Below are 55,293 nucleotides of genomic sequence, written 5' to 3' on the forward strand. Positions count from 1 at the left end.
TTCGTCTGGCCCCGCGACGTGACCGGCACGGTGAGCCTGAGCCGCACTCAGTTCGACGCCCTGGTGCTTGGCCTGCCCTGGCAGCACGTCGGCGAAGCCGGCGTCATCACGCTGCTGTAGCTCCGCGTCCATTGCGGCATCTGCCAATGGGCGGCGAGGCCCACGGCGGGCAGCATCACCACTCGTGATTGCCGACGACCTCGACACGCTCGATGTCCACCAACTGCGCGAAGCCCTGCGGGCTGCACGCGCAGAGGGTGCATTCAAGCAGGCCGTCATCCAGAAGCTCACGCACGAGAACGCACTCCTCAAGCGACTGAAGTTCGCTGCGCAGAGCGAGCGCTTCAACGCCGAGCAGAAGAGCCTGCTGGACGAGACGCTGGACAGCGACCTGGCGGCGGTTGCCGCCGAGATTGAGGCACTGCAGCCAAGCCGCGCCGCTGGTGAGCGGCAACAGCCTCGACGAGAGAAGCTGCCGGCGCACCTGCCGCGCCGCGATGTGCGCGATGAACCCGAGAGCACGACCTGCGGCTGCGGCCAGGCCATGCAGCGCATCGGCGAGGACGTCGCCGAGAAGCTGGACTACCAGCCGGGCGTCTTCACGGTGGAGCGTCACATCCGCGGCAAGTGGGTGTGCAAGTGCTGCGAGCGGATCGTGCAGGCGCCCGTCGCCCCGCACATCATCGACAAGGGCCTGCCAACGACTGGCCTGCTGGCCCAGGTGCTGGTCGCCAAGTATCTGGACCACCTGCCGCTCTACCGGCAGGAGGCCATCTTCGAGCGCGCCGGCCACGCCATCGCGCGCTCCACACTGGCCCAGTGGGTCGGCGAGTGCGGCGTGCAGCTGCAGCCGCTGGTGGACGCGCTGGCCGCAGAACTGCGGCGCCAGCCGGTGCTTCACGCCGACGAGACCCCCGTTGCCATGCTCAAGCCCGGCCAAGGCAAGACGCACCGCGCCTACCTGTGGAGCTACTGCAGCACGCAGTTCAGCCCGCTGCAGGCCGTCGTCTTCGACTTCGTTGACAGCCGCGGTGGCCAGCACGCTCGCGACTTCCTCAGACTCCCCGGGACGCCAAGCAAGCCAGCTTGGCAAGGCAAGCTCGTCTGCGACGACTTCGCCGGCTACAGGGCTTGCTTTGAGATGGGCGTGACGGAGGTCGGCTGCATGGCGCACGCGCGGCGCAAGTTCCACGAGCTCTGGGCCAACCACGGCAGCCAAGTAGGCGAGCAGGCGCTGAGTTTCTTCGGGAAGCTCTACGAGGTGGAGCGAGCAGCGGCCAACGCTGACAGCCAAGCCAGGCTTGAAGCCCGCCGAGCAGCACGGCCGCTGGCCGATGCACTGAACCAGTGGTTGCGGCAGCAGCGCCAGCGCGTGCCGGATGGCTCAACCACCGCCAGAGCCATCGACTACAGCCTCAAGCGGTGGGCGGCGCTGACCCGCTACCTCGACGACGGAGACCTTCCTGTCGACAACAACTGGGTCGAGAACCGCATCCGGCCCATCGCCCTGGGACGGCAGAACTGGCTGTTCGCCGGCAGCTTGCGCGCTGGCAAGCGGGCGGCAGCCGTGATGAGCCTCATACACTCCGCGAAGCTCAACGGGCTCGACCCCTACACCTACCTCCGTAGCGTGTTGGAGAGACTGCCGACGCAACGGGCTAGCCAAATCTTTGAGCTACTGCCGTTCCATCCCTAAGTTGTGGATGGAGCGCGGTGACGCCACGACCATAAACTGAAGCACGGGCGCGTCCACATGGACCGTCAGGGCAATGCTACGAAAAAGCTAAAACCTTGTCTCGACCAGTCCAAATACCGCCGCGAATTAGTTCCGACTATCGGGCCGCTTGGTTCAGCGTATTGGGTTACGTGGCTAGTGTCGTGCTGTGGTCTTTGGCGTACGGGGCACGCCTTGCACTTGTAGGAACCCTCCCCGCACAGGGTTTCCCATTCCTCACGTTTTTCCCGGCCGTCATGCTGGCCGCCTATTTTTTTGAGCTCGGCCCCGGACTGCTGTGCGCCGCTCTGAGCGTCGCCGGCGCGTACGCCTCCTTCATTCCCCACTCAGCGGACAGTTTTAGCGGGCTAGAGAAGGGCGACCTGATCGCGCTGGTCTTCTTCAGCTCGGTGTTGCTGGTGGACTGCGTCGTCCTGCATCTACTTCGCCGCTCCCGCAGCCTGGTCGCCGAGCGCGAACGAGACCTGCGGGAGCTGACCGCGAACTCGCCAGATGTACTCACCCGCTTTGACCGCGAATACCGGCACCTGTTCGTCAGCGGTGCCGTCGAGCGCTTGACGGGGAGGCCAACCTCCGACTTCATCGGAAAAACCAATCGCGAACTGGGCATGCCCCCGAAGCTTTGTGACGTATGGGAGGACGCACTGGCGTCTGCTTTCCGGGAAGGCCGCCAGGTATCCCTTCGCTTCGAATATGACGGCGCCGTCTTTGCCGCAACACTGGTCCCCGAGTTTGACCACGACCGGACGGGAGTCAGATCGGTGCTCGGCGTGACACGAGATATTTCCGAGATAGACCGGCACGAGCGCGCCCTGATGGCGCACGATGAGCTCAAGGATCAGATGCTCGCAACCGTCGCCCATGAGCTTCGCAATCCACTCACAACCCTTTCAACTGGCCTTTCATTGCTGGAGCGGTTACCCGACCCTCCTCAGGCTGTAGGCCGAACCATCGCCGCGATGCGGCGCCAGACCACCCAGATGTCGCGTTTGGTCGCGGACCTCATGGACCTCAACCGCATCCGCGCCAACGCCCTGGACTTGAACCGCACCGCTGTCGACTTGAAGGACATCTTGCAAGCCATGCAGGAAGCTTCGCTTGAACTTGCCCGGCGCAAATCAATCAACATTGAGCTGCGCCTCCTCGCGGACGATATGCCGTTGGAAGGCGACGCTGGACGCCTGATTCAGGTGTTCAGCAACGTCGTCACCAACGCCATCAAATTCAGCGAAGCTGGCTCAGAAGTCGTCGTCGAAGCCAAACGAGAGAACGGCGTATATGAAGTGTCAGTGACCGACCGAGGTGCTGGCATTGAGCCGGACATGTTAGAGGCGGTATTCGAGCCGTTTGTGCAAGCTCCAGCTGGCCGCAATCAGCAGTCAGGCTTGGGAATTGGATTGGCCCTTGTTAAACAGATTTTGAGACTGCACGATGGCGACGTCACGGTCGCCAGCCAGGGCCTCGGTAAAGGCTCAACGTTCATTGTCCGGCTGCCCGCGCCCGCCCAGTGCGCAACAAGCGAATAGAGTCACTTCACGAGCACCCCTGACGTGGATGTTGGGGTAGCAAGGTGACTTGGCCGGACGGGTACCACCGTTCGCCCCTGTTTTCCGGAAAGACGGCAGATGCTCTTGGTCCCGATCTTGAAGACTGAAGCGAGCAAAGCCACGTTGGTTCGACGATCGGCGCGCCCGACCAAAAACGCTGCAAAGCTCGCAGCCACGAAAGCTGCGTCACTCGCCGCACATCTGCGGCCGAAGTTTCAATGACCTCGCGCAGGCAGGTTCTCGATCATCACCTCGAAACGCCAGAGTGCACGTGTAGCCATCGACTAAGACTTCTGTTGGCCTGCCCCATGGCCCCATCCATGGCCCCAACTTCCGCTATAGGCTGGTTGCGGAAGCTCACCAGTGACCGTTTTGCGGCCCCGCGCTCAAGGGGTACGGCGCGACGCGACAATCAGCGCCAGGGAGCGAGAACAATGGCCGACGAATTCCGGCACCGTCATCACTACGTCCCGGTTTGGTACCAGCGAGGGTTCCTCGCCGAAGGGCAGACCGGGTTTCAGGTGCTGGATAAACGCCCGGACGTGTTTAAAGACAAGACGGGCAAGGTGCGTGGCCAGGGCCGGAGCATCTTGACCGATCGGAGCCCTGAGTCTTTTTTCTTCGAGAACGACCTCTACACAATCCGCTGGCTTGGCCGCGAGGACGATGTCATCGAGCGCATGCTGTTCGGTGCCATCGATGCCCACGGCGCCATCGCCACCCGGGCCTGGCTCGACGAGGACATGGACGTCATCCACCAGACGTATGGCCAGGTCTACGAGTTCATGGACGCGCTGCGCCTGCGGACTCCCCGAGGGCTTCGATATGTCCGGAAGCTGATGGAGTCCCGGGGGCTACGGCTGGAGAATCAAACCGATGTGATGGTGGCGATGCAGCGGCTGCGGCGCATGCACTGCCTCATGTGGATTCCAAGACCCCAACACTGGCTGGTACAGGTATGACGACTGCCTCCGTGGACGCAGCTTGACCGAGCAGCAGGTCCTTGCGGTCAACTACATCATGAAGACCAGGGCCGACCGCTACGTCGCGGGGAGGTCAAAGGAAGACCTTTTTCCAGAGCTACGCCTGAAGTCCAAGCGGTGGGATACCCTGGCCGCTGGACTGATGCCCCCGACCCGCATGCTGAAGCGCCAGAAAGGCTACCGCCTCAATTGCTCGGCGTCGTCCCTGAAAATACGGGCGGATTTGGCGCGGTTCTGCCTGCAGCGAAAGTTTTTGCACGTAACGAAATTGAGCCCCTTCAGGCACGCTTTACAGTATTAAATGATTGGCTGGAGATGGAATTGGTGCGTTTTGACAAATACGTAATTGAGCAGGTCGGGGGGATGGGGGTTGATTAGATCTAGGGGTAATCTGGTTACTTTCATCGATAGATTTTGCTTTTATTGTCATCCATTTTCGGATGGGACTCTGAACGACTGCTCTGAGGTGCCGTCGAGAATTTTTAATCACTTTTCCTCATTTTTTTCTTTAGCATCCTCGTGAACCTTGGTACCCGATTCCGTGTTTGGTCCGTGGTCATCTTTGTGGGCTGTAGTGCTCAGTCCCTGTTTTGATTGTTCATCATTATTAACTGTGGTGCTGGAAATCGTGACCACCTCGGAGCTTGAGTCGGAATCGTCTGTTGATGCGGGGGAATCCCAGTTTCCCGATATTTCGAAGGTTGTGAAGGTTATGCCCGGCTTTTTTCTTTCTATGTCTGTCGCCCATTTGTGTATTTCTTTTGGCATGGGGCCATACCACCATACCTTCACCCTGCCAGAGACTAGATAATCCTTCTCAACTTGTCCTCTAAGTTCGTTGAGTGTCTTTTTTTCGAATTCCTTGGAATGGCTTGCTGACGGTCTGAATTTTACTTCAATGAGCTTTTCCCCCGAACTTTCTAGCACGTATAGATTCTTCTTGGTTTTCTTTTCTGGCGTTTTGCTAATGATGTCCGCGCTTACGTATTGACGCTCGTCCCCACGAAAAGGCTTTTTGTCGCTTTGATTCTCTTCTCCGCCTAGATACTTGCCTTTTTCAAAGTAGCGTGCGGTAATAATCGCCTGGGCAAGGAAGCCCTTGAATTTCTGGAGGCCGTTCTCGACCGTTGGTATGTTGTCGTACGCGGTACTGAGTTTATTGTATAGATTCTGCAGACCCGCCACAATCCGATTCATTTGGTTGACGTAATCCTTTCTTTCCTGTGGGTCTTTGATGTACTCTTTGTCTGTGCTGTCTTGTGATCTTTCAATCTGGTCGCCAAAATCGGATCTTCGCTCGTCAAGGTAATGTGAAATATTGGAATAAGTTTGCTCAATTCCGTTTGATTCTATGTTGAACTCGCTCGGATTGATATTCTTCTCCTTGATTAGCTGAATCGGACTAGGTCCGTAGGCTTCAGGTGCACGGGTGGTCTTTGCCGGTACTCCAATTAGGTTCTGGATCGAAAGGCGCTGTGCGACGACTCTTGGAGAGCAATCAACACTTGCCTGTAAAACTGAGCGAGCCGTGCGGCGCTGCCCACCTCCAGACGCGCAGTCTGCATCTCGATTTCGCCTGAGGCTTTGGTTGGATATGGGACTGCTTTCGTTTTCACGCGTGCCTTCGTATTCCATTTCTCCACTCCACCTAGAAGAAAAATGTCGTTTAGCGTAAGTGGGAGGGGTCTCGTGGGTGATAGGTGGAATTCTGAAAGTCAGAGGTGGATAATTCCTATTTTTTATTGACTCTGTTCAATGAGTAGATCGTCCTGCAGTTTGGGAGGGGTAGGGTGAAGGCGCTTGCGCACAACGAGATTGGGCCACTGTATGCGCGGATCCGCATGCCGAATGGCTGGATGGGTACGAACTCGTCCGGTTTGTCCGCTAGTTGATTGAGCGGGCCGGAGAATGCAAGGAGTCGTGATACGCGATTTACGTGATCAGGAATGCCCGCGTAAAGATCTAGGTTGACGAACCAGACAGGAGGTGTCCTCAGCCTGTTGTGCAGAAAAAAGCCCGGCGCAAGGCCGGGCGAGTGGGGGGTATTGGCCTGCGCTTCGATTTCAGACGCGCATGTCGTTTAGATCGGTGGTGGCTTGGCTGAGTTGTTGATGCAGGGGGCGATGCAACTGCGCCAGCTGGTCGCTGCGCATGTGGGCTTCACTGATCTTGTCCAGCGGGTCGAACAGACCTTCGAGCCCCAGTTCGGCGGCATTGACAAGGCCGACCAGCTCGGAGAAGGGACGGATGCCCCCGGCAACGCTGCGGCTAGCCGTTGCGACTTGAGGCGCGCTCATTGTTCTGCTCCGTCGATCGGAGCTTCGAAGATCCAGCACCACACTGCGTTGCCCAGGATTGCGCTGTTGACGTTGCGCGTGTCCACGAACCTTGGCGACAAGCTTTGCCGCAATGCCTGCTTCAGCTCGGCTTGCGCCGGCGTCCGCAGCTTGTGCTCAGCCGCGGCCTGCGTGAACTGGCGCATGTTGACTGCGACCAGGCCGGGCGCCTGACGAGTGTGGTTCAGGCGAACCCCCTTCGCTTCGAGCGTCGCGTAGATCTGCCAGAACGAAGTTACCGCTGGCGAGACCCCAGGTAACTCGCAGCCGATGCTGCTGAGGGGCAAGGGAGCTTGGGCGTCCTGGCGGACGTAGGTTTCCTCGAGGATGAATGGCGCTGTGCGCGCCGAGGTGGCTGCCATGAAGGCGGGCCGATGCGACTGACCAGACCCGCTGGCGCGCGCTCGGGACCCCGCCCCGCCCGCGCGCTAAATGGGGCGCTTTCGACGGCAGTGCCGGATGGGCACCGCGCCCGGCACCGTGGGGCTTGGCGCGGTCCAGATGCCCGTCGTCGCGGCGACGGGTTCTGCCGAAGTTTTGCGGTCGCCGCTGGCCCGGGCTGTGGTCGACAGTGATCCCCGCGACGTCGTGGACCACGTGTCCCTCGGTGGCCTTCAGGGAAGCCGCTCGGGAACTCCCTAACCTTCCTAACCGCCCCTGAAAAAGCGAGGTAAGTCGTTGTCCTGTATGCGATTTTCTGATTAGGGTGTGGACCTAATCAGACCTAATCCCCAGCCTAATATTTCCGTAAGTGATTGATTTCAAAGAATAAATTTCCGAACGAAAGTTAAGGTCAAAATTCCTAATCTGATTAGGTTGAGGTTAGAAAAAGGTTAGGGTTGACGTGTGTTCCTAAGCTGTTGATTCAAATGGGAATTTCCGTGTGTCGCCAACTCTGGCTAGGAAGATTAGGGAGTTCCCGACACCGTTCCGATTTTGGAGAAGCAGCTTCCACGAGCCGCCGGCGGCCCCTACAGTCGTCTCATGGACACTGAGAATTTTTGGGCTGATGTCGAGGTCGATGAGACCGAGCGGGGGACCTTCGTCGCGGTCCTTGTGATGGGTTTCGGCGAGGACCCTGACCAGGTCACGCGTGTGCCACTCGCTGGCGAGCACGCGCTGCCGGAGCTGGCCACGAGCGCGGCGATCGACGCGATCGCGTCGATGGCTCTCGAGGGGGAAGCGGACGGCGCCGACGCAGTAGCGCCGTCGGCGGAGGCCTGACCGATGTGCAACCTGTACCGCATGTCGCCGAAGACCGACCTGGAGGTCTACATCCGCCGCCACCTCGCCAAGGTCTGGCTTCCTGACGACCTGGCGAAGCCCTTCGTCGGGCCGTTCGATCCGGGGCTTTTCCTTCGCGTCGACGTCGACGGCGAGCTCGTTGGCGAAGTGGGCCAGTGGGGCCTGATCCGACCAGGCGCGCCGGCGCGCAAGGACATGATCCAGCCGAAGACGATCGCGGGGAAGAAGCCGAGCGCGGCCAGGCCGAGGAGCACGAACAACGCGCGATCGGAGACCGTCGCGACGACCCCCACCTTCCGCGCGGCGTGGGCCGAAGGGCGCCGCTGCCTGATCCCCGCGAGCTGGTATCAGGAGCCGAACTGGGAGACAGGGCGCAACGTGTGGTGGCAGCTCAAGCGAGCTGACGGCCAGCCATGGATGCTGGCTGGCATTTGGAACCACTGGACCGACCCGGAAACCGGCGAGATCGTGCCGTCGTACACCATGCTGACCTGCAACTGCGACGGGCATCCGCTGCTTGGAAGGCTGCACAAGCCTGATCCGAAACTTCCCCCAGATCAGCAGGACAAGCGTGCTGTGGTCCACCTCGAGCCGGCAGCCTGGTCGATCTGGTTGAGCGGATCCGTCGACCAGGCGCGAGATCTGATCCACCCCGCGCCGGCCGAGTTCTTCGATCGGGCGGACGCGATCGCGACGGACGAGCTGCTCGTCGCGGCGAAGTAGATCTCGGCGCCGGCGTGCTCGAGGTCACGTCGCTGACCGACACCTCGAGGCGGTGACGGCCGCACTGTGCATCCGCTGGATATACTGTATGCATATACAGTGTTCACCATGTTGGTCCATGCTCTCCGTCTCCGATCGCGCGGCGTCAAGTTGACGCCGGCGGAGCTGCGCTCCCAGAGACCGCTGACAGGCAGGCTGAGCTTTAACCAGAGCGTTTATCGAGGCCGGGATGAACGTGGCCTGTGGGTGTGCACGTTGATGCCAGTATTGGGCGAATGTGGATGGTCCGTAGAACTGTTCGATGCCCGCATTCTGCGAATCGAGCCGCGCGGGATCTTGGTGGGTGGCGTCGAGGACACCTGGCTTCGGAAGAAGCGCACCAGCTTCACGCAGGTGCTTTGGGCTTGGCCGACGAGCGGTGAGGGCGTAAGGGTGCCTCCGCCCGGTGCAACCTTGGAATCAATGAAATTCGTCGACCAGCTCGCCGAACTGGTCTAGGCACGTGGCCGTGACAGCTCGGCCACCTTGCCCTGCGAGCAGAATGCGCCATCGAAGGAACGACGGTGTCCCCGTCAGAAGATGATGACGGCAACTGGTCCAAGTACGACGGGCGACAGCATGTCGCTGACTGAGTTCGCTGACGTCCTGTTGGGAGTGGTGGTCACTCTATATCGGCAACCTCGTGGAAAGCGGCCAAGCCAAGCTGGGACTGCCGTGCTACTCGATGAGGGAAGCGCAACATTTCTGGTGTCCGCAGCGCACGTCCTGAATGATCCATCAGGACTGTTCTTCTACGTCGAAACGAATCGGGTTCGGGCGATTACAGGCGACCGAATCAAGCGCCGAAACGATTCCGACGGTGCCCTTCACCGGGCCGATCTCGCGACAGTCATGCTGAAGGGATCTGCGCTCCCGCCATATCCCCAAGTGGGCAAGTTCTCTCTCCGGTCGAGCGTTGTAATGCCATTCGATGACGAACTGCTTCCAACCGACCACTTCATGATCACCGGTGTTCCCGCTTCGCGGTCTAGAGCCAATCCGCACAACATGAGTTTGCGCGTCAAGCCGTATGCGCCCATCGTCGCGGCGGCGGCTGGGCAGCATTACGGCTTGGTGGGCGTCACTCCGGACGAGCACTTAGTGTTGCATTTTGATCGGCATGGCCACGAAGACCAGTTCGGCAACCCAGTCGCCGGCATTTCAAGGAACAAGGAAACGCCGCGCGACTTCTACGTGGATGACGAGGTTTGGGCGGCGATGTACGCCGTCGCCGTACCGGAGTTGCAGGATGCGATGGACTCGCCTACCTGACAGGCCAGCGCCCCGGCGACGTGCTGCGCTTCACCGTCCACGACGTGACTTCCACGGAACTGCACGTCAAACAGGGCAAGACCGGGAAGGTGCTCCGCATCCGACTGGCGAGGGATGGCTCCAGAAACTACCTCGGCCAGGTCATCGACCGGATCCGCGCGCGCAAGGTGCGTGGCCTACACCTTCTGATGACCAACAACGGCTTGGCGCTGAACAAAGGAACGCTACGTAAGCGCTTCGTCGCCGCGCGCTTGGAAGCCGTCGCCGCCGCCATGGCCGCTGGCCGGGAGGGACTAGCCGCGCGAGTCCGGCAGTTCCAGTTCCGCGATACGCGGGCCAAGACGGCGAGCGAGCTTGAGCTGGACAAGGCCCGGAAGCTCTTGGGACACACCTCCGAGGAGATCACCGAAATCGTCTACCGGCGCGTCGGCGAACTGGTAGACCCTGCAGGCTGAAGATCGAAATGCGGAAATGACGGTGCGGAAACGACCGTCTTTCCGGACTTTTAGGCAATAAAAAGGCCAGCTCTTTGGCTGGCCTAGTGCGTTGTTTTAAAACGCTTTTCTTATTGGAGGAGAGGGGGGGATTCGAACCCCCGAGACGTTTCCGTCCGCCTGATTTCGAGTCAGGTACATTCAACCACTCTGCCACCTCTCCGGTATTCGGTGATCGCTGTGGTTGTTAGCGACTAAGCCTAAGAGTATAGCGAGGTTTTTGCGGCCTTGGCAAGAACTCCGAAGTGTTTGTGCGAAAGGCGCCGTTCAAGCCTTCAGCACGTCCTTGCCGCCCAGGTACGGACGCAGCGCTTCCGGCACGGTGATGCTGCCGTCGGCCTGCTGATAGTTCTCCAGCACTGCGACCAGCGTGCGCCCCACCGCCAGGCCCGACCCGTTGAGCGTGTGCACCAGCTCGTTCTTGCCTTGGGCGGTCTTGAAACGCGCCTGCATGCGGCGGGCCTGGAAGGCGCCCATGTTCGAGCAGGAGCTGATCTCGCGGTACGTGTTCTGCGCCGGCAGCCAGACCTCCAGGTCGTAGGTCTTCACCGATCCGAAGCCCATGTCGCCCGCGCACAGCAATACCGTGCGGTACGGCAGGCCGAGCTTCTGCAGCACGGCCTCGGCGTGGGCGGTCATCTCTTCGAGCGCGGCCATGCTGTGCTCGGGCTGCTCGATGCGGACCATCTCGACCTTGTCGAACTGGTGCTGGCGGATCATGCCGCGCGTGTCGCGACCGGCCGAACCGGCCTCCGAGCGGAAGCACGGGCTGTGCGCCGTCAGCTTGACCGGCAGTTCGTCGACCGTCAGCACGCTCTCGCGGACCGAGTTGGTCAGCGAGATCTCCGAGGTCGAGATCAGGTACTGCTCGTTCTGCTCGTCGTCGCCCCCGCGCAGGACCCAGAACATGTCTTCCTTGAACTTGGGCAACTGGCCAGTGCCCTCAAGGATCTCGCGGTTGACGATGTAGGGCGTGTAGCACTCGGTGTAGCCGTGCTCCAGCGTCTGCATGTCGAGCATGAACTGCGCGAGCGCGCGATGCAGGCGCGCGACCGGTCCCTTCAGGAAGGCGAAACGCGAGCCCGACAGCTTGGCGCCGAGCTCGAAGTCCAGGCCCAGCGGCGCGCCGAGGTCGACGTGGTCCTTGACCGCGAAGTCGAACTCGCGCGGCTGACCCCAGCGGCGCACCTCGACGTTGCCGGTCTCGTCCGCGCCGGCCGGCACGCTGGTGTCGGGCAGGTTGGGGACGCTCATCAGCATCGCGTTGAGTTCGACCTGGATCACGTCCAGCTTCTCGGCGCCGGCCTTCAGCTCGTCGGCGATGCCGGCGACTTCAGCCATCACGGCGCTGGCGTCTTCGCCCTTGCCCTTCAGCATGCCGACCTGCTTGGACAGCTGGTTGCGCTTGGCCTGCAGTTCCTCGGTGCGGATCTGCACCTGCTTGCGGTCGGTCTCCAGCGCCTTGAAGCGCTCGACGTCCAGGAAGGGTTGGGGGTTCTTGCGCTGTTGGAGGCGCTCGATGACGGCGTCCAGATCCTTGCGCAGCAGGGTGATGTCCAGCATGGTGTGTCTTTCGTGTTCTGCGCCGACGGCGGCCCTCGGAAGGGGGCGTCGGCGATGCATGGGGGAGTGTCGGTCAGCAGGAGCTCGACGAGGAGCTCATCCCGAACTGGGCGGCGCCCCTCCGAAGAGGGGGCGGCGCGACGATCAAGATCGGCCGGTCGTGACCTCGGCCATCGACTTGTCACCCAGCCCCATCGGCAGCGGGAAGCGCACGTGCTCCTCGACACCCGGCAGCGTGCGCACGGTCGTCGCGCCCAGCTCGCGCAGGCGCGAGATCACGGCCTGCACCAGCACGTCCGGTGCCGAAGCCCCCGCCGTGAGGCCCACCTTCGAGCGACCGTCCAGCCATTCGGCCTGCACGTCCTCGGCGGCATCGACCATGTAGGCCGGCGTGCCCAGGCGCTCGGCCAGCTCGCGCAGGCGGTTGCTGTTGGAGCTGGTCGGGCTGCCGACCACCACCACCACGTCCACCTGCGGCGCCATCACCTTCACCGCGTCCTGGCGGTTCTGCGTGGCGTAGCAGATGTCCTGCTTCTTCGGCTCGCGGACTTCGGGGAAATGCTGCTTCACGGCACGCAGGATCTCGGCCGCGTCGTCGACGCTCAGCGTGGTTTGCGTGACCACCGCCAGCCGGCTCGGATCCTTGACCCGCACGTGCGGCACGTCCGACACCTCTTCGACCAGGTAGATCCCGTCGCTGAGCTGCCCCATCGTGCCTTCGACCTCGGGGTGTCCCTTGTGGCCGATCATGATGAATTCGTAGCCTTCGCGGTGCAGCTTGGCCACCTCCACGTGGACCTTGGTCACCAGCGGGCAGGTCGCGTCGAAGATCTGGAAGCCGCGCGCCTGCGCTTCCTTGCGCACCGCCTGGCTGACGCCGTGGGCCGAGAACACCAGCGTGGCGCCCGCGGGCACCTCGGCGAGGTCCTCGATGAAGATCGCGCCCTTGGCCTTCAGGTCGTTGACGACGTAGGTGTTGTGCACGATCTCGTGCCGCACGTAGATCGGCGCGCCGAACTTCTTCAGCGCGCGTTCGACGATCTCGATCGCGCGGTCCACGCCGGCGCAGAAGCCGCGCGGCTCGGCCAGCACGATGTCCTTCATGTTCACGTCCATCGCCGTCATCACAGCACCCCGATCAGCTGCACCTCGAAGCTGACGGGCTGTCCCGCCAACGGGTGATTGAAGTCGAACAGCAACCAGTCCTCCCCCAGCTCGCGCACGACGCCGGCGTACTGCCCCTGGCCGTCCGGCGTCGGGAACTGCACGACGTCGCCGACGTGGTATTCCTCGTCCGGATCGCCCAACTGGCGCATCAGCGAGCGCTTCACGCGCTGCAGCAACTCGGGGTTGCGCTCGCCGAAGGCCTCGCCCGGCGCCAGTTCAACGCGGGTATGCGTGCCCTCGGCCAGGCCGACCAGGCGCGCCTCGATCGCGGGCGCCAGCTCGCCGGCGCCCAGCGTCAGCGTGGCCGGCAGCTTGTCGGCGAAGGTGTTGATCAGGTCCTGGCCGTCCGGCCCGCTCAGCCGGTAATGCAGGGTCAGGAAGGATCCTGGTTGAACGAGGGTCACTAGTCAGGGGGATTTTGGGAATCGAAGCGTGATTTTAGGCTGTAGCGCCACCTTCCCTCCTCCGAGTCCCGACATGACCGTTCTCCCTGACCCGAACGCCCCGCCCCGGCCGTCCGCTCCGTCGGTCATCGCCGAGCTGCCGCCCGAGGTCCGTCCGCGTGAGAAGCTGCTGGCTCGGGGCGCGTCCGCCCTCTCAGATGCGGAGTTGCTGGCGATCCTTCTGCGCACCGGACTTCCAGGGCGGCCGGTCCTGACCCTGTCGCGCGACGTGCTCGATAGCTGCGGCGGCTTTCGCGGCCTGCTGCGCGCACCGGCCTCCTCGCTCGCCGGGGCCAAAGGCCTGGGCCCCGCCAAGCGCTCGACGCTTCTGGCGATACTAGAGATCGCCCGGCGCGCCTTTCGCGAAGCGCTCGCCGACGGGCCGGTCTTCGAGTCCGCCGAAGCGGTGCGCGATTACCTCCGCCTGGAGTACGACGACAAGCGCGCCGAATGCTTCGCGGTGATGTTCCTGGACATCCAGCATCGGCTGATCGCACTGGAGACGCTGTTCCACGGTACCCTTTCCCATACCATGGTGTACCCCCGAGATGTGGTGAAACGCGCGCTGACCCTGGACGCCGCCGCGGTGATCCTGGTTCACAACCACCCATCGGGGCGTACCGATCCGTCGCCGCAGGACGTCCAACTGACCCGCGCGATGATCGAGTCGCTGGCGCTCATCGACGTGAAGGTCCTGGACCATTTCATCGTCGGCGTGGGCCAGCCCGCATCGATGACCGACCTGGGCCTGCTGTGACCGACCGACTGCGCAGCCTGCAAGACCTGCAGACGCTGCACCGAGAACTGAAGCTCCGCCAACGCGCGGAGGAGGAGCGCCGTGAGCGCGAGGCCGCGCTCGCGCGTCTGCGCGACGAGGAAGCCCGCATCTTCGAGCGCACCGTGGGCCAAGTCGTGCCGCTGCCCGTGTCCAACCGCGTGATCCTCAACGCGGGCCGCCCCGAGCCGGAGCCGCGCCAGCGCGAGCTCGACGAGCAGATGGCCTGGAAGCAGGCGCTGTCGGACGATTTCGACGTCGACTCGCTGCTGGAGACCGACGAGACGCTGTCCTTCCGCCGACCGGAGGTCTCCGCCGAATCAGTGCGCAAGCTCAGACGCGGCCACTGGGCGCTGCAGGCCCAGATCGACCTGCACGGACTGCGCCGAGATCAGGCGCGCGAGGCGCTGGGCACTTTCATCCACGACAGCGCCCGACGCGGCCTGCGCTGCGTGCGCGTGGTCCACGGCAAGGGCAACGGCTCGCCCGGGCGCGAGCCCGTGCTGAAGGCCCGCGTGCGCCGCTGGCTCGTCCAGAAGCAGGAAGTCCTGGCCTTCGTCCAGGCCCGCGCCAGCGATGGCGGCAGCGGCGCGCTGATGGTCCTGCTCAACAGCTGAGCGTCGCCGCTCTCCCTCCCCCTCGCCCACACGGGCTTTCCCCCTCCCCTGCCCCGCGTTGTTTTCCGGAACACGCGATTGCATCGCCCTGCCCGCATGGCTAGTCTGCGGACATGCCGGCGTAGTCGAGAACCGTTCTCAATCAAGACACCCGGCGCGATCTGCACGCAGATGGCGGCGCCGGAGATGCCTCCGGTGAATTGGACCGGCGAAGCGCTGTTCCGCGCCGTGGCCGAAGTGCAAGGCGGTCGCGTCGTCGCGGTGCAGCTCCAGACGCTCGGCGGCGCGATGGACGCCCGCACTCGCCGCGCGTTCTCCACTCAGTCCCGCATCAATGCAGCATCAAGCTGCCGTAGGGCGAGACCGGCGTCGTGAACGCCATCAGCAGGCGCTCGGGACGGAACTCGCCGACCGTATCAGCGCCCTGCCAGTGCGTCTCGATCGCATGCTCCAGTCCCTTGAGCACGCAGAACGACATGAAGGCGTGTTCCGCCTCCTCGCCGTCCATGTCCACATGCTGCAGCCGTACGCAGGCCGCGCGCAGGAAGTTCAGCATCTGGATGGGGCTGTCGCTGTCCGGGCAATAACCGGCGCAGACCTCGATGTCTTCCCGGGCGTCGTCGGACAGCCAGAGTCGGCCGTCGTCGATCCGGACATGCATCAGGTCGGGATTGGCGTCGATGCCGACCTCATCGTCGTGGAGCAGCGTGTACATGATGGTTGCAACGGTAGACGAAGGCGCATCGCCGTGTTCATCGGCTCCCCCGCCTGGAGCGGCGGCAGTGTCAGATATGCACGCTGAACAAGGCGTTTACATCATTTCGAGTCATTGCACGAGACGCATGCCGGCGGGATCGCGCCGTCACCGATCGACGCACCTCGACACAGCCGCCCGGGGAACGCGTGCATAAAGTCGCGCCTGCCTGACGCCTTCACACCTTTGCCGGCGTCACAGTTGGAGATCCCTCGTGACCTTGTCCCGTCGCACCTTCCTCGGCAACGCCGCCGCCGCTGCCGGCGCCGCCGCAGCCTCCACGCTGCCCTTGTCCAACGCCGTCGCCGCCAGTCCGGTCGGCGACGTGGTCGGCAAGATCACCGTGGGCTACCAGGGCTGGTTCGCCTGCGCCGGGGACAACGCGCCGATCAACGGCTGGTGGCATTGGGCGCAGGACTGGAGCCGCACGCCCTCCCCGACCAACCGCGCGATCATCTCGTGGCCCGACATGCGCGAATACGCCGCCGGCTATGCCACCGCCTTCTCCCGGCTCGGCAACGGCGGTCCGGCGACGCTGTTCTCGTCCCACGACCAGTCCACCGTCGACACCCACTTCCGCTGGATGCAGCAGAACGGCTGCGACACCGCCGCGCTGCAACGCTTCAATCCCAACGGCGGCGAAGGCGCCACGCGCGACGCGATGGCCCTGAAGGTGCGCAGCGCCGCCGAGTCCTACGGCCGCAAGTTCTACGTCATGTACGACGTGAGCGGCTGGCGCAACATGCAGCCCGAGATCAAGGCGGACTGGCTGAACAAGATGTCGGCGCTGGTGGCCTCCTCGGCCTATGCGCGGCAGAACGGCAAGCCGGTCGTGGGGATCTGGGGCTTCGGCTTCAATGACGACAACCATCCCTGGTCCGCCGCCGCCTGCCTGGACGTCATCCAATGGTTCAAGAGCCAGGGCTGCTACGTGATGGGCGGCGTGCCGACCTACTGGCGCGAAGGCAAGAACGATTCGCGCGCCGGCTACCTCGACGTCTATCACGCATTCAACATGATCTCGCCCTGGATGGTCGGCCGCATCGGCGACGCCGCCGGGTCGGACTGGTTCTACCAGAACGTCAACCTCGGCGACCAGGCCGACTGCAACGCGCGCGGCATCGACTACCAGCCCTGCGTGTTGCCCGGCGACCTGAGCGCCCGTCAGCGCGCGCACGGCGACTTCATGTGGCGCCAGTTCTACAACATGGTGCGCCTGGGCTCGCAGGGGATCTACATCTCCATGTTCGACGAGTTCAACGAGGGCAACCAGATCGCCAAGACCGCCGAGACCGCCGCCTTCGTGCCGTCGGGCTCCGGCATCCTGGCACTGGACGAGGACGGCACCGGCTGCTCGTCGGACTACTACCTGCGCCTGACCAACGACGGCGGCCGCATGCTGAAGGGCCTGTTGCCGCTCACGCCGACGCGCCCGACTCAGCCGGTGGTCGGCGCGACCCCGCCCGCGGCGCAAGTGGTGACGCTGCGCGCCCGCGTGAACAACCGCTACGTGACCGCCGAAAACGCCGGCGCCGCATCACTGATCGCCAACCGCGACGCCATCGGCGGCTGGGAGCAATTCGAACTGCTGGACGCCGGCACCGGCAACATCGCGCTGCGCGCGCGAGCGAACGGCAAGCTGGTCTGCGCCGAGAACGGCGGCGGCTCCGCGCTGATCGCGAACCGGACCGCGATCGGCCCGTGGGAAACGTTCAAGCTGATCCGCAACCCGAATGGCTCGGTGACGCTGCAGTCGCTCGCGAACAACCGCTACGTGACGGCCGAGAACGCCGGCGCCGCGTCGCTGATCGCGAACCGGACCGCCATCGGTCCATGGGAGCAGTTCGACCTGATCACCGCGGCGCGCTGAGGCGCGGCTGAGACGCGTCTCGCCTCAGACGTTGCGCATCCAGTCCGCCGTGTTGGCGAACGAAGCGGCCAGGCGCCGCTGCAGTTCGACGTCGAGCTCGCATTCGGCCATCGCCTGCGTCATCGCCGACATCCACTGGTCGCGCTCGGCGATGCCGATGCGATAAGGCATGTGGCGGGCGCGCAGGCGCGGATGGCCGAAGCGCTCAACGAAGTGGTCGGGCCCGCCCAGCCAGCCGCACAGGAACCAGAACAGCTTGTCGCGCGAGCCGTCCAGCGTCGTCGGATGGATCGCCCGCAGCTGCGCGAAACGCGGCTCCAGGTCCATCAGGTCGTAGAAGCGGTCGACGAGGCGTCGGACCGCGTCCTCGCCGCCGACCCACTCGAAGGGAGTCGCGGGCGCGGCGCCCGCGGGGGTGCCGTCGGCACCGGTCTCGGTGGAATCAGTCATCGGGGAACGGGGAGCGCAAGGCAGGAACGAGGACAGGAGCGGGAGTGGAAGCGGACACCCGGAACGGGCCGTATCAGGCGTATCCGGCGGAGTATTCCAGCACCTTGGTCGCGAGCCCGCGGATCCCCTGCGCCGCGTCGCAGCCGGGGTAGTGTTCCAGCAGCAGCTGCCGCTTGAGCACCGCCTGCCGGACCATCGGGTCGTTCTTCACCTCGCCGAGCAGTTCCAGCTTGAAGGCCTGGCCCGGCGTCGAGCCGACGAAGCGCTGCAGCACCTGCTGCAACTGGCCGCAGATCAGCTTGCCCTCGCCGGGCCGGTTGGCCTGGTTGACGACCAGGCGCACCAGGCGGCGCTCCTGCTGCGTGGCCAGCACCTTGATGGTGGCGTACGCGTCCGTCAGCGAGGTCGGCTCCGGCGTCGCGACGACGAGCACGTCGTGCGCCATCGACACCGAGAACAGCACCACGTCCGAGATGCCGGCGCCGGTGTCCAGCAGCACGTAGTCGAAGCGCGGACGCACGACCTCCAGGATGTGCAGCAGCTTGTCGCGCACGTCGGGCGTCAGCCGCGAGTACTCGACCATGCCCGAGCCCGCCAGCAGCACGTGGAAGCCGCCCGGCGCGGGCAGGATGGCCTGGTCCAGGGAGCAGCGGTCGGTGAAGACGTCGTGCAGCGTGAGCTTGGGGTGCAGGTTCAGCACCACGTCCAGGTTGGCCAGGCCGAGGTCGGCATCCAGCACCAGCACACGCTCGCCGCGCGCGGCCAGGGCCGCCGCCAGGTTGGCGGTGACGAAGGTCTTGCCCACGCCGCCCTTGCCGCTCGTGACGGCCAAGGTGCGAGCGCCTCCGCGGGCTTTCGGTGCAGCAGGAGCTGTTGTATTGCTCATTCACTATCCTGTTGCGTTACGGCGAACAACATGCCCTTTTCCTCGGCGCTCACCAGCGAGTCCACATGACTCTCGAGGCAGGCGCGGTTGCGGCCTTCGGCCTTGGCCCGGTAGAGCTGACGGTCCGCGCGCTCCGTCCAGATCAGCGTCGACGATCGCACCCACTGCGGCGCGAACGCCCCGCCGATGCTGATCGTGCAGGTCAGCGGCGCATGGCCGGCGCCCGCGCTGATCGCCAGCGCCTGCACCCGCTGCCGGATGCGTTCCGCGACCGTCACCCCGACCGAGGTCGGGCAGTTGGGCAGGATGATGGCGAACTCTTCGCCGCCGATCCGCGCCACCGTGTCCATCGGCCTCACCGTCTGCGCGATCGACTGCGCGACCGCGCGGATCACCAGGTCGCCGGCCGCGTGACCGTGCTGGTCGTTGACCGCCTTGAAGTGGTCGATGTCCAGCATCAGCAGCAGCGCCGGTTCCCCGGACCGCGCCACGCGGTCCACCTCGCGCGCCAGCGCCATCTCGAAGCTGCGGCGGTTGACCAGTCCGGTCAACGCATCCTTGCTGGAGAGGTCGCACAAGGCGTCGAGGATGCCCTGCAGCCAGAGCTCCGAATACGGTTCGGCGTCAGGCAGCATGGCCCCGGCCTGTTGCAGCAGTTGCAGGGCCAGGTCCAGGCGCAGCTTGTGGGCTGCTATGAGACTTTGCGGAGCGTCCAAGGTCGATTCGGGCAATTTCGAGGGCAGTCTAGCGGCTTCCCCCCCAAATGAGCGCGCAGAAAAGAGGGGATCCCCCCACCTCTTTCACACATCAAATGGGCCAAACACACTCAAACTAGCTATTGTCGACAATGGCGATCACCCGGTGCTACGGCATCTCCTCCTCGAATAAAACCAAACAGCCCCATGCGCCCAGGTCAACCGGTTTCCATCGCGGCCCCGCCCCAGGTGGAGGCGATCGATCATGAGTTCAGCTTCAGCAAGGCCGACTTCGAACGCGTCCGGCAGCTGATCTACCAGCACGCCGGCATCTCGCTGCACGACGGCAAGCATGCGATGGTCTACAGCCGGCTGTCGCGCCGGCTGCGCGACACCGGCTACAAGAGCTTCGCCGACTACCTCCAGTGGCTGGAGGGCGTCACCGGCCCGCAGGGCGACCAGGAGTGGCAGGAGTTCGTGAACTGCCTCACCACCAACCTGACCTCGTTCTTCCGCGAGGACCACCATTTCCTGTCGCTCACCGATGACCTCAAGACGCTGACCGGCAAGCCGATCCGCATCTGGTGCTGCGCGGCGTCGACCGGCGAGGAGCCCTACTCCATCGCCATGACCTGCCAGGAATCGCTGGGCGCCGGCAGCGGCGTTCAGATCGTCTCCAGCGACATCGACACCAACGTGCTGAACACCGCGCGCAAGGGCGTCTATGCGGCCGAGTCGCGCGGCCTGTCGCCGCAGCGGCTCAAGCAGTTCTTCCTGCGCGGCACCGGCGCCAACGAGGGCCGCATCCGCGTGCGCCCGGAACTGGCCAAGATGATCGACTTCCGGCCGCTGAACCTGATGCACACCACGTGGTCGCTGGGCGATCCCTTCCACGTCGTGTTCTGCCGCAACGTGATGATCTATTTCGACGCCCCGACGCAGCGCAAGGTGCTGGAGCGCATCCACAAGGTGATGCGTCCGGGCGGGCTGCTGTTCGTCGGGCATTCCGAGAACTTCACCGACTCCCGCGATCTCTTCCGCCTGCGCGGCAAGACGATCTACGAGCGCGTCGGCTGATCGCCGCCAACGATCCGCCGCACGACGATCCGAAGAACCTTCATTCAGCGACACCACCCCCATGACCCTGCCTTCAGCCTCCTCCGCGATGCAGCAAAGCGCGGCGCTGGCCAGCGCCGGCGCGGCCCGCGTGGCCCAGCTCAAGTCGGTGACGCGCAAGAACGGCGAGGCGTCGTTCTTCTTCTACGAAGCGCATTTCAAGAACGCCGCGGTCAAGGTCCTGCCCGGCGAGTACTTCGTCGACAACGACGACATCCTGGTCATGACCACGCTGGGCTCGTGCATCGCGGCCTGCCTGTGGGACCGGCACGCGCAGATCGGCGGCATGAACCACTTCATGCTGCCCGAGGGCCAGGGCGACTCGGGCCGCTACGGCTCGTTCGCGATGGAACTGCTGATCAACGAGATGATGAAGCGCGGCGCCTCCAAGAGCCGCATGGAAGCGAAGATCTTCGGCGGCGGCGCGGTGATCGCCGGCATGAACACGATCAACGTCGGCGAGCGCAACACCAACTTCGTCATCGACTTCCTGAAGCTGGAACGCATCCCCATCGTGTCCAAGGACGTGATGGACGTGTACCCGCGCAAGGTGTGTTTCCTGCCCAAGAGCGGCAAGGCGATGGTCAAGCGCCTGGCGCCCACCAACACCGAGACGCTGGTGCAGCAGGACCGGGCCGCGGCGCAGCAGGCGCAGCCGGTGGCGAGCACCGGCGGGTCCATCGACCTGTTCTGACACCGACGCATCACTGAGACAACACCGGGGCGGCAGCGCGGCAGCAAGGCCGCGGCATGCCCGGCAGTACCGAGGAGCAAGAAGACATGGCCAAGACCACCGTCGTCGTCGTCGACGATTCCGCGCTGGTGCGGAGCATCCTGACCGAGATCATCAACCGCCAGCCCGACATGCAGTGCATCGGCGCGGCGAGCGACCCGCTGGTCGCGCGCGAGATGATCCGCAACCTCAACCCCGACGTGATCACCCTGGACGTCGAGATGCCGAAGATGGACGGCCTCGATTTCCTGCAGCGCCTGATGCGCCTGCGGCCGATGCCGGTCGTGATGGTGTCGACGCTGACCGAGCGCGGCGCCGAGGTCACGCTGAAGGCGCTCGAGCTGGGCGCGGTGGACTTCGTCGCCAAGCCCAAGATCGGCGTGGCCGACGGCATCCGCGCGCTGGCGCAGGACATCACGGACAAGATCCGCATCGCGGCGAAGGCGCAGATCCGGCGCCTGCACGCGCCGGGTGCGGCCGCGGCGCCCGGCGCGTCCGGAACGGCCGCCGCGACCGGCGGCGCGACGCCGCCGCTCAAGCCCGCCTCGCCGATCGCGAGCCTGGGCCGGTTGTCGACCGAGAAGATCATCTTCATCGGCGCGTCGACCGGCGGCACCGAGGCGACCAAGGACGTGCTGATCAACCTGCCCGCCGACTGCCCGGCGGTCTGCATCACGCAGCACATGCCGGCGGGCTTCACCCGCAGCTACGCGGCGCGGCTGGACGGCCTGTGCAAGATCCGAGTGAAGGAGGCGCAGGACGGCGAGCGGATCCTGCCCGGCCACGGCTACATCGCGCCGGGCGGCATGCACTTCAGCGTCGAGCGCTCCGGCGCCAACTACATCGCCCGCGTGCAGGACGGCGAGGCGGTGAACCGCCACAAGCCGTCGGTGGAAGTGCTGTTCAACTCCGCCGCGCGCGTGGTGGGCCAGAACGCGCTGGGCATCATGCTCACCGGCATGGGCGCTGACGGCGCCAAGGCGATGAAGGCGATGAAGGACGCGGGCTCCTACAACCTCGTGCAGGACGAGGCGACCTGCGTCGTCTTCGGCATGCCGCGCGAGGCGATCAACGCCGGTGCCGCCGACGAGGTCCTGCCGCTGCACCAGATCGCCACCCGGCTGATCGAACGCCTGCGCAGCACGTCCGGCATGTCGATGAACCGGGTGTGATCACCGGCTGATCGTCACTTCCCGGCGGGGAGTTCCTCGCCGACCACGACACGGGCGCCGACGATGCGCCCGTTCGCATTTCCGCTCATCGGGCGCGGCCCTTCTTCTCTTCGTTGGCACGGTCGTTGGCTCGGTTGACGGCCGGCAGCGCACGTGCGGGCGCGACCGCCTGGCGATCGTTGGCCGCGGCGACCAGCGTCACCTGGCGCGCGGCCTGCTCGCGCGCCAGGCGCTGCGCTTCGACCTGCGCGACGCGCTGCTCGCGGGCGGCGATCTGCAGCTCGGCGTTGATGTCGTTGAATGCGTTGGCGTTGGAGACCAGCGCCAGCGCGGAGAGGATCGCGATCAGTACGGTCAACGCCGGGCCGATCACCGGGAAGCGGGACCACGGCGAATAGGCGTGGCAAGGCGCCGGCGTCGCGCGCGTGGCCAGTCGGGGTGCCTGGAGGCAGGCGGTGATGTCGGGCTCGTTCATGGTCGTTCCTTCGTTCATCGGGGGGAGTTCTGGATCAGTGCTGGTAATGCTAGATGCCCAACAGACGCCCTCCAAACGCTATATCCTTGCCTCCTTGAGTAGCCAAACTTTCCAACAAGTCGCTACAGTCGCCCTCGCTCCCCTTCCCGCTCCCCTTCCCGCTCTGCCGGAGGACACCCGATGCGACTCCCCCGCCTGCCGCTCCAGTACCTGGCCGCCTTCCGCGCCGCCGCGCTGCACCAGAACCTGCGCGCCGCGTCCGAGGAGCTCAACCTGACGCATTCCGCGGTGAGCCAGCAGATCCGCGCGCTGGAGTTGCAGCTGGGCTTTCCGGTCTTCGATCGACAGGGACGACGCGTGGTGCTGAACGCCGCCGGCGCCGCGCTGCTGCGCGGCGTGGAACGCGCCTACCAGGAGCTCGACCAGGGCCTGCGCGCCGCGACCTCGGCGCACGGCGTCGGGCAGCGCAGCCTGCGCGTGACGGTGCTGCCCTCTTTCGCGCAGCGCTGGCTGCTGCCGCGGCTGGGCCGCTGGCACGCGCGGCATCCCGAGGTGACGATCGAGATCGAGGCGACGGCCCGGCTGGTCGATCTGGAGCGGGAGAAATTCGACATCGCGTTGCGGCAGGGCCTCGGTCCCTGGCCGGGCCTGACGAGTGAACCGCTCTTCGACCTGTCGATGCTGCCGGTGGCGTCGCCCGCCCTGGCGCACCAGTTGATCGGGCAGCCGCTGGAGGCGCTGGCCCAGGCGCCCTTGCTCGGCGATCCGGCGCAGTGGGAAGACTGGTTCTCGCAGGCCGGCCTGCGGCGCCAGGTCGTGCCCGTCGCGATCTTCAACGACTTCGGCATCCTGCTGCAGGCCGCCGAGCAGGGCATGGGCGTCGGCCTGACGCGCGAGCTGCTGGCGGCGGATGCGCTGCTCGACGGCCGCCTCGTGCGCGTCGCGCCGCGACAGGCGATGCTCAAGGAGCCGCAGCGGTATCACATCGTCTACGCGCCGCAGTCGCGCGAGGAACCCGCCGTGCGCGCCTTCATCGACTGGCTGCACGAGGAGACCGCGCAGTCACGCGCGGCGCTGGACGGGTCGTCGACCTGCCTGGCGACGGGCCGCGTCACGGCCCCCGCCCCCGGCAAGGTCACGATGCCAGAAACAGTTCCTGCAGATCGCTGAGGAAGTCGAAGCCGCGCGGCGTCGCGCGGATCACGGCCGGATCGGGGTCGAGCAGGCCCTTCGCACGCCCGTCCGCCATCGCCTTGGCGATCGCCGATGGCGGCAGCCCGGTGCGTTCGAGGAAGCTCTGCATCGTCACGCCTTCGCGCAGGCGCAGCGCGTTGAGCATGAACTCGAAGGGCAGCTCGTTGCGGGCGACTTCGTTCTCGTTGGACACGGCCTGACCCTCGGCGGCCTTCTGCATGAAGGTCGCGGGATCGCGCCAGCGCACCTGCCGCAGCAGCCGGTGCGCGAAGCTGAGCTTCGTGTGCGCGCCGGCCCCGATGCCGAGGTAGTCGCCGAACTGCCAGTAGTTGCTGTTGTGCGTGCAGCGATGGCCGTCGCGCGCATAGGCCGAAACCTCGTAGCGCGACATGCCCTTCGCGCCGGTGCGCGCGGTGATCAGGTCCAGCATGTCGCTGGCGAGGTCCGGATCGGGCAGGTGATCCGGCGGCGCGTTCGCGAAGCGCGTGTTGGGCTCGATCGTCAGGTGGTAGACCGACAGATGCGGCGGATCGAAGGCCAGCGCGTTGTCCAGGTCCTGGTCGAGCTCCGCCAGCGTCTGCCCCGGCAGTGCGTACATCAGGTCGATGTTGAACGTGCCGAAGGAGCGGGCCGCTTCTTCGATCGCCGCGCGCGCCTGCGTGCCGCTGTGGATGCGCCCGAGCGCATGCAGTTTCGCGTCGTCGAAGCTCTGCACGCCGATCGACAGCCGAGTCACGCCCGCCTGCGCGAAGCCGGCGAAGCGGTCCTTCTCGAAGGTGCCGGGATTGGCTTCCATCGTGATCTCGCAGCCGGGCTCCAGCGGCAGCCGCGCGCGCAGGTCGGAGATCAACTCGGCGATCTGCTCCGGCGCGAACAGGCTGGGCGTGCCGCCGCCGATGAAGATCGACACGACGGCGCGGCCCCAGATCAGCGGCAGCGCGGCTTCCAGATCGGACCGCAGCGCGGCGAGGTACTGGCGCGCAGTCTCCACGTCGAGTTCGCGCCCGTCCCGGTATTCATGCGAGTTGAAGTCGCAGTACGGGCACTTGCGGATGCACCACGGCAGATGCACGTACAGCGACAGCGGGGGCAGCGCCGACAGCGTCAGCGTGCCGGGCCGCATCATGCGGATGATGTCGGCCACGGCTCAGTCCAGGTGCCCCGGATGCCCCAGGTGCCAGCTCTCGCGCATCTGGCGCAGCAGGTCCTGCGACGCGAGCGCGCGATGGCTCAGGCGGTTCTTCGCCTCGGCGCCCAGCGCCGCGACGCTCTTCCCGAGTCCGGGAATGAACAGCAGCGGGTCGTAGCCGAAGCCGCCCTCGCCTTCCTGCGCGTGCAGGATTTCGCCGTGCCAGCGACCCATCGCGATCAGCGGTTCCGGATCGTCGGCCGAGCGCACCGCCACCAGCGCGCAGACGAAGCGTGCGCGCCGGTCCTCGATGCCATCGAGCTTCTCCAGCAGCACACGGTTGTTCTCGGCATCGCTCTTCTCGCGGCCGAACAGCGTCGCATAACGCGCCGACAGCACGCCCGGCATGCCGCCGAGCGCATCGACCGCCAGGCCTGAATCGTCCGCCAGCGCCGGCAGGCCGCTGGCCTTGGCCGCATGGCGGGCCTTGGTCAGACCGTTCTCGACGAAGGTGTGGAAAGGCTCTTCCGCCTCCGGGATGCCGAGGCTGCCCTGCGTCACGAGTTCGACGCCCAGCGGCTCGAACAGTACCTGCAGTTCCTTCAGCTTCTTCGCATTGTTGGAGGCCAGGACCAACTTCATCGCTTGCTCCAATCGACGGAGATTACTGGGGATTCATCGGGTCTCCGCCCACGGGGCCGCCGGCGGAGTTCCCTGGAAAGTCACTTCAGGCCGAGCGCCTCACGCTGCGCGACGAGCAGCTCGCGGATGCCCTTCTCGGCCAGGTTCAGCAGCACGTCGACCTCGGCGCGCGTGAACGCGACGCCTTCGGCCGTGCCCTGCAGCTCGACGAAGTGTCCCGCACCGTTCATGACCACGTTCATGTCGGTGTCGCAGGCGGAATCCTCGACGTATTCGAGGTCCAGCAGCGCCTGGCCGTCCAGGATGCCGACGGAGATCGCGGCGACCGCGTCCTTCAGCGGCGTGTCGACGATCTTGCCCTGCGCGATCAGCCAGCTCACCGCGTCGTGGGCGGCCACGTAGGCGCCGGTGATCGCCGCGGTGCGCGTGCCGCCGTCGGCCTGCAGCACGTCGCAGTCGATCTGGATGGTGCGCTCGCCGAGCTTGGACAGGTCGAACACCGCGCGCAGCGCGCGGCCGATCAGTCGCTGGATCTCCTGCGTGCGGCCGGTCTGCTTGCCGCGCGCGGCCTCGCGGTCGCTGCGGGTGTGCGTGGCGCGGGGCAGCATGCCGTATTCGGCGGTGACCCAGCCCTCGCCGCTGCCGCGCTTGTGCGGCGGCACCTTCTCTTCGACCGACGCGGTGCACAACACCTTGGTGTCGCCGAACTCGATGAGCACGGCCCCTTCGGCGTGACGCGTGTAGTGGCGGGTGATGCGGACCGGACGCAAGGCGTCCGCCGCGCGCCCTTGCGGGCGGGTGGCGCTGCTGCTCATGGGAAATTCCTTTGACGGGACCCGTCGGCCGGGTCCTTCAATGACAGTTCAGTGGGGCTTCTTGCCGGCCTTGCGGATCGCGTCCTGGATCTCGCGCACGGCGGAATCGATCTCGGCCTCGTCGAGCTGCACGTCCTGGGTCGCCCCGTGGATCGTGGAGGCGAAGCCTTCCTGGTCGAGGTCCTGCGTGGAGATGGAATCCGGGGCGTCGCCCTCGCCTTCCCACTCCACGGCCAGGGCCGTGACATTGTCGCTGCGCGCGCCGGCCTGGCGCAGCGCCTGCTCGACGAGCTCCGGCACCGCGTCGCCGACCGAGCGGCTGTCGGACATGTGACGCAGGATGTCCACGTCGCTGACCGAGCTCCACAGCCCGTCCGAGCACAGCAGCATGCGGTCGCCGTTCTGCAGCAGCACGGGCCCGTTGACGTCGATCATCGGCTTGCCGGGGCTGCCGAGACACGTGAACAGCACGTGGCGGTTGAAGCGTTCGGCGCCGGTCGCGTGGCGACCCAGCGCTTCCTGCAGCTCGCTGTAGGAATGGTCGCGGGTGCGGGCGATCAGCTCGGTCTCGCGCAGCAGGTACATGCGGGAGTCGCCGCAATGCGCCCACCAGATCTGCCCCTGTTGCATCAGCCCGACGACGATGGTCGTGCGCGGCGTGTCGTTCATGCCGCGCTGCTGTGCGTAGGTCAGCAGCTGCTGGTGCGCGAGCAGCACCGCCGTCTCCAGGAACTGCGAAGGTTCCTTGATCACCGGCTGCGCGTCGCGCTGGAACAGCGCCGCGACGTTCTGGAGCGCCAGATGGGCGGCGACTTCGCCGTCCGGATGGCCGCCCATGCCGTCGGCGAGGGCGAAGAGACCGGCCTCGCGGGTATAGCAATACCCCATGCGGTCCTCGTTCTTCTCCCGTCCGCCACGGCGGCTCACCTGATAGACGGAGAACTTCACGCCTTGGCCCCGGTCTTCAGGTTCTCCAGCTGCAGCTTGAGGCGCTCGCTGAAGCTGAGCTTGGTGTAGCGACGCTCGGTCTCGCGCGACAGTTCCTTCTGCAGCGCGAAGACGCTCTGCGGACGGGTCAGCGGATCGAGCGACATGCACCACTCGGTCACTTCGAGCAGGTTGTCGGAATACACGTTGCGCAGGCGCGAGAGCGACAGCCCCAGGCGATCCTTCTCCAGGCGCTGCGGCGCGTCGTTGGGCGGATAACCCTGCATGCAGGCGTAGATGCAGGCGCCGATCGCGTAGATGTCGGTCCACGGGCCCAGCGAGCCGTCGCGGCGGTACATCTCGGGCGCGGCGAAGCCGGGCGTGTACATCGGCCGGATGAAGTTGCCTTCCTTGGACAGCACTTCGCGGGCCGCACCGAAATCGAGCAGCACCGCCTTGTTGTCGTTGGTGATGAAGATATTGGCCGGCTTGATGTCCAGGTGCAGCATCTTGTGCTGGTGCACGATGCGCAGGCCCTTGAGGATTTCGTCGAAGAGCGACCGGATGGTCGATTCGCGGAACACCTTGTCACGCTTCAAATCGCGGGCGGTCACGATGAAATCCTGCAAGGTATCGCCCTGCAGGTAATTCATGACCATATAGACGGTCTCGTTCTCGCGCAGGAAATTCAGCACCGAGACGACGCTCGGGTGCGAAATCTGCGCGAGGGAGCGGCCTTCCTCGAAAAAGCTGCGCAGCCCCAGGCGGTAGAGGGGCTGTTTCTCCGGTTTCACGCGAGGCGTGAGTTCTCCGGGAGATCGTTCTGCAAGGGACGACGGGAGGTATTCCTTCAGAGCCACCAAGTGATGGTCGGGGTCTTCGGCGAGATAAACGACGCCGAATCCGCCCGCAGCCAGTTTCTTGATGATCTGATAGCCCCCCACCACCGTGCCTGCGGGCAATGGCGCCGGTTTCGGCTTTGACATAATCGTGGTTCGATTTCTCTACCGATAGCTGATGCCAGTTTACAGCATGACCGGTTATGCCAGCGCCACGGCACAACCCGCGAACTCCGGCGAAACCCCTAGCCCGGCCACCCCACCCGCGGTCACGGTGGAGGCGCGCTCGGTGAACGGACGCTTCCTCGACCTGAGTTTCCGCATGCCCGACGAGCTGCGCTCGCTCGAGCCAGCGCTGCGCGAGCTGGTCTCGGGCAGCGTCAAGCGGGGCAAGATCGAACTGAGGATCAACACCCACAAGGACACCGACACGTCGTGGCCGAACCCGCAGCCAGAGCAGCTCAACCGGCTTTCGCGGCTGGAATCGCAGGTGCAATCCTGGCTGCCTAAAGCGCAGGGATTGAGCGTCCAGGAAGCGCTGAACTGGTGCAAGACCGGCGCGACCGGCGCTTCGGCGAATGACGAGACGGTGCTCGACGCAGCGCGTCAATGCATCCAGGGATTCCTGGAAGCGCGTGAGCGCGAAGGCGGGAAATTGGTAACGATGCTCAAGCAGCGCGTCGCCACTTTGCGGGACCTCGCCACACAGGCCGAGCCGCTGATCCCGGCGGCGGTGCAACGTCAGCGGGAACGTTTCCTCGAACGCTGGCAGGAGGCGCTGAGCGCCACCGGCGCCACGCAGACGATCTCCGAGCAGTCGCTGCAGGAGCGCGCCGTCAACGAGGCGGCGGCCTATGCGCTGCGCATCGACGTCGCCGAGGAGCTGACGCGGCTGCGCGCCCACCTCGACGAGATCGACCGCCTGCTCAAGAAGGGCGGCGAGGTCGGCAAGCGCCTGGACTTCCTGATGCAGGAGCTGCACCGCGAAGCCAACACGCTGGGCTCGAAGGCCGCGGCCATCGAGCTGACCAACATCTCGGTCGAGATGAAGGTCGCCATCGAGCAGATGAAGGAACAGGTGCAGAACATCGAGTGATCCGCCCTCCTCAAATGCCATTAAAATGCTTGTTATGAAGCGAAAACATAGATAGCAACCATAAAAATGGCATTTACGCTGGCGACAGCCCATGAGATCCTTGAGGCGCTTGGACAACGCGTCCGTGCGCAACGGCTGGCTCAGAAGCTGTCTCAGCAGGAGCTGGCCAGGATGGCCGGACTGTCGCTGGGCGCACTGCGCAAGTTGGAGAGCAACGGGCAGTCGTCCCTGGAGACGGTGATCCGCGTCGTGCAAGCGCTTGGACTGGTCGATGAACTGGAGGAGCTGTTCGTGCTCAAGCGCCAGTCCATCGCCCAGATGGAACAAGCCGAAGCCGCCGACCAGCGGCAGCGCGCGCCTCGCCGGAGATCCTCATGACACTCGATCTGCCCATCCCGTCGCCTTCCTGCGAGGCGCGATGAAACAACTCGCCGTCCACTACTGCGGGTGGGGCGAGGACTGGCCCTTGGGGCGACTGGCCGACGACGGCAGCAGGCTGCTGTTCGAATACCACCCCGATGCGTTGGCGCAAGCCTTGGAGCTGTCGCCGCTTCATCTCAAGCTGCGTTCCGCGGCCTATGGCGGATTCCCTCCGCACCAATACCAGCTCCCCGGCCTGATCGCCGACAGCCTGCCCGACGGCTGGGGCCTGCTGCTCATGGACCGCCTGTTCCGCCAGCAAGGCCTTCGACATCCCGGGCCGCTGGACCGCCTGGCCTTCATCGGCGAGCGGGCCATGGGCGCGCTTCGCTTCGTACCGGCCACCGCTGCCGATGTCGAAGAGCCGGATTGGACGCTGTTGGCGCTGGCCCAGGAAAGCGAACGTGTCCTCGCGGGCGACACCGGTGCGGCCTTGCGCGAGCTGGCGATGACCGGCGGGTCGCCGCAGGGCGCCCGCCCCAAGGCCCTCGTGCAGCATGACGTACGCACCGGCCAGGTCGGCACGCACAGCGACGCGCCCGGCGAGCCTTGGCTGGTGAAGTTTCCCTCGCAGAACGAGCACAAGGAGGTCTGCGCGATCGAGGCCATGTACGCGGACCTGGCCCGGGACTGCGGACTCGAAGTCCCGGAGAGCGCCTGAGGCGGCGTGACCAAACAGTTCGCGGAGGCCATGATCGACAGCATGGCTGAGCAAGCCGCAGCATTCGGTCGACGGGCAACGGAATTTCCGATCCGTCGGACCACCGTCAAGCTCATGATGTCGGCGGTCAACGCCTGTCTGCAGCGGATGTCGAGCCTCTGAGGCTCAGACGACCGCGCGCACCGCCACCCTCTTTCGGGGCGCGACTTCCCCCGGGATCACGGTCACCACCGTATCCAGCGCCTCGCTCGCCCGCTCCATCACCACGCGGCCGTCGGCCTCGACGACGGGCAGCGCCTGCGACGCGAAGTCGAGCCACCGTACATCGAGCTTCCCCAGCAAGACCTGGCGCTTGCGCCGCACGCGCTCGCGCAGCTGCGTGCGTTGCGCGGTGGTCAGGCCGTAGCGCTCCTCCGTCTGCACGCCGCTCCCGCGCGGGATGAACGGCAGCAGGCTCAACCGCTTCACGCCGAGCGCGAGGCAGTGATCCGCCATCCAGTCGAGCACCCACTCCCCGCCCGCGACGAGCGTCGTCTGCACCGTGGTCGGCACACGCGCGGCGAGCATCTCGCGCAGATGCGCGCTCGCCAGATCGAAGGCCGGTCGGCCGACGATCGCATCGTGATGCGCCTGATCGCCGTGCAGGCTCAGCTTCACGGCGGTGCCCGTCGCGCGCAGCGCGGCGAGGAGCCCTTCCGGCAGCGCGATGCCGTTGGTCGTGAGTCGCGTGGTGCATCCGCTGGCCCGCGCGTGGACGAGCAACTCGGCGAGACCCGGATGGATCGTCGGTTCCCCGCCGCAGAAGTGCACCGTCCGCATGCCGTGCGCGACGAGCCAGTCGACGCGTTGCTTCAGCAGCCCGACGTCCGGATGCACGCCGTCTGGCGGCGCGAGGCAGAAGCCGCAGCGCGCGTTGCAGTAGCGCGTCACGCGAAAGCACATCGTTGCCGGCAGTCGCGGATCCATGAGCTTGACTCCCTGGCCCGCGACCGGCGCTCCCACTGATGTACGGGATCGCCGGCGCCCTCGCGCGGCGCCTCTCAGCGCTGGCGACTTTCCGCGAGCATGTTGCAGAAGAGTGCGCCCTGCTCGATCGCGTCGTCAAGCGCGACGTGGGAATGCGGCAGGTCGTCGAACCAGCGCCTGGGCATCGCGCTCTTGGTGCTGCGGCGGAAGTCGCGTCGCAGCATCACCATGGCCATCGTCTTCACGTCGAGCGCCGAGAAGCTGAACGGGCTGCGCCCGGCGAAGCGGATCAGGTACCAGTAGACGAACATGAAATCGAAGGACGCCGGATACCCGACGAACACGGGCTGTCCGGGCAGCGCGTCCAGCCACGCGACGTACTCGGTCATCGCGGCCAGCGGCGGACGCGGATCGACGCGCGAGGCCTGCCACGCGTCGGGATGCTGGGCCCACCAGGCCATCGTGTCGGGATGGCCGGTGGCGTCGGGCAGCGTTTCCAGGTTGGCGGAGAAGGTCGACACGAGCGTCTTGTCCGCGAGGTACGCGGCGGAGCCGAAGCTCAGCATCGAATGCGGGCCGGGGATGGGGCCGTCGACCTCGACATCGGTGCTGACGTAGATCTCGGTGCGGGTTTTCTCGTTCATGGGATCGCAGTATCGACCGCCGCGAGGTGCTGGCGAAGCCACCGCGACACCTCGCCGCGACCGCGCTTGCACAGGGCGGTGTTCCAGTCCTTGCAGCGCGGCGGCGGAGGCAGCCGGCGCACGCGCGACAGCCGCGCCGCGTACACGGCGGCCTCGTGCTCGCCGGGCCGGTTGCCGTCGAAGGCCAGCCACGCCAGCCGATCCGCGCAGGCCTCGGGCAGCCACGGCGCCCAGCGCCCGATCGTGGCCAGGCAGCGGCAACCGCAGACGGCGAGCGACAGCGCGTCGAACAGGCCCTCGACGAGGATCAAGGGCTCGTCGAGCGCATCATGTCCATCGTTCGCGTCGTGCCAGGTTTCCCTGCGCTTCCCGATGTCCACGACGCCGCCGCCCGGGCCGATGGTCAGCATCTTGTCCTGACCGCGCAGCGTGTTCAGGTAGCGGCCGTGCACCGATACCATCGCGCCCGTGTGGTCGCGCAAGGCGACGAGCACCGCCGGGCGCCCGGCCCAGTCCGGATCGAAGCGCAACCCGGCTGCGCGGGCAATGGCCGAGGGGATGCCGCGACGCTCGACATAGTCCTGGCCTGGCGTGCCTGCCAGCGGCAGCGCCAGGGCGAAGCGCTCCGCCGGACGCTCACCGGAACCCGGCATGAGATGGGGATCGGCAGTCCTTCTCATGTGCCGATCTTCGGCCGCCGGCGGCGTTTTCACCAGCGATGGGGCGAGCACCGGTGACGGGCGCCATGACACGCCCCGGTCACTCGCCGGACGGCGGGTCACGGCCTGTCCCCTAAAATGGGCGGATGGAATATCCGGGCAATCTTTTCGTCGTCGCCGCGCCGAGCGGCGCCGGCAAATCCAGCCTTGTGAAGGCGCTGCTGGAACTGGACGCCAAGCTGAGCGTCTCCGTGTCGCACACCTCGCGGGCGCCGCGCGGGCAGGAGCAGCACGGCCGCGAGTACCTGTTCGTGAGCAAGGACGAGTTCCGCGCCATGGCCGACCGGGGCGACTTCTTCGAGTGGGCGGAGGTGCATGACAACCTCTACGGCACCTCGCGGGCGGCGATCGAGGCGCGCCTGGCGCACGGCGACGACGTGGTGCTGGAGATCGACTACCAGGGTGCGCTGCAGATCAAGCAGCTGTTCCCGCACGCGGTGCTGATCTTCATCCTGCCGCCGAGCTGGGATGAGCTCAAGCAGCGGCTGATCCGTCGCGGCGACACGGCCGACGAGGTGATCGCCAAGCGGATGAACACGGCGCGGCATGAGGTGGCGCAGGCCAAGCACTTCGATTTCGTGGTCATCAATGCCGTGTTCGAGACGGCAATTTTCGACCTGAAGTCGATTGTGCAGGCGCAGCGGCTAAAATACGCGACCCAACGCCGCAACCGGTCGACCGTCTTCCGCGCGCTCGACCTCATCGACGACGTTACCGAATAACCCCGACTCTCAGGAACCAGCATGGCCCGCATCACTGTCGAAGACTGCCTGACCAAGATCCCGAACCGTTTCCAGCTGGTGCTTGCCGCGACCTACCGCGCCCGCATGCTGAGCCAAGGCCACGCGCCGAAGCTGGAGTCGAAGAACAAGCCCGGCGTGACGGCGCTGCGCGAAGTCGCCAACGGCGACGTCGGCGTGGAAATGCTGCGCCGCGTGCCGGTCTGATCGCAGACTGAACGGCGACGCCGCCCGGCGCCGCCTTCGCTCAGGAAACGCCCCGCTCTGCGGGGCGTTGTCGTTGGTAGGTCCACTTCGGCGGCGCTCTTGTCCGGCGTTCGATCGCTGCGCCTGCATCCGACGCCTACTTGCTGCGCCAGAACCCGGCATCGATGACCACCTCGTTGCCGCTCTTCTCGTTGATGATCCAGAAGCGCGCGCCGTCGGGCGCGATGCGGTCGACCTCGCCGACGAGCCGCCCCGCAGCCACGCGCAGCCCGCGCGTGTTGAACGGGAAGTCCGGCGCCTTCGCCAGTGTCAGCAGGGACACCGCCTCGCGCGGATCGCCGGCCAAGCGCATGCGGTGCACGATCGGCGCGAGCACTTCGTTGGTCAGGTCCGCCGACGAGAGGCAGATCACCACCTTCGCCTGCGCGCGGCTCAGCGCGACGTTGAGCAGCCGGCGCGCCTCTTCCGTCTTCAGGAAGGGCTGCGTGCCGTCGGCCGGGTCGAAGAACACGACCGGGGCCTCGCTGCCCTGCGCGCGGTGGACGGTGCTGACCTTCACGCCGTCGTCGACGCCGAGCGCGTCCAGCCGCTGCCGGATCAGCGCCCGCTGCGCGCGGAACGGCGTCAGCACGATGAGCTCGTGCGGCGCCCAGTCGCCGCTCCCGAGCGCCTGAGCAATCAGCGTGGCGATCGCGTCGGCGGATTCGCGCCGGATCGGGCCGCGGTCCTTCGCGGACCAGAAGCCCTCGCGCGTGATGCGGTGCACCTTCACGTGGACGTCCGCCGGGACGTCGCCGAGCGCGCGCTCGCGCGAGCGCCGCCAGTCCTCTGATGCCAGCGCCTCCGCGGCGACACGCAGCGCGCCGTCGTAGAACAGGTCGCTCACCAACGCCCCGATCGGAGCGGCCATGCGGGACTGCTCGTCGAGCATGGCCACCGCGGCACCGCCCTGCCCGGCCTGCCCACCTCTCGGCATCGCGGCGAACGGCGATCGCCCCAGCCACTGGCGCGCGAGGCGGTCCTCGCTGCGCAGCACCGGCGAGAGCTGCTGCGGGTCGCCGGCAAAGAGCCGCGCGCGGCCCAGCGGCATCAGCGCCAGCGCGTGGGCCAGGCTCACCTGGCTGGCTTCGTCGAAGACGACGAGGTCGAACGGTGGTTCCCCGTCGGGCGAGAGCTCGCGCAGCGTCTTCAGCGTGAAGGCGGCGCGGGTGGTCGTCATCGTCGCGAGCCGGCATTGCGCGAGCACCTGCGGCGACGGGATGCCCGAGGACGGGATCAGATGCCCGCGTCCCTCGTAGGCATCGGCATCGAAGCGTGAACCTAGTCGCTGGACGGCCGGTCTGAGGTGCTCGCGCCGCCCCTTCTGCAGCGCCTTGTCGACGGCGATCGTCGCGAGGTCGACGGCATGGTTGGTCGTCGAGAGCAGCAGCACCCGCGCCGCCGGACGGCGATCGAGGTATTCGGCGAGCAGCACGCCGAGCGTGGTCGTCTTGCCGGTGCCGGGCGGTCCCCACAGGAAGGCGTCGTGGAAGCCGACGAGCTTCAGCGCCTCGCGCTGCGCGGGTCGCAGCCAGCGGAACGGCGAGCCGTCGAGCGTGGTCGGATCGGCCCTGGGTCTGGGCGTCGACAGGCCCGGCCAGCAGCCGGCGGCGCGATGCGCCCAGGTGTCGTCGCCCCACGCATCGGCCACGGCGCTCAGGAATCTCGGCGGATAGACGCGCAGCAGATGGCCTTCGCCCGGCGGCGGCGCGCTGGCGTTCTGCAGCACGAGCTGGTCGTCCTCGACCACGACGGCGCGCACGCTTGCCGCGCCCTTGACCGGCGCGCCCCACCAGGCGGAGGCGCCTTCGAGTCGCTCGTCGAGCAGCGTGTGCGCCGACGCCTGCCCCGGCCGCTGGCCTTCGGCGTACACGTAGTCGGGCTCGAGCGTCACGCGCCAGAGCGCGCCGTCGGCGCTGCTGCGCAGCACGCGGAAATCGTAGAACTCTGGCGTCGCGGCCAGCTCGGCGGCGATCGCCGCGCGGATGTCGGCCAGGGGCATGGGTCGCGACAGGAAGGCGGAACTGCGAAGGAGGCGGGACTATAGCGGCCCGTGCGACGTGCCCGTGACCGGCGGACATCGTCGACTCCGAAGAGAATGCCACCCCATGCTCGGCCTGCCCACCACCGCCACCGCCCCGTTCTGCCCCTCCGAGGTCCACGGCTCGATCGAACTGCGCGAGGGCGCGCCGTTGTGGAAGCGCTTGCTGCGCGTCGCGGGGCCGGGGCTGCTGGTCTCGGTCGGCTACATGGACCCGGGCAACTGGGCCACGGACATCGAGGCCGGCTCGCGCTTCGGCCATGCGCTGCTGTGGGTGGTGCTGGCGTCCAGCCTGGCGGCGATGCTGCTGCAGACCTTGTCACTGCGGCTGGGGCTGGTGTCGGGTCTTGACCTCGCGCAGGCCTGCCGCGAGCGCTACCGGCCCGCGGTGCGCCTGCCGCTGTGGGTGATGGCCGAACTCGCCATCGTCGCCTGCGACGTGGCCGAGGTGCTAGGCACGGCGCTGGCGCTGCACCTGCTATTCGGGATGTCGCTGCTGGCGGGCGTCGGCATCGCGGCGCTGGACACGGTGATCGTGCTCGGGCTGAAGGGCCGGGGCTTCCGGCAGGTGGAGGCGATCATCCTCGGCCTGGTGATGACGATCGGCGTCTGCTACGCGGTGCAGCTCTTCCTGATCGGGCCCGACTGGGCGGCGGTGGCGCGGGGCTTCGTGCCCAACGGCGTCGCGGTGCAGGACCCGAAGGCGCTGCTGCTGGCCATCGGCATCCTGGGCGCGACGGTGATGCCGCACAACCTCTACCTGCACTCATCGATCGTGCAGACGCGGCGCGTGGGGAACACGGCGTCGGCCAAGCGCGACGCGATCAAGCTGTCGACGCTCGACACGCTGGTGTCGCTGACGCTGGCCTTGATGGTGAACGCGGCGATCCTGATCCTGGCCGCGACGGCCTTCCACGCGCACGGGCACACCGAGGTGACGGAGATCCAGGACGCGTACCACCTGCTGGATCCGCTGGTGGGCGGCTCTATCGCGTCGGTGCTGTTCGGGGTGGCGCTGCTGGCGGCGGGTCAGAGCTCGACCTTCACCGGCACGATCGCGGGTCAGGTCTTGATGGAGGGCTTCCTGCGTTTGAAGATCCCGTGCTGGCAGCGTCGGCTGGCGACGCGCTTCCTGGCGCTGGTGCCGGCCTTCCTGGGGCTGCTGTGGTTCGGCGAGAAGGCGGTCGGGCAGTTGCTGGTGGCGAGCCAGGTGGTGCTGAGCCTGCAGCTGCCCTTCGCGATGTGGCCGCTGATCCGGCTGACGGGCGACCGCGCGGTAATGGGCGAATTCGCCAACGGGCCGTTGGTGCGGGTGCTGAGCTGGGGGCTCTTCGCGCTGGTGACCGGGGCGAATGCGGCCTTGCTGTGGTCGCTGGTCGGTTGAAGAGGAACGCCGTGTCGAAAACGGCGCGGGTCGATCGTCGTGGGGATGAGGTCACGCACTGACCCGACGATCACCATCCGACCAGGAGCGATTCATGAGCACCGAAGAGAAAGTCAAAGGACCCGCGTCGTACTTCCCGTCCATCGAGAAGAAGTACGGCCAGCCCATCGCTCACTGGATGGGCGTGCTGAAGGCGGCGGGGCCGATGAAGCACATGGAGCTGGTCGCGCTGCTGAAGACGGACCACGCGATGGGCCACGGGCATGCGAATGCGTTGGTGGCGGCGTTCTTGGCGAAGCAGGGTTGAGTGCAGGCGCACGGACCTCGTGCGCCGAACCGCTTACTTCGACGGCACAAGCGCGTAGGGACCACCGCGCTCCAGCGCCCGCTGGTAAGCGGGCCGCGCGTGGATGCGCTGCAGGAACTCGGTGATGCGCGGCTGACGGGCCGCGGCGCCGCCGCGCTGCACGGCGGCTTCGAGCGGGAAGCTCATCTGCACGTCCGCCGCGCTGAACTCGGCCCCGGCGAACCACGGGCTCTTGCCGAGTTCGCCTTCCAGGTAGTTCATGTGGTTGTCGATCTGCGGCTGCACGAAGGTCGCCTTGGCCTTCGCGGCGATGCCCTTGGCGATCGGCTTCACGAAGAACGGCACCGGCGCGCGCTCGATGCGGTCGAAGACCAGCTTGAGCAGCAGCGGCGGCATGGCCGAGCCCTCGGCGTAATGCATCCAGTAGCGGTAGCGCAGCGCGTCGGGCGTGCCGACGGCGGGCTTGAAGCGGCCCTCGCCGTAGCGGTCCACGAGGTACTCCAGGATCGCGCCGGATTCGGCGATCACCAGCCCGTCGTCGCTGATCACCGGCGACTTGCCGAGCGGGTGGACGGCGCGCAGTTCGGGCGGCGCGAGCATCGTCTTCGGGTCGCGCTGGTAGTGCTTGATCTCGTACGGGAGCCCAAGTTCTTCAAGCAGCCACAGGACCCGCTGCGAGCGGGAGTTGTTGAGGTGGTGGACGGTGAGCATCGGGGGAGTCTATGCGGGGCGAGGGGGCTGCGTCTGTCGCCGACGGAATAGCTCCCCTCACCCTCGATCACCACGTCGCGGCGTCCAAGCCGAGCCGCCGGGGCATTCCGTGCCAAGGAACCAGAGTCCACGCTGCAGTGCGTCCTCCGATTCAGGAAGCGCCTTGATGATGGACATCACCTGTTGATCCACGTCGCCGGGCATTGGCGTGTCGGTGAACAACACGACCAGCTTCACGTCCCCTTCCTCCACAAGCCGCTTGAGGACATGGAAGAACAGCCGCTTGCGCTCCTCGTAGGAGCCGCCCTCCTCCTCCAGATGAGCCCATACCGCGTCCAACTCCATCCCTTCACAGTTGTCGCGGATCTCTTCGAATCTCTCCTGCTTCATGTGTTCCTCCATGGCCACGAACTGTGCACCCCACGCCTCTGTCCTTAACGGCCGCTGGGTGTTCAGCAATGCTTTCACGCCGCAGAGGCGAGGCCAATCGCGAAGATTCTCGATACCGAAACGGGAAACACCTGGCATCGCTGCTGCACGACCCGCAAGTTGGAGGATCGACTCGCAAAAACTGGCTAGCGCTTCCGGGTGCGACGCCAGGAAAAATATCTTCCCGTTATCCGACGAACATTTCAGCTCTTTAGGAGGTTATCTCTCCAGAACCGATACGCCAACAATAAACCATCACTAGATTCACTTCCATCCACAATCCCGAAAGAGAAGGAAGTTGCAACACGAACGGGATTTATTATCCGCCTCACCTCTCCGCCAATTACGGGCTGCCCAAAATCTGCGGATTTCTTGTTTTCAAGCAAATGTACCCAGGTCACGCCTGGGTTATTTCGAACCATGATCTCCCCGTAATACATTCCGACCGCGACAATCATCTCCCTGGAACGATCTGAAAAATCCCACGCAGACGTCTTAAGCCCTTGCCACTCCGGAGATTTCGGAGAAGGCAGCAGCATTCCTTCAGGACTCAAAATTTGCAAAGCGCTCTTCATCCACTCCCCGAGCGCCGGCAACGAATTTTCATGAAAACTTGCGGGCCACTTTGAGAAGCCTTCAGTCTTCCATATCAAGCCAAACAATTCATCCAGGCTGTACGGAACATTTTCGATGAATGCCCTATAGAAAGCCCACAGATCTTCCTTACTCGATTTGGCAAAAATCGAGGAGTGCGCATAATAGTTTTGAGTAAATTTCATGGCTTGTGCACGACGTAACCAATACCCGCCTTCTTCAACTCATCGAGCAGATCTTGGCTCGCTCCAGCCCGCCCGGTAACAGGACTCTCATAAAAATGCTAAACGACACCCTTGAGGTCCTTCGCCGCAATAAGTTCCACGTCCTTTTTGATCTGAAGCTTTACATCTTCGGACAACGTAGTATATCCCACCTTGGATTCATGACCAACGTTGAAAGGATCCACTTGGTCAACCACGCGTCGGCCCATAGACGTGTCAAAGGTCTTCTGTGACTGACCGCCAAGCTTCGCCAGTTCCGCCTCACCAACAGCGCCCGTTGCTCCAATATTATTCGGTTCATTCGGAGATATCACTCTAGCAGAGCCATCTTCCTTAAGAGTGTAATAATTTCCGTTGCTTCCAATATAGATTTGAGATCCTTCGGCGTCACGCTGACCAGTAGGTTTATATTGTTGATTGCTGCCGAATCCTGACCCACCGACCGCACTGATTTCCGTTCAAACCTGACCCACGTATGAACCCTAGCCTGCCGCAACTTGCGGCAGGAGCATTGGAGTGATTGACGTGGCGACACTAAGTGTCATCAGGCGATGGGCCCTGCGTGAGCAGTTGTCCATCCGAGAGATAGCCCGGCGCACCGGCCTGTCTCGCAACACCATCCGCAAGTACCTGCGCAGCGACGACAAGGAGCCGTCGTACGCGAAGCGCGAGAGCCGCAGCCGGCTTGATCCGTTCGCGGAGAAGCTGGCCCAGTGGCTCAAGACCGAGTCCGGCAAGAACCGCAAGCAGCGGCGCACCTTGAAGCAGATGCACGCCGAGCTCATGGAGCTCGGCTACGACGGCTCCTACAACCGCGTGGCCGCCTTCGCGCGGGACTGGGCGCTCAAACGCCAGGAAGCCCAGAAGACCACCGGCCGCGGCACCTTCGTGCCGCTGGTCTTCGAGCCCGGCGAGGCCTTCCAGTTCGACTGGAGCGAGGACTGGGCCGTGCTCGCCGGCGAGCGCACCAAGCTGCAGGTGGCGCACTTCAAGCTCAGCCACAGCCGAGCCTTCTACGTGCGGGCCTACCTGCTGCAGACCCACGAGATGCTGTTCCCACAACCACGCCTTCCGCGTGTTCGGCGGCGTGCCCAAGCGAGGCATCTACGACAACATGAAGACCGCCGTGGACAAGGTCCTGAGCGGCAAGGCGCGCGACGTCAATGCGCGCTTCGCCGCGATGGTCAGCCACTACCTCTTCGAGGTCGAGTTCTGCAACCCAGCCTCGGGTTGGGAGAAGGGCCAAATCGAGAAGAACGTGCGCGACGCCAGACACCGGCTCTGGCAGCCCGTGCCGGCCTTCCCCTCGCTGGACGCCCTCAACGTCTGGCTGGAGGAGCGCTGCAAGGCGCTGTGGACCGAGATCTCGCACGGCAAGCTACCCGGTACCGTGCACGACGCCTGGCAGGAGGAGCGACCGCTGCTGATGCAGCTGCCGCGCCCCTTCGACGGCTTCATCGAGCACACCAAGCGCGTCTCTCCGACCTGCCTGGTCACCTTCGAGCGCACGAGATACAGCGTGCCGGCGTCGTACGCCAACCGGCCGGTGAGCCTGCGCGTCTACGCCGACCGGCTCGTCGTCGCGGCCGAGGGCAACATCATCTGCGAGCACCAGCGGTTCATCGACCGTCGACACGACACGCTCGGCAAGACGATCTTCGACTGGCGTCACTACCTGGCGGTGCTGCAGCGCAAGCCCGGCGCGCTGCGCAACGGCGCGCCGTTTGTCGAGCTGCCGCAGGCCTTCAAGCGGCTGCAGGCCGAGCTGCTTAAGAAGCCGGGCGGTGACCGAGAGATGGTCGACGTCCTGGCGCTGGTCCTGCACCACGAGGAGCAGGCGGTGCTGGCAGCCGTCGAGCTGGCCCTGGAGGTCGGCGTGCCGACCAAGATGTACGTGCTCAACGTGCTGCACCGGTTGGTGGACGGGAAGACCGAGCCGCCACCGGTGAATGCTCCGCACGCGCTGCGCCTGACCAACGAGCCGCAGGCCAACGTGAATCGTTATGACGCCTTGCGCGAAGAAAGGAAGGTCCGCAATGCGTGACTCAGCAACCAACGGGCTTATGACCGCGCTGCGCGAGCTCAAGATGTTTGGCATGGCGCAGGCCGTGGGTGACTTGGCCGAGCAAGGCGCGCCGGCGTTTGAAGCCGCGCAGCCCTTCCTGGCGCAGCTGCTCAAGGCCGAGTCCGCCGAGCGTGAGGTGCGTGCCGTCGCGTACCAGCTCAAGCAAGCCAAGTTCCCGGTTTACCGTGACCTGGCTGGCTTCGAGTTTGCACACAGCGAGATGAACGAGGCGCTGGTGAAGCAGCTACACCGCGGCGAGTTCATGGACCGGGCAGAGAACGTCGTGCTGGTCGGCGGGCCGGGCACGGGCAAGACCCACCTGGCCACCGCCATCGGCGTGCAGGCCCTAGAGCATCACCGGCGACGGGTGCGCTTCTTCTCCACGGTGGAACTCGTGAACCTGCTGGAGCAGGAGAAGCTGAACAACAAGACCGGCCAGATGGCGCACCGGCTCGCCCACATGGACCTGGTGATCCTCGACGAGCTTGGCTACCTGCCGTTTAGCTCATCGGGTGGTGCGCTGCTCTTCCACCTGCTGAGCAAGCTCTACGAGCGCACCAGCGTCGTCATCACAACGAACCTGAGCTTCAGCGAATGGGCCAGCGTCTTCGGCGACGCCAAGATGACCACGGCCTTGCTGGACCGGCTTACGCACCACTGCCATATCCTTGAAACCGGCAACGAGAGCTACCGGTTCAAGAACAGCTCTGCGCAACCCACTCCGAAGGAGTCCAAGACCAAGAAGTTACCCACAGCCTGAGCCTCAAAGGCTCGAACAAGGGTGGGTCAAGATTGGATGGAAACGGTGGGTCAGGATCGCGTGGGAATCAACATTTCTAGGATTTCCCAAAACCCCTCCACTTCATCGAGCAACCTGAGCCAGAATGTTCTTCCAGTCGTTATCACTAATATTTTTTTGGAAGAATTTTGACCGTATCAGCGCCAATTCAAACCGCATGATTTCCAGCATCTGCCCGGTATCTTCGCCCATCGCCTCGCGGAAGGATGGTGCTCGATAATCCGGAGCCCGAATGACATCGAAGTACTGATCAAATTGATCAAGCCGGCGCTGCCCATCGATTGCGTTCAAATTTTCCGGCTGAACACTTTCCACAACTGCGCCAAGCCATTCCCGAAGCCGATTCACCAGCTTGAAATTTCGCTTCACTTTAAGCAATTCTTGCGCCCTCTGCGCGTCTCCGGCGATAAGCATCCATTGAATCGAACGTAAGTAGCCCCCTTGCACCTGCGGATTTATCCAATCCTTGCCTTTGTTCAACAGGTGAAAAGCAGCCAGTTCCTCAGCACAATTTTTCAAGATGCCGTTGTCGACTTTTCTATCATTGAGCATCGCGTCTGAAAATTCCAAGATTACACGCACTGTCGCGTGATTTCCGGGAAATATGGATGAATGACGCCATCCCTTAATTGTGTTATCTGACACGATCTCAAATCGCGGATCGGCCAATGCACGTAAAGCAATTTCGCGAGCCCACCCGAGAAGTAGCTTTGCCTCACCGCTTTCCCAGGCGCTGACACCGACCCAAACGCCGAAGCCGAAGTAGCCACTGCAAGCGTGCGCAGGCATAGATTGACGTTCCCACTCTTCGACCACTCCCTGAACCCTCTTTCGGGCAATCAGTTCATAGATTCCCTTAGGACCAGCGAGTGATTCATCAATCAACCGTGTCCAAGTCTCTGAATACATGGGATTCATCCTCCACCAGCTTTTTTGAAGGTCACAATTCTAGTCGGCTTAACCCCAACCCGGGACACCAATGTATCTGAAAATCGACTTGCGGCCCCTGCTGCAACGTCTGGCCCAACGTACAACTCTACTTCGTAGGTCTTCCGCTCCAGCTGCTCTCGAAGCGCCTGCCTCATGCTGGCGTCGGCAATCTTATCAATTTCAAACGACAGCTTATCGATATTCCTATTGAGGGTTTTAATACTATTCTCGCCAAATGCGGTGAGCGCAGAATTCGAAGACTTGGCCTCGCCAATTACCAAAACTGGATTTCCATCAACCATTTTGACATATGCGAGATCAAAACCTTGGTTGCCCGGAATCTTGGTATCAAAGGTAACAATCAAGGAGTTGCCAACGCTATCGCGGACAAATAATCGCGCTGACGTTTCCAGTGCAGCCCCTGTGTCCTTGATTCCCGGCCCCACGCTATAGGAATACCTGGGCGCCGCGTCAAATGTCGGAATGGAATCGCCCCGCCGATCAAAAACAGCCAAAGACGGCGCCATACTTGGCGTATTGGTGCCGTGATAGTTTTCTGGCAGATCAATAAACGCTCCCCCCGCGCGACTCACCAATCACGGAAGGACTTTTAATACCACCGCCTTTCGACAGCAGAGCGAGTTCAGTACCGACGGCGCCGCCACCACTCAGAGTTCCGCTAAAAATGGACCAAACGCCGCCAGCCGTATCACCGTTTTCAATTTGCCTGACGCCTCCCCCGATCTGAACTGCGCCGTCCGCCATGGCGACACCGCGCGCGAACCAACCGACCGGCCCTGTGACGACTGATACGGGCAGCGATCCGATGTTTGCTTGCCATTCGTGAGCCGCTTTGCTCGGGCTGGAAGTCTCCTTTGCAAACTGGGGATTCAACATTCGAATCAAGCCAGCTTCCGGACTCATGGCGTACACGAAGCCGCCATCGTTGAAGACATTGTTCCCCTTGTCTGCCGCGTCTTGCTTGAGGAAGGCACATTGCATCGGACTGGCGGACGAGCCACAGACCTGCTGCAAGGCGATATCTCGCTGGCGGGACAACAGCCCAAGATCTGCCTGCCGACTGCATGCCGATTGATCGCCTTTCGCGCAATCAGCGGCCGCCGCCTCGTACTGCTCCTTTTCTGACAATCGCATCAGGCTGGGACGCTTGTGGTTCAGATAGTTGTTCACCACCTGATTCCCCGCCATCGCCGCGCCGTTCCCGCCGCCAACGACCGCGCCGACCGCAGTTCCTGTCGCGGCAATGACCAACTGCTGCGCTTCCTCGGATAACCCGAGTCCCTTGACCGCGTCGTCGATCGCCTTCACGGCCGACGCCGAGACACCCGCGCCGACACCCCCGGCCACGCCACCGCCGAGCGCGCCCAGCGCCGCATGCGCCGCCACGCGGTACACCCCGCCCTCCGCGTACTTGGCCGCCTCCACCGGATCGCTCTTCTCAAGCTCCTTGAACTTGCGGTCCATCTGCGTGCCGATCTCATTCGCGATCCGCGGCAGCGCCTGCTGCGTGATCTGCATCTGCGTCTGCACTTCGCTCATCAGCGCCTGTCCGTCCCAGCTCTTCTTCAGCGCGCCGCTGTTGTCCTTCTCGCTGGTGACGTCACGGTTCAAGCCTGCCACCGTCGTTGCGGCGTCCTGCCCCGTCAGTTCCTTCTGCTTGGCCGCATCGGTGATGGTGATCTCCGCGCCGCTGATGCCGCTGCCCGTCGTGCTGCTCGCACCACCGCTCACGCTGCCGATGCCCGGGGCGAAGCCCGGCTTGGTGCTGGACTTGCCGTCGCCCTTCTTCTCTTCGTCCGTCTTCTTCGACGGCTGATCCCCCACCTTGCTGCTCACGCTCGCGCTGACGCTGATCCCGCTGGCCTTGTAGCTGTCCGCGTTGTCCAGGTCGCTGTGCGTCAGCGAGCCCGTCACCAGGCTGTTCTTCTTGTCGTCGACCGCCTGCTGCGTGCTCGCGATCAACCCGCCCTTCAGGTCGGTGTTGCCCTTCACCGTCAGCTGGAACCCGCCGTCGCCCGCGGCGATGCCGCTCTGCTCCGTCACCGACGCGAAGTTGCCATTGGCCTTGGCGTTGCTGTAGCTGCCGCTCACCGAGCTCGCGCCGTAGCAGAACGGCGGGATGCACAGGCTCACGCCCACGCCCGCGCTCTGCTGCCTGGCCGCGTACGCCGCCGTGTCCTGCACGCTCTCGATGTTGAGGTTGCCGCCGATGTCGGCGCTGACCTTGCCGCCCGTGACCACCGCGCCCTTGAGCGTCGTGTCCCCGCCCGACTCGATGCGCACCTGGTCGCCCGAGACATGCGTCAAGGTCTGGCTCACCGAGGTGCCTTCCGCCTTGCCCTTGGCCTGGTTGGCCGCGGCCTCCAGCGTGAACCCGTTCTGCGTGCCGCCGAACGCGTACGAGACACCGATGCTCGCGCCGCTGCTGCTGTTCTTGCTGTTCAGCGTGCTGCTGGACTGCGCCGCCAGCAGATCGACGGCGCCATCGGCCTTCAGCGTCGTCTTCCCGTCCGCCTTGATGTCGGAGCCAACCACCTGCAGCGTGCTGTCCTTGCCGTCGCCGGTGGCGCGGATGCTCACATCGCCCTGCCCCACGATCTGGCTGCCCACGGCCGTGGTGCTCTGCTCGACGCTGCTGCTCTCGCTCTTGGACGTCCCCAGGCTCACGCCGACCTTGACGCCGGTGCCCTTGGTCAGCGTCTGCGCCGCATCCACCGCATCCTTGGCCGCCAGCGCCGCGCTCATGCCCGCCAGCGCCTGCATGCGCGGGTCGCTCGTCTTGCCGCTCGCTTCCGCCGCGCCGACGGCGCTCTGCACCGCGCTCACGATGGGCACGCTCACCGTGCCGCCCAGCGCCGCCTTGCTGAACGTGCTCGTCTGCGTGCTGTCCGCGCTGTCCTGCGCCGCCTCGATCACCACCTTCCTGGCCAGGATGTCGATATCCCCGCCTGTGCCGTCGGCCGCCTTCTGCGCCAGCACCTGCGAGCCCGTCTGCGTGTAGCGCTCGCCCGCGGTCAGCGTCACGTTGCCGCCCAGGCTCGCGACCTGCGAGCCCGTCTGCGTCGTGCTCGACTGCTCGCCGGTGCTGCTCTGCTTGACCGTGCCCACCGCCGGCTGCCACGCGCTGCCGATGAAGCCGCTCTTCTTGCTGCTCGAGCTGCTGCTGCCTTCCTGCGTGTTCTCCGCCGTGCCGATCGTGAGGTTGCGCGCCGCGTGCATCAGCACGTCCGAGTCCGCCACCACCGTGGCACCCTGCAGCGCGATGTCGCGCCCGGCGTTGGCCACCAGGCTGCCCGCGCTGATCGAGCTGCCCACCGACTCGGTGACGTGCTGCGTCTGATTCTGCGCGCCGCTCTGGCGGGTCAGGTGGGTCTGGCTAGAACAGGTCGCGACCGGCGTCCAGCGTCGTCAGTCCGTCCGACTTGACCTGCACGCCCTGCAGCAGGATGTCCTGCTTCGCCAGCACGGTCACCGTGTCGCCGTTCAGCGTGGTGCCGATCGCACCGGTCTCGTCGACCTTGCTGCGTCGTGGTCACCCGCTTAATCGGTGCATTATATTATTTACATCCAAACTATCCCTACTCGCTCACTTCGCGTTTATATGAAGCAAATTTTCCTTCACCCTGATCAATGTGAACGCGGTCACACTGCGGGCAGCGATACACATCAATTTTCTGTGAATCAACCAATGTGTAGAACTCATCCGGAGTAATCGCCGGCTGCTGCTCGATACGCCCTGCAATTTCCTCGACCCTAGCCTCCGAAAGAAGCAACAATTCATATGGCGGCGATCCCACCGAGAGGTTCATGACACAACCACAAGGGCAAGCAAATTTCGGCACACCTTATCAATTTCATTAAATCAAGTTATTGAAATCATACATATACTCATCCAGTTCCTCGCCGGACCATCGATGTCCGTCCAACGCATCCATTGTGATCAACCCACCGCCCTCGTCGAGCGATCCTGGCTTTTCAGAACGTAAGATATAAAACATAGGATTCTGCGATAACGTCCTTCGATCTTCTACAAGCTGCTCAGATTGTGACTGATCGAGTATTTGACTCAGTGGAACCCGAGGCAAATCTCGATACTTTACAGGAATATTAAAAGCTGTCACGCCATTGCTGCGGAAGTGCGTAACGATCGCCACACCTTTCAACCGACCAATATTCAACCCCAAATATCCAGAGTATTCCTTATTAGGATCGGGAGAGAAGCCTGATTGAAAGATTCGAAGCTGCCTAAGGAGAACCGAGTCTCCCCGCAAAGGGCCAACCAAAAAAATATCACACGGAATATTCTTCATGAAAGTCACGGTTTTGGTTGAATGAAAACAACTCGGCCGGTAAGCGACTTGGCGAGTTCTTCAATGGAAATTGAGTAACTGGATCCCGAACCAACAGGATGAGGATCTCGGATGAAAGCTCGTCCGTCGAAAATACCGTCAACGACGACTGCATGTGAATTCGCGCCGCCTTCCCAAACACTAACAACAGCCTTCGCGCCTTTTTGTGATGCGTCTACAATCATTTTGACATCCGCATTCTCGGCGTATCTCGCAGTGCCACTAAAGCCCAGGCTCTTCAGCCCTTCCGGAATATTTGAGAAACGCGTCCCGTTTTCAGTCGTCCCCAATGCATCCCGGATATAAGCCTCCGGAATGTCCCCTAGGTCGGCGGCCATCCTGCAGCTCGCAGCGCCACAAGAGTAGGTCTTTTGCTGTGCCAGTGTTGGTTGTCCGGGGCTATAGGGTAATTGATCGACGCCGTCCAAATATTTCGCTTTTGCAGTTCCTTGACCACCCATCTCGGAGGCTGTTGCTACCTTGCCTTCGATTTTTCCCGCAGCCGATCGCGCGGCCTCAGCAACTTCCTGGGCCACCTCAGACGCATTCCGCGCAGCCGCTTTCAGCTCATCAGCCGTTAACTTGCTCACCACCTTCCCGGCAGCCAACGTTCCACCCGCAAGAGAGGCACCGCCTAGGGCATCTCCAGCTGCAACATCAGCAGCAATGATCCCCGCTCGGTTCAGACACAACACAGGGTTGGCAATGCAAGCCTGGACCGACATCCGCGCGCCCGCAGCAATTGCCGGCGCGCTGAGGAGGAATTCAGTCGCATAAGCGCCAACAGCGACACCGCCGAGCAACAACCCTACTCGCTTGGCCGCTTCTGCGTCGCATCGCCCTGGATTGGTGTCACACATGTACTTCGCCGTGACCGCCTGCGCAACGTCCTGTCGATACTTGGCGTTGCCCGCCAGTTTTTCCCCAACAGATTGAAGATCAGCAGCCCCGGCGAAGTTGTCAGTCAGTTGGCCGCTCCGGATGAGTGCCATCTGTCGTTCACGGCCCTCTGCAACCTTGGTCTGCAGATCGCTGCAGGTCTTCAGGATGTCGCACATTGCCAGCTCGGCATCCTGCACTTTGCTCAGCTGCGCGTACTTCGCAAACACTTCCTTTTCGCACTTCGCATCGCCCTTGCAAGCCGCTTTGTCCTTCGCCAGTTCATCCCATTGCTGGTGGCTCAGATAGTTGTTCACCACCTGATTCCCCGCCGTCGCGGCACCAGTCCCTCCGCCGACAGCCGCCCCCACCGCAGTGGCCGCAGCCGCAGTCACAAGATCGCTGACGGCCGCCGGTAGGCCCATCCCCTTCGCCGCCTTTGCAATGTCAGGCGTGAAGTAGGCCGACGCCCCTGCACCAACACCTCCTGCGATGCCGCCACCGAGCGCGCCCAGTGCCGCATGCGCGGCGACGCGGTACGCTCCGCCTTCGGCGTACTTCGCTGCCTCGACTGGATCGCTCGTTTTCAGTTCCTCATACTTCGCCTGCATCACCGTGCCGATCTCGTTCGCGATCCGCGGCAGCGCCTGCTGCGTGATCTGCATCTGCGTCTGCACTTCGCTCATCAGCGCCTGTCCGTCCCAGCTCTTCTTCAGCGCGCCGCTGTTGTCCTTCTCGCTGGTGACGTCACGGTTCAAGCCTGCCACCGTCGTTGCGGCGTCCTGCCCCGTCAGTTCCTTCTGCTTGGCCGCATCGGTGATGGTGATCTCCGCGCCGCTGATGCCGCTGCCCGTCGTGCTGCTCGCACCACCGCTCACGCTGCCGATGCCCGGGGCGAAGCCCGGCTTGGTGCTGGACTTGCCGTCGCCCTTCTTCTCTTCGTCCGTCTTCTTCGACGGCTGATCCCCCACCTTGCTGCTCACGCTCGCGCTGACGCTGATCCCGCTGGCCTTGTAGCTGTCCGCGTTGTCCAGGTCGCTGTGCGTCAGCGAGCCCGTCACCAGGCTGTTCTTCTTGTCGTCGACCGCCTGCTGCGTGCTCGCGATCAACCCGCCCTTCAGGTCGGTGTTGCCCTTCACCGTCAGCTGGAACCCGCCGTCGCCCGCGGCGATGCCGCTCTGCTCCGTCACCGACGCGAAGTTGCCATTGGCCTTGGCGTTGCTGTAGCTGCCGCTCACCGAGCTCGCGCCGTAGCAGAACGGCGGGATGCACAGGCTCACGCCCACGCCCGCGCTCTGCTGCCTGGCCGCGTACGCCGCCGTGTCCTGCACGCTCTCGATGTTGAGGTTGCCGCCGATGTCGGCGCTGACCTTGCCGCCCGTGACCACCGCGCCCTTGAGCGTCGTGTCCCCGCCCGACTCGATGCGCACCTGGTCGCCCGAGACATGCGTCAAGGTCTGGCTCACCGAGGTGCCTTCCGCCTTGCCCTTGGCCTGGTTGGCCGCGGCCTCCAGCGTGAACCCGTTCTGCGTGCCGCCGAACGCGTACGAGACACCGATGCTCGCGCCGCTGCTGCTGTTCTTGCTGTTCAGCGTGCTGCTGGACTGCGCCGCCAGCAGATCGACGGCGCCATCGGCCTTCAGCGTCGTCTTCCCGTCCGCCTTGATGTCGGAGCCAACCACCTGCAGCGTGCTGTCCTTGCCGTCGCCGGTGGCGCGGATGCTCACATCGCCCTGCCCCACGATCTGGCTGCCCACGGCCGTGGTGCTCTGCTCGACGCTGCTGCTCTCGCTCTTGGACGTCCCCAGGCTCACGCCGACCTTGACGCCGGTGCCCTTGGTCAGCGTCTGCGCCGCATCCACCGCATCCTTGGCCGCCAGCGCCGCGCTCATGCCCGCCAGCGCCTGCATGCGCGGGTCGCTCGTCTTGCCGCTCGCTTCCGCCGCGCCGACGGCGCTCTGCACCGCGCTCACGATGGGCACGCTCACCGTGCCGCCCAGCGCCGCCTTGCTGAACGTGCTCGTCTGCGTGCTGTCCGCGCTGTTCTGCGCCGCCTCGATCACCACCTTCCTGGCCAGGATGTCGATATCCCCGCCTGTGCCGTCCGCCGCCTTCTGCGCCAGCACCTGCGAGCCCGTCTGCGTGTAGCGCTCGCCCGCGGTCAGCGTCACGTTGCCGCCCAGGCTCGCGACCTGCGAGCCCGTCTGCGTCGTGCTCGACTGCTCGCCGGTGCTGCTCTGCTTGACCGTGCCCACCGCCGGCTGCCACGCGCTGCCGATGAAGCCGCTCTTCTTGCTGCTCGAGCTGCTGCTGCCTTCCTGCGTGTTCTCCGCCGTGACGATCGTGAGGTTGCGCGCGGCATGCATCAGCACGTCCGAGTCCGCCACCACCGTGGCACCCTGCAGCGCGATGTCGCGCCCGGCGTTGGCCACCAGGCTGCCCGCGCTGATCGAGCTGCCCGCCGACTCGGTGACGTGCTGCGTCTGATTCTGCGCGCCGCTCTGGCGGGTCAGCAGCGCCGTTCCCATCAGCGTTTCCATCGGCCCACCCGACAGCACCATCGCCTTGCCCAGCGTGCTACCCAGGCCGCTGGCCTGCTTGAGGGTCTGGCTGAAGCTCGTCGAGTCGCGCGTCTGTTCCGCGCTCTGCAGCAGCAGGTCGCGACCGGCGTCCAGCGTCGTCAGTCCCTCCGACTTGACCTGAGCGCCCTGCAGCAGGATGTCCTGCTTCGCCAGCACGGTCACCGTGTCGCCATTCAGCGAGGTACCGATCGCGCCGGTCTCGTCGACCTTGCTGTACGTCGTGGTCGTCGTCTTCTTCAGCAGGCTCTTCTTCGTGCGGTGCGCCATCTCCTCCACGGAGGCCGTCGACTCACCCGCCAGCAGCGACACGTCGCGGCCGGCGCTGAGGGTCACCGCGCCTTGCGTGCTGGTGACCTGCGCCGCCGTCGCGCTCAGGTCCTGGCCCGCCTTCAGGATGACGGCGCCCTGCGCCTGGATGGTCGTGCCGACGTCCTGGCTCTGGCTTGAACTCAGGAAGTTCTTCGCATCGAACGTCGCCCGATCGCTGCTCGCCGTCTTCACCGTCCCCAGCTTCAGATCCCGTCCGGCATCCACCAGGATGCCGCCGTCGGCGCCGCCGGTCTGGCGCAGCTGCGCCGCGTCCAGCACCACATCCTGCCCCGCCTGCAGCACCATCACGCCGCCGGCGTTCAGGCTCGCGACGCGGCTCAGCACCGTGCGCTGGCTGGTGTCCGTCGTGCCGCTCGCCGTCGTGCTCGCGACCACCAGGTCGCGCCCCGCCGACAGGCTCAGCGTGTCCGTCGCCGTCAGCTCGCCGCCAATGTTGCGCAGGTCCTCCTTCGCGCTCAGCGCCACGCTGGCGCCGCGCATGCTGCCGCTGTTGACGATGTTCTGCGCGGTCGCGCTCAGCCCGCCCGTCGCGCGCAGATCGCCGCTGTTGTCCAGCGTCCCGCTCAGCGCCAGGTTCACCCGGTCGCCCGCGATCAGCGCGCCCGTGCCCTGCAGGTCGCCGTCGCGCGGCAGCAGGTAGACCTGCGGCACCAGCACGCGCTGCGTCGTGCCGTCGGCCAGCGTCACCGTCTGCTCCACCAGCCACACCAGGTCGCTGGTGAGCTGCGACATCTGCTCCGCCTTCAGCGCAACACCTGGCACCAGCTGGTGCTCCTTGGCGAAGGTCGCGCCGTTGGTCAGCAGCGCGCGGTACTGGGACTCGTCGTCCGCATAGCCCGACAGGTAGCCCGTGCCGGTCAGCTGGCCGATCTGCTCGCGCACCCGGCGCTATCGATTCAGCTACCCCCTATTGACTTCGCTGAATATTCCGGAAGGTCCGCGGCGATCAACTCATGCACCAGTTTTAGTAATCATTTCGAACACAATTGGCCAAGTTTGAAAGACGTCCGCACCGGAGCGAATCCGTTGCCAGATCAGCGCCAATTCCGCCCGATAACAATGTTCAGGCCAAGCGGCATCATCATTGAACGTCTTTCCATTACTGGGATTTTTGATCTCTCCAAAGTATTCCTCAAAGTAATCAAAACCGCTCTTTAACTCACCATCCGAGCCTTCACCGAGCCCAAGCCTCAAAAGAATTGACAACAATTCAAAGTGCTTGGGAAGCACTCCGAATTTACGTTTCACGGATAGCATTTTGCGCGCCGCACCCCAGTCGCCGCAAATCATCAACAAGCGAACGGCATACAAATAGAGCGCTTGGACGACTTCATCATTCCACTCTTGCCCTTTTGAAAGCAAAGCCGACTCTGCTATTTCCAATGCGCTTTTCTTGAGTTCAGCTTCATCAATGGCTGCTTCAGCCAGAATTGCCGAGGCAAAAACCTTAACTGCCCTTACCTCCCCACGATTTCCAGGAAAAGTTGGGGCATTCATCCATCCGCGCGATCGATTTTCGGAGGTGACGACAAAACGTTCATCACCCAGTGCCCTGGACGAAGTTTCGAAAGCCCAAGTCAAGTATTTTTGGGCAAGCGGACTGCGCCAGTCCCAGAGACAAATATAGAGGGCATAGCCCAAATATCGATGACATGGCCCCTCTGGCGAGCTCAACCGATTCCAGATCGCGAAGGGTCCGCCACGCGCCTCCAGCGCATCCGCGGCATCAGACATTCCTCCTTGTCGAGAAACGTCCTGTTGAATCCTTTCACTCCAGGAGTTGGGCATATAAACAGTCACTCAAGACCCAGAGAGGAATCAATGATCTTCTGTTTATACCCATGTTCACCTCGCGGGCGCGGATTTACCTCAAGTGAAATCATCTGACGAGCAAATACCAAATGATTCCCCATTGAGAACGACACTTGCATTTTGCAGCTTTCAAAAAAACTCAACAGGCTCTCCGCAACCAGCTTTTGCCGCAACGGATCGCACGAATAGGCCAAATAGACCATATCTTGCTGGTCTTCAGGATCCCGGAAGAGATCTAGTGCGATCATTTCACTTTCATATAATCCAGATCGAAACAACAGCACGTCCCCTGCCCCGATAGGGGTTTCGTCGATGTAGCGATTACACAAATCAACGAAGTCAACAGAAATTTTTGCGTCTGCTAGCAACTGGGCCAGTTGATCTTTCGGGACTAGCTGATCATCGATCTCCGTAACGAGATCCCAAACTGAAATGTGGAGTAAGAATTCGCCTGCAATCAAGGACATGAGAATTTCCTTACTTCTTTTGCTTCGGAGCGGACTCTGGGGCTGGAGCAGGGACAGGAGTATAAACAGCCCCCCCGGCTCCAGACATGCCCGTAAGCGGGTTAGAGATAAGCGACGAGCCATTCGACGGTGTCGTCGGAGCTATTTTAGATGGCTTGAATGCAATATCACTATTGTCAAAGATCTTAACCGTTATGTTCGGGTAACGTTCCATAAATTTCTCTGCAGCGTTTGAGCAACTACTGCACGCAACGCGTTCGGTGACGATGGTGATCGTTCCTTTTGCCGAATAATTAGCCCCCAGTATAGCCGCAACATTATCAAGAATCTTATATTCCGAATCTGTATTTCTGGAAAGCATGCCGCCCTGCACGTTGGGAACGGAGGAATACGGGAGAGAATCATCCGCCCGCCCCACAACCTGCCCAATGGTTTCGCTGATTCGACTACTTGCAACCATGCGAGACTGGACACCCGGAATATCAATGTTTGCCGCAGCAACATTTCCCGAGCGTCGAAGATCGCTTGTCGAGAATGTCAACCTCGCATCCTTGATAGCTTGGATAAGACCAACACGTTCGAGCGTTTCGCCGACGGCTGCCTTTGTAAGAGCGCCTGGCGCGTTGACAATCAGATCAACGAGAGCCGAGCCATCTTTACCCAACTTTGTAGCAGCACCGCGAACCACTTCTTCTTTTGTTATGGAAGTTAGAAGTTGAAGAACTTGGAGATCGATCATCTGAACACTCGACGGATCGTCCTGGTACAGCACGCGCGCCTGTTGCAATCCTCGGATCGCGTCATCAAAAGCCGTAAATTTCGCGGCACAGTTGGTACCGCAAGGCCCCGCCATACTCAACGCTTCGGTTACCTTAACTGACGCTTGTTCTGCAGGCTTGCCCATTCCAAATCGAGCCTGCTGCTCCGGAGTGAAGGAGCCATCGGCATTTCCGAGCAACTTGTAGTTTGAGCGCTCTGCGGCGGTCGAAACAAAATCAGTCCGATCGGCCCGTTCGGCAATGAATTGTTTCGCGTAGGGATCGCTTATTCCACCCTGCAAAGCGGCATTGTCGACCATTGCATATCCGGCCGAGAGCAGTCGCTGATACGCATCTTCGGGCGAAACAGATTCGCCGGTCTTTTCCCTGATGTATTTTTGATAAGCCGACACTTGTCCTTTTATCCAATCGCGTTCGGACTGGTGGAGCTGCCGGTTGTTGTAGTCCTGATTGATCGCAGCC

The 55,293-nt window shown here is 64.1% G+C and carries 55 protein-coding genes, 1 tRNA gene and 2 pseudogenes (1 of these 58 only partly in view); 25 read left to right on the forward strand and 33 right to left on the reverse strand.

Going from position 1 to position 55,293, the window contains the following annotated elements; genetic code table 11:
- Positions 1–223: 223 nt before the first annotated feature.
- The 4 genes and pseudogenes from tnpC to PV762_RS25675 form a co-directional block, all read left to right on the forward strand.
- Positions 224–1,696, forward strand: a complete 1,473-nt coding sequence (gene tnpC / locus PV762_RS25660; RefSeq protein WP_421037983.1) for an IS66 family transposase — start codon at positions 224–226, stop codon at positions 1,694–1,696.
- A gap of 170 nt (positions 1,697–1,866) precedes the next feature.
- Positions 1,867–3,261: an ATP-binding protein gene (locus tag PV762_RS25665; RefSeq protein WP_421037841.1), complete on the forward strand. Its 1,395-nt coding sequence runs from the start codon at positions 1,867–1,869 to the stop codon at positions 3,259–3,261.
- 455 nt (positions 3,262–3,716) lie between these two features.
- Entirely contained in the window at positions 3,717–4,244 is a 528-nt protein-coding gene (locus PV762_RS25670) for a DUF4238 domain-containing protein (protein ID WP_421037842.1), read from the forward strand.
- A 186-nt stretch (positions 4,245–4,430) separates the two neighbouring features.
- Positions 4,431–4,643 (forward strand): annotated as a pseudogene (locus PV762_RS25675) (capsid portal protein); the annotation flags it as partial.
- Positions 4,644–4,751: 108 nt separating this feature from the next.
- Here the strand turns inward: PV762_RS25675 and PV762_RS25680 are convergent.
- The 3 genes from PV762_RS25680 to PV762_RS25690 form a co-directional block, all read right to left on the reverse strand.
- Entirely contained in the window at positions 4,752–5,900 is a 1,149-nt protein-coding gene (locus PV762_RS25680; RefSeq protein ID WP_421037843.1) for a hypothetical protein, read from the reverse strand.
- Positions 5,901–6,328: 428 nt separating this feature from the next.
- Complete coding sequence (locus PV762_RS25685) at positions 6,329–6,562, reverse strand: hypothetical protein (protein WP_421037844.1); 234 nt, start codon at positions 6,560–6,562, stop codon at positions 6,329–6,331.
- Positions 6,559–6,963, reverse strand: a complete 405-nt coding sequence (locus PV762_RS25690) for a hypothetical protein (protein ID WP_421037845.1) — start codon at positions 6,961–6,963, stop codon at positions 6,559–6,561. Before PV762_RS25690 ends, PV762_RS25685 begins: the two co-directional genes overlap by 4 nt.
- Positions 6,964–7,585: 622 nt before the next feature.
- Here PV762_RS25690 and PV762_RS25695 point away from each other — a divergent pair.
- From PV762_RS25695 to PV762_RS25710, 4 genes are all read left to right on the forward strand, one after another.
- Complete coding sequence (locus PV762_RS25695) at positions 7,586–7,825, forward strand: hypothetical protein (RefSeq protein ID WP_421037846.1); 240 nt, start codon at positions 7,586–7,588, stop codon at positions 7,823–7,825.
- Positions 7,826–7,828: 3 nt separating this feature from the next.
- Complete coding sequence (locus PV762_RS25700; RefSeq protein WP_421037847.1) at positions 7,829–8,569, forward strand: SOS response-associated peptidase; 741 nt, start codon at positions 7,829–7,831, stop codon at positions 8,567–8,569.
- A gap of 618 nt (positions 8,570–9,187) precedes the next feature.
- Entirely contained in the window at positions 9,188–9,880 is a 693-nt protein-coding gene (locus PV762_RS25705; protein ID WP_421037848.1) for a hypothetical protein, read from the forward strand.
- A gap of 20 nt (positions 9,881–9,900) precedes the next feature.
- Positions 9,901–10,335, forward strand: a complete 435-nt coding sequence (locus PV762_RS25710; RefSeq protein WP_421037849.1) for a hypothetical protein — start codon at positions 9,901–9,903, stop codon at positions 10,333–10,335.
- A 114-nt stretch (positions 10,336–10,449) separates the two neighbouring features.
- On the opposite strand, the gene PV762_RS25715 is transcribed toward PV762_RS25710, so the two are convergent.
- The 4 genes from PV762_RS25715 to PV762_RS25730 all read right to left on the reverse strand — a co-directional run bounded on the left by PV762_RS25715 (position 10,450) and on the right by PV762_RS25730 (position 13,508).
- Positions 10,450–10,537: transfer RNA gene (locus PV762_RS25715), tRNA-Ser, on the reverse strand.
- A gap of 104 nt (positions 10,538–10,641) precedes the next feature.
- Positions 10,642–11,937 carry a serine--tRNA ligase gene (gene serS / locus PV762_RS25720; RefSeq protein WP_421037850.1) on the reverse strand — a complete coding sequence of 432 codons (1,296 nt, stop codon included), beginning with the start codon at positions 11,935–11,937 and terminating at the stop codon, positions 10,642–10,644.
- A 144-nt stretch (positions 11,938–12,081) separates the two neighbouring features.
- A complete protein-coding gene (gene ispH / locus PV762_RS25725) occupies positions 12,082–13,062 on the reverse strand; it encodes a 4-hydroxy-3-methylbut-2-enyl diphosphate reductase (RefSeq protein ID WP_421037851.1) in 981 nt (326 codons plus the stop codon).
- Positions 13,062–13,508, reverse strand: a complete 447-nt coding sequence (locus PV762_RS25730; protein WP_421037852.1) for an FKBP-type peptidyl-prolyl cis-trans isomerase — start codon at positions 13,506–13,508, stop codon at positions 13,062–13,064. Before PV762_RS25730 ends, ispH begins: the two co-directional genes overlap by 1 nt.
- A 73-nt stretch (positions 13,509–13,581) precedes the next feature.
- On the opposite strand from PV762_RS25730, the gene radC reads away from it, so the two are divergent.
- On the forward strand, positions 13,582–14,304 hold the full coding sequence (gene radC, locus PV762_RS25735; RefSeq protein WP_421037853.1) for a RadC family protein: 723 nt from the start codon (positions 13,582–13,584) through the stop codon (positions 14,302–14,304).
- Positions 14,301–14,939 (forward strand): Smr/MutS family protein, encoded by a 639-nt coding sequence (locus PV762_RS25740; protein ID WP_421037854.1) that lies wholly within the window; start codon positions 14,301–14,303, stop codon positions 14,937–14,939. Before radC ends, PV762_RS25740 begins: the two co-directional genes overlap by 4 nt.
- A 331-nt stretch (positions 14,940–15,270) precedes the next feature.
- Here PV762_RS25740 and PV762_RS25745 read toward each other — a convergent pair whose 3' ends face one another.
- Positions 15,271–15,654 carry a hypothetical protein gene (locus PV762_RS25745; protein ID WP_421037855.1) on the reverse strand — a complete coding sequence of 128 codons (384 nt, stop codon included), beginning with the start codon at positions 15,652–15,654 and terminating at the stop codon, positions 15,271–15,273.
- 253 nt (positions 15,655–15,907) lie between these two features.
- On the opposite strand from PV762_RS25745, the gene PV762_RS25750 reads away from it, so the two are divergent.
- Positions 15,908–17,563 carry a twin-arginine translocation signal domain-containing protein gene (locus tag PV762_RS25750; RefSeq protein WP_421037856.1) on the forward strand — a complete coding sequence of 552 codons (1,656 nt, stop codon included), beginning with the start codon at positions 15,908–15,910 and terminating at the stop codon, positions 17,561–17,563.
- Between the two features lie 24 nt (positions 17,564–17,587).
- Here PV762_RS25750 and PV762_RS25755 read toward each other — a convergent pair whose 3' ends face one another.
- The 3 genes from PV762_RS25755 to PV762_RS25765 all read right to left on the reverse strand — a co-directional run bounded on the left by PV762_RS25755 (position 17,588) and on the right by PV762_RS25765 (position 19,615).
- A complete protein-coding gene (locus PV762_RS25755) occupies positions 17,588–18,013 on the reverse strand; it encodes a group II truncated hemoglobin (protein WP_421037857.1) in 426 nt (141 codons plus the stop codon).
- 73 nt (positions 18,014–18,086) lie between these two features.
- Positions 18,087–18,899, reverse strand: coding sequence for a MinD/ParA family protein (locus PV762_RS25760; protein WP_421037858.1), 813 nt, complete (start codon positions 18,897–18,899; stop codon positions 18,087–18,089).
- Complete coding sequence (locus PV762_RS25765; protein ID WP_421037859.1) at positions 18,896–19,615, reverse strand: GGDEF domain-containing protein; 720 nt, start codon at positions 19,613–19,615, stop codon at positions 18,896–18,898. The genes PV762_RS25760 and PV762_RS25765 overlap by 4 nt, the downstream gene beginning before the upstream one ends.
- 186 nt (positions 19,616–19,801) lie before the next feature.
- Here PV762_RS25765 and PV762_RS25770 point away from each other — a divergent pair, with 186 nt between their 5' ends.
- The 3 genes from PV762_RS25770 (at position 19,802) to PV762_RS25780 (ending at position 22,615) form a co-directional block, all read left to right on the forward strand.
- Positions 19,802–20,671, forward strand: a complete 870-nt coding sequence (locus PV762_RS25770) for a CheR family methyltransferase (protein ID WP_421037860.1) — start codon at positions 19,802–19,804, stop codon at positions 20,669–20,671.
- Between the two features lie 61 nt (positions 20,672–20,732).
- The gene (gene cheD, locus PV762_RS25775) at positions 20,733–21,404 is read left to right on the forward strand and encodes a chemoreceptor glutamine deamidase CheD (RefSeq protein WP_421037861.1); all 672 of its coding nucleotides are present in this window, start codon (positions 20,733–20,735) and stop codon (positions 21,402–21,404) included.
- 86 nt (positions 21,405–21,490) lie between these two features.
- Positions 21,491–22,615 carry a protein-glutamate methylesterase/protein-glutamine glutaminase gene (locus PV762_RS25780; protein ID WP_421037862.1) on the forward strand — a complete coding sequence of 375 codons (1,125 nt, stop codon included), beginning with the start codon at positions 21,491–21,493 and terminating at the stop codon, positions 22,613–22,615.
- An 85-nt stretch (positions 22,616–22,700) separates the two neighbouring features.
- Here the strand turns inward: PV762_RS25780 and PV762_RS25785 are convergent, their stop codons facing one another.
- Positions 22,701–23,090 carry a hypothetical protein gene (locus tag PV762_RS25785; protein ID WP_421037863.1) on the reverse strand — a complete coding sequence of 130 codons (390 nt, stop codon included), beginning with the start codon at positions 23,088–23,090 and terminating at the stop codon, positions 22,701–22,703.
- 180 nt (positions 23,091–23,270) lie between these two features.
- On the opposite strand from PV762_RS25785, the gene PV762_RS25790 reads away from it, so the two are divergent.
- The gene (locus PV762_RS25790) at positions 23,271–24,260 is read left to right on the forward strand and encodes a LysR substrate-binding domain-containing protein (protein WP_421037864.1); all 990 of its coding nucleotides are present in this window, start codon (positions 23,271–23,273) and stop codon (positions 24,258–24,260) included.
- Here the strand turns inward: PV762_RS25790 and hemW are convergent.
- The 5 genes from hemW to PV762_RS25815 all read right to left on the reverse strand — a co-directional run bounded on the left by hemW (position 24,226) and on the right by PV762_RS25815 (position 28,783).
- Positions 24,226–25,410 carry a radical SAM family heme chaperone HemW gene (hemW, locus tag PV762_RS25795; protein ID WP_421037984.1) on the reverse strand — a complete coding sequence of 395 codons (1,185 nt, stop codon included), beginning with the start codon at positions 25,408–25,410 and terminating at the stop codon, positions 24,226–24,228. The two genes, PV762_RS25790 and hemW, sit on opposite strands and share 35 nt — an antisense overlap.
- A gap of 21 nt (positions 25,411–25,431) precedes the next feature.
- A complete protein-coding gene (gene rdgB, locus PV762_RS25800; protein WP_421037865.1) occupies positions 25,432–26,055 on the reverse strand; it encodes an RdgB/HAM1 family non-canonical purine NTP pyrophosphatase in 624 nt (207 codons plus the stop codon).
- A gap of 80 nt (positions 26,056–26,135) precedes the next feature.
- Positions 26,136–26,870: a ribonuclease PH gene (gene rph, locus PV762_RS25805; protein WP_421037866.1), complete on the reverse strand. Its 735-nt coding sequence runs from the start codon at positions 26,868–26,870 to the stop codon at positions 26,136–26,138.
- 48 nt (positions 26,871–26,918) lie between these two features.
- The gene (locus PV762_RS25810) at positions 26,919–27,818 is read right to left on the reverse strand and encodes a PP2C family protein-serine/threonine phosphatase (protein WP_067275106.1); all 900 of its coding nucleotides are present in this window, start codon (positions 27,816–27,818) and stop codon (positions 26,919–26,921) included.
- A complete protein-coding gene (locus tag PV762_RS25815; RefSeq protein WP_058936168.1) occupies positions 27,815–28,783 on the reverse strand; it encodes a serine/threonine protein kinase in 969 nt (322 codons plus the stop codon). The genes PV762_RS25810 and PV762_RS25815 overlap by 4 nt, the downstream gene beginning before the upstream one ends.
- Positions 28,784–28,814: 31 nt before the next feature.
- On the opposite strand from PV762_RS25815, the gene PV762_RS25820 reads away from it, so the two are divergent.
- From PV762_RS25820 to PV762_RS25835, 4 genes are all read left to right on the forward strand, one after another.
- A complete protein-coding gene (locus tag PV762_RS25820) occupies positions 28,815–29,732 on the forward strand; it encodes a YicC/YloC family endoribonuclease (protein ID WP_421037867.1) in 918 nt (305 codons plus the stop codon).
- A gap of 66 nt (positions 29,733–29,798) precedes the next feature.
- A complete protein-coding gene (locus tag PV762_RS25825; protein ID WP_421037868.1) occupies positions 29,799–30,110 on the forward strand; it encodes a helix-turn-helix domain-containing protein in 312 nt (103 codons plus the stop codon).
- A 40-nt stretch (positions 30,111–30,150) separates the two neighbouring features.
- Positions 30,151–30,813 carry a type II toxin-antitoxin system HipA family toxin gene (locus tag PV762_RS25830; RefSeq protein ID WP_421037869.1) on the forward strand — a complete coding sequence of 221 codons (663 nt, stop codon included), beginning with the start codon at positions 30,151–30,153 and terminating at the stop codon, positions 30,811–30,813.
- Positions 30,814–30,819: 6 nt separating this feature from the next.
- Positions 30,820–30,975 carry a hypothetical protein gene (locus PV762_RS25835; protein ID WP_421037870.1) on the forward strand — a complete coding sequence of 52 codons (156 nt, stop codon included), beginning with the start codon at positions 30,820–30,822 and terminating at the stop codon, positions 30,973–30,975.
- A gap of 3 nt (positions 30,976–30,978) precedes the next feature.
- Here PV762_RS25835 and PV762_RS25840 read toward each other — a convergent pair whose 3' ends face one another.
- The 3 genes from PV762_RS25840 to PV762_RS25850 all read right to left on the reverse strand — a co-directional run bounded on the left by PV762_RS25840 (position 30,979) and on the right by PV762_RS25850 (position 33,076).
- Complete coding sequence (locus PV762_RS25840; RefSeq protein WP_421037871.1) at positions 30,979–31,779, reverse strand: radical SAM protein; 801 nt, start codon at positions 31,777–31,779, stop codon at positions 30,979–30,981.
- Positions 31,780–31,853: 74 nt separating this feature from the next.
- The gene (locus PV762_RS25845; protein ID WP_421037872.1) at positions 31,854–32,423 is read right to left on the reverse strand and encodes an exonuclease; all 570 of its coding nucleotides are present in this window, start codon (positions 32,421–32,423) and stop codon (positions 31,854–31,856) included.
- Positions 32,420–33,076 (reverse strand): DUF7146 domain-containing protein, encoded by a 657-nt coding sequence (locus tag PV762_RS25850; protein WP_421037873.1) that lies wholly within the window; start codon positions 33,074–33,076, stop codon positions 32,420–32,422. The genes PV762_RS25845 and PV762_RS25850 overlap by 4 nt, the downstream gene beginning before the upstream one ends.
- 152 nt (positions 33,077–33,228) lie before the next feature.
- On the opposite strand from PV762_RS25850, the gene gmk reads away from it, so the two are divergent.
- On the forward strand, positions 33,229–33,864 hold the full coding sequence (gene gmk / locus PV762_RS25855) for a guanylate kinase (protein ID WP_421037874.1): 636 nt from the start codon (positions 33,229–33,231) through the stop codon (positions 33,862–33,864).
- A 21-nt stretch (positions 33,865–33,885) separates the two neighbouring features.
- A complete protein-coding gene (gene rpoZ, locus PV762_RS25860; protein ID WP_058936171.1) occupies positions 33,886–34,089 on the forward strand; it encodes a DNA-directed RNA polymerase subunit omega in 204 nt (67 codons plus the stop codon).
- A gap of 136 nt (positions 34,090–34,225) precedes the next feature.
- On the opposite strand, the gene PV762_RS25865 is transcribed toward rpoZ, so the two are convergent.
- Positions 34,226–36,130 carry a DEAD/DEAH box helicase gene (locus PV762_RS25865; protein WP_421037875.1) on the reverse strand — a complete coding sequence of 635 codons (1,905 nt, stop codon included), beginning with the start codon at positions 36,128–36,130 and terminating at the stop codon, positions 34,226–34,228.
- A gap of 106 nt (positions 36,131–36,236) precedes the next feature.
- Between PV762_RS25865 and PV762_RS25870 the strand changes: the two genes are divergently transcribed.
- Both PV762_RS25870 and PV762_RS25875 read left to right on the forward strand, forming a co-directional pair.
- Entirely contained in the window at positions 36,237–37,553 is a 1,317-nt protein-coding gene (locus PV762_RS25870) for an Nramp family divalent metal transporter (protein WP_421037876.1), read from the forward strand.
- Positions 37,554–37,647: 94 nt separating this feature from the next.
- Positions 37,648–37,860 (forward strand): DUF4287 domain-containing protein, encoded by a 213-nt coding sequence (locus PV762_RS25875; RefSeq protein ID WP_421037877.1) that lies wholly within the window; start codon positions 37,648–37,650, stop codon positions 37,858–37,860.
- Between the two features lie 33 nt (positions 37,861–37,893).
- On the opposite strand, the gene PV762_RS25880 is transcribed toward PV762_RS25875, so the two are convergent.
- The 3 genes from PV762_RS25880 to PV762_RS25890 all read right to left on the reverse strand — a co-directional run bounded on the left by PV762_RS25880 (position 37,894) and on the right by PV762_RS25890 (position 39,779).
- Positions 37,894–38,571, reverse strand: coding sequence for a glutathione S-transferase family protein (locus tag PV762_RS25880; RefSeq protein ID WP_421037878.1), 678 nt, complete (start codon positions 38,569–38,571; stop codon positions 37,894–37,896).
- Between the two features lie 57 nt (positions 38,572–38,628).
- Entirely contained in the window at positions 38,629–39,099 is a 471-nt protein-coding gene (locus tag PV762_RS25885) for a hypothetical protein (RefSeq protein WP_421037879.1), read from the reverse strand.
- A gap of 104 nt (positions 39,100–39,203) precedes the next feature.
- Complete coding sequence (locus PV762_RS25890) at positions 39,204–39,779, reverse strand: hypothetical protein (protein WP_421037880.1); 576 nt, start codon at positions 39,777–39,779, stop codon at positions 39,204–39,206.
- A 555-nt stretch (positions 39,780–40,334) separates the two neighbouring features.
- On the opposite strand from PV762_RS25890, the pseudogene istA reads away from it, so the two are divergent.
- Together istA and istB are read left to right on the forward strand one after the other, a co-directional pair.
- Positions 40,335–41,862 (forward strand): annotated as a pseudogene (istA, locus tag PV762_RS25895) (IS21 family transposase).
- Complete coding sequence (gene istB, locus PV762_RS25900; RefSeq protein ID WP_421037881.1) at positions 41,855–42,643, forward strand: IS21-like element helper ATPase IstB; 789 nt, start codon at positions 41,855–41,857, stop codon at positions 42,641–42,643. The pseudogene istA and the gene istB overlap by 8 nt, the downstream one beginning before the upstream one ends.
- 102 nt (positions 42,644–42,745) lie before the next feature.
- Here the strand turns inward: istB and PV762_RS25905 are convergent, their stop codons facing one another.
- From PV762_RS25905 to PV762_RS25945, 9 genes are all read right to left on the reverse strand, one after another.
- Entirely contained in the window at positions 42,746–43,591 is an 846-nt protein-coding gene (locus PV762_RS25905; RefSeq protein WP_421037882.1) for a hypothetical protein, read from the reverse strand.
- Between the two features lie 5 nt (positions 43,592–43,596).
- Complete coding sequence (locus PV762_RS25910; RefSeq protein WP_421037883.1) at positions 43,597–44,208, reverse strand: hypothetical protein; 612 nt, start codon at positions 44,206–44,208, stop codon at positions 43,597–43,599.
- Positions 44,177–46,999: a hemagglutinin repeat-containing protein gene (locus PV762_RS25915; RefSeq protein WP_421037985.1), complete on the reverse strand. Its 2,823-nt coding sequence runs from the start codon at positions 46,997–46,999 to the stop codon at positions 44,177–44,179. The genes PV762_RS25910 and PV762_RS25915 overlap by 32 nt, the downstream gene beginning before the upstream one ends.
- A 212-nt stretch (positions 47,000–47,211) precedes the next feature.
- Complete coding sequence (locus tag PV762_RS25920) at positions 47,212–47,442, reverse strand: hypothetical protein (protein WP_421037884.1); 231 nt, start codon at positions 47,440–47,442, stop codon at positions 47,212–47,214.
- A 48-nt stretch (positions 47,443–47,490) separates the two neighbouring features.
- Complete coding sequence (locus tag PV762_RS25925) at positions 47,491–47,943, reverse strand: hypothetical protein (protein WP_421037885.1); 453 nt, start codon at positions 47,941–47,943, stop codon at positions 47,491–47,493.
- 5 nt (positions 47,944–47,948) lie between these two features.
- The gene (locus PV762_RS25930) at positions 47,949–52,655 is read right to left on the reverse strand and encodes a hemagglutinin repeat-containing protein (protein ID WP_421037886.1); all 4,707 of its coding nucleotides are present in this window, start codon (positions 52,653–52,655) and stop codon (positions 47,949–47,951) included.
- A gap of 69 nt (positions 52,656–52,724) precedes the next feature.
- Positions 52,725–53,507, reverse strand: coding sequence for a hypothetical protein (locus tag PV762_RS25935; protein ID WP_421037887.1), 783 nt, complete (start codon positions 53,505–53,507; stop codon positions 52,725–52,727).
- 62 nt (positions 53,508–53,569) lie between these two features.
- Positions 53,570–54,052 carry a hypothetical protein gene (locus tag PV762_RS25940; protein ID WP_421037888.1) on the reverse strand — a complete coding sequence of 161 codons (483 nt, stop codon included), beginning with the start codon at positions 54,050–54,052 and terminating at the stop codon, positions 53,570–53,572.
- Positions 54,053–54,062: 10 nt separating this feature from the next.
- Positions 54,063–55,293, reverse strand: partial view of a hemagglutinin repeat-containing protein gene (locus tag PV762_RS25945; RefSeq protein WP_421037889.1) — the final stretch only. The gene runs 3,233 nt beyond the window's last position; only the last 1,231 of its 4,464 coding nucleotides appear in the window; the start codon falls outside the window, past its right edge — the gene reads right to left on this strand; its stop codon occupies positions 54,063–54,065.

Origin of the sequence: Mitsuaria sp. CC2 (assembly GCF_048957715.1) — a bacterium.
GTDB lineage: Bacteria > Pseudomonadota > Gammaproteobacteria > Burkholderiales > Burkholderiaceae_C > Roseateles.

What these genes read in the sequence shown, in the direction of transcription:
- PV762_RS25670 (WP_421037842.1), top strand. Translation starts at nt 3,717, where the DNA reads ATGGCCGACGAATTCCGGCACCGTCATCACTACGTCCCGGTTTGGTAC.
- PV762_RS25680 (WP_421037843.1), bottom strand. Translation starts at nt 5,900, where the DNA reads ATGGAATACGAAGGCACGCGTGAAAACGAAAGCAGTCCCATATCCAAC.
- PV762_RS25685 (WP_421037844.1), bottom strand. Translation starts at nt 6,562, where the DNA reads ATGAGCGCGCCTCAAGTCGCAACGGCTAGCCGCAGCGTTGCCGGGGGC.
- PV762_RS25690 (WP_421037845.1), bottom strand. Translation starts at nt 6,963, where the DNA reads ATGGCAGCCACCTCGGCGCGCACAGCGCCATTCATCCTCGAGGAAACC.
- PV762_RS25695 (WP_421037846.1), top strand. Translation starts at nt 7,586, where the DNA reads ATGGACACTGAGAATTTTTGGGCTGATGTCGAGGTCGATGAGACCGAG.
- PV762_RS25700 (WP_421037847.1), top strand. Translation starts at nt 7,829, where the DNA reads ATGTGCAACCTGTACCGCATGTCGCCGAAGACCGACCTGGAGGTCTAC.
- PV762_RS25705 (WP_421037848.1), top strand. Translation starts at nt 9,188, where the DNA reads ATGTCGCTGACTGAGTTCGCTGACGTCCTGTTGGGAGTGGTGGTCACT.
- serS (WP_421037850.1), bottom strand. Translation starts at nt 11,937, where the DNA reads ATGCTGGACATCACCCTGCTGCGCAAGGATCTGGACGCCGTCATCGAG.
- ispH (WP_421037851.1), bottom strand. Translation starts at nt 13,062, where the DNA reads ATGACGGCGATGGACGTGAACATGAAGGACATCGTGCTGGCCGAGCCG.
- radC (WP_421037853.1), top strand. Translation starts at nt 13,582, where the DNA reads ATGACCGTTCTCCCTGACCCGAACGCCCCGCCCCGGCCGTCCGCTCCG.
- PV762_RS25745 (WP_421037855.1), bottom strand. Translation starts at nt 15,654, where the DNA reads ATGTACACGCTGCTCCACGACGATGAGGTCGGCATCGACGCCAATCCC.
- PV762_RS25755 (WP_421037857.1), bottom strand. Translation starts at nt 18,013, where the DNA reads ATGACTGATTCCACCGAGACCGGTGCCGACGGCACCCCCGCGGGCGCC.
- PV762_RS25760 (WP_421037858.1), bottom strand. Translation starts at nt 18,899, where the DNA reads ATGAGCAATACAACAGCTCCTGCTGCACCGAAAGCCCGCGGAGGCGCT.
- PV762_RS25770 (WP_421037860.1), top strand. Translation starts at nt 19,802, where the DNA reads ATGCGCCCAGGTCAACCGGTTTCCATCGCGGCCCCGCCCCAGGTGGAG.
- cheD (WP_421037861.1), top strand. Translation starts at nt 20,733, where the DNA reads ATGACCCTGCCTTCAGCCTCCTCCGCGATGCAGCAAAGCGCGGCGCTG.
- PV762_RS25780 (WP_421037862.1), top strand. Translation starts at nt 21,491, where the DNA reads ATGGCCAAGACCACCGTCGTCGTCGTCGACGATTCCGCGCTGGTGCGG.
- PV762_RS25785 (WP_421037863.1), bottom strand. Translation starts at nt 23,090, where the DNA reads ATGAACGAGCCCGACATCACCGCCTGCCTCCAGGCACCCCGACTGGCC.
- PV762_RS25790 (WP_421037864.1), top strand. Translation starts at nt 23,271, where the DNA reads ATGCGACTCCCCCGCCTGCCGCTCCAGTACCTGGCCGCCTTCCGCGCC.
- hemW (WP_421037984.1), bottom strand. Translation starts at nt 25,410, where the DNA reads ATGATGCGGCCCGGCACGCTGACGCTGTCGGCGCTGCCCCCGCTGTCG.
- rdgB (WP_421037865.1), bottom strand. Translation starts at nt 26,055, where the DNA reads ATGAAGTTGGTCCTGGCCTCCAACAATGCGAAGAAGCTGAAGGAACTG.
- rph (WP_421037866.1), bottom strand. Translation starts at nt 26,870, where the DNA reads ATGAGCAGCAGCGCCACCCGCCCGCAAGGGCGCGCGGCGGACGCCTTG.
- PV762_RS25815 (WP_058936168.1), bottom strand. Translation starts at nt 28,783, where the DNA reads ATGTCAAAGCCGAAACCGGCGCCATTGCCCGCAGGCACGGTGGTGGGG.
- PV762_RS25820 (WP_421037867.1), top strand. Translation starts at nt 28,815, where the DNA reads ATGCCAGTTTACAGCATGACCGGTTATGCCAGCGCCACGGCACAACCC.
- PV762_RS25825 (WP_421037868.1), top strand. Translation starts at nt 29,799, where the DNA reads ATGGCATTTACGCTGGCGACAGCCCATGAGATCCTTGAGGCGCTTGGA.
- PV762_RS25830 (WP_421037869.1), top strand. Translation starts at nt 30,151, where the DNA reads ATGAAACAACTCGCCGTCCACTACTGCGGGTGGGGCGAGGACTGGCCC.
- PV762_RS25840 (WP_421037871.1), bottom strand. Translation starts at nt 31,779, where the DNA reads ATGGATCCGCGACTGCCGGCAACGATGTGCTTTCGCGTGACGCGCTAC.
- PV762_RS25845 (WP_421037872.1), bottom strand. Translation starts at nt 32,423, where the DNA reads ATGAACGAGAAAACCCGCACCGAGATCTACGTCAGCACCGATGTCGAG.
- PV762_RS25850 (WP_421037873.1), bottom strand. Translation starts at nt 33,076, where the DNA reads ATGCCGGGTTCCGGTGAGCGTCCGGCGGAGCGCTTCGCCCTGGCGCTG.
- gmk (WP_421037874.1), top strand. Translation starts at nt 33,229, where the DNA reads ATGGAATATCCGGGCAATCTTTTCGTCGTCGCCGCGCCGAGCGGCGCC.
- rpoZ (WP_058936171.1), top strand. Translation starts at nt 33,886, where the DNA reads ATGGCCCGCATCACTGTCGAAGACTGCCTGACCAAGATCCCGAACCGT.
- PV762_RS25865 (WP_421037875.1), bottom strand. Translation starts at nt 36,130, where the DNA reads ATGCCCCTGGCCGACATCCGCGCGGCGATCGCCGCCGAGCTGGCCGCG.
- PV762_RS25870 (WP_421037876.1), top strand. Translation starts at nt 36,237, where the DNA reads ATGCTCGGCCTGCCCACCACCGCCACCGCCCCGTTCTGCCCCTCCGAG.
- PV762_RS25875 (WP_421037877.1), top strand. Translation starts at nt 37,648, where the DNA reads ATGAGCACCGAAGAGAAAGTCAAAGGACCCGCGTCGTACTTCCCGTCC.
- PV762_RS25880 (WP_421037878.1), bottom strand. Translation starts at nt 38,571, where the DNA reads ATGCTCACCGTCCACCACCTCAACAACTCCCGCTCGCAGCGGGTCCTG.
- PV762_RS25885 (WP_421037879.1), bottom strand. Translation starts at nt 39,099, where the DNA reads ATGCCAGGTGTTTCCCGTTTCGGTATCGAGAATCTTCGCGATTGGCCT.
- PV762_RS25890 (WP_421037880.1), bottom strand. Translation starts at nt 39,779, where the DNA reads ATGAAATTTACTCAAAACTATTATGCGCACTCCTCGATTTTTGCCAAA.
- istB (WP_421037881.1), top strand. Translation starts at nt 41,855, where the DNA reads ATGCGTGACTCAGCAACCAACGGGCTTATGACCGCGCTGCGCGAGCTC.
- PV762_RS25905 (WP_421037882.1), bottom strand. Translation starts at nt 43,591, where the DNA reads ATGTATTCAGAGACTTGGACACGGTTGATTGATGAATCACTCGCTGGT.
- PV762_RS25920 (WP_421037884.1), bottom strand. Translation starts at nt 47,442, where the DNA reads ATGAACCTCTCGGTGGGATCGCCGCCATATGAATTGTTGCTTCTTTCG.
- PV762_RS25925 (WP_421037885.1), bottom strand. Translation starts at nt 47,943, where the DNA reads ATGAAGAATATTCCGTGTGATATTTTTTTGGTTGGCCCTTTGCGGGGA.
- PV762_RS25935 (WP_421037887.1), bottom strand. Translation starts at nt 53,507, where the DNA reads ATGTCTGATGCCGCGGATGCGCTGGAGGCGCGTGGCGGACCCTTCGCG.
- PV762_RS25940 (WP_421037888.1), bottom strand. Translation starts at nt 54,052, where the DNA reads ATGTCCTTGATTGCAGGCGAATTCTTACTCCACATTTCAGTTTGGGAT.